Source organism: Mycolicibacterium peregrinum (assembly GCF_001665625.1).
In the GTDB taxonomy this organism is placed as follows: domain Bacteria; phylum Actinomycetota; class Actinomycetes; order Mycobacteriales; family Mycobacteriaceae; genus Mycobacterium; species Mycobacterium peregrinum_B.
The window spans coordinates 1-45,387 of sequence record NZ_LZSY01000078.1 but is presented as its reverse complement, the minus strand read 5'-3'; the positions used below and the strand labels follow the sequence as shown (position 1 = coordinate 45,387).

The 45,387-nt window shown below is 65.9% G+C and carries 45 protein-coding genes; 14 read left to right on the top strand and 31 right to left on the bottom strand.

The genetic code is table 11. The features are described 5' to 3' along the window. The 5 genes from A5779_RS09945 to A5779_RS09925 all read right to left on the bottom strand — a co-directional run. Positions 1-262 (bottom strand): zinc-ribbon domain-containing protein (locus A5779_RS09945; RefSeq protein ID WP_131811623.1); only part of this gene is annotated, 262 nt, incomplete at its 3' end. 49 nt (positions 263-311) lie between these two features. Further along, the gene (locus tag A5779_RS09940) at positions 312-782 is read right to left on the bottom strand and encodes a TIGR04338 family metallohydrolase (protein ID WP_064881330.1); all 471 of its coding nucleotides are present in this window, start codon (positions 780-782) and stop codon (positions 312-314) included. Beyond that, entirely contained in the window at positions 779-1,522 is a 744-nt protein-coding gene (locus A5779_RS09935; protein WP_064881328.1) for a DUF2786 domain-containing protein, read from the bottom strand. Before A5779_RS09935 ends, A5779_RS09940 begins: the two co-directional genes overlap by 4 nt. 9 nt (positions 1,523-1,531) lie before the next feature. Further along, the gene (locus A5779_RS09930; RefSeq protein WP_064881327.1) at positions 1,532-2,524 is read right to left on the bottom strand and encodes a hypothetical protein; all 993 of its coding nucleotides are present in this window, start codon (positions 2,522-2,524) and stop codon (positions 1,532-1,534) included. Beyond that, positions 2,521-3,360 carry an alpha/beta hydrolase gene (locus A5779_RS09925; protein WP_064881325.1) on the bottom strand — a complete coding sequence of 280 codons (840 nt, stop codon included), beginning with the start codon at positions 3,358-3,360 and terminating at the stop codon, positions 2,521-2,523. Before A5779_RS09925 ends, A5779_RS09930 begins: the two co-directional genes overlap by 4 nt. 44 nt (positions 3,361-3,404) lie before the next feature. On the opposite strand from A5779_RS09925, the gene A5779_RS09920 reads away from it, so the two are divergent. Further along, positions 3,405-4,430: a sigma-70 family RNA polymerase sigma factor gene (locus A5779_RS09920; RefSeq protein WP_064881323.1), complete on the top strand. Its 1,026-nt coding sequence runs from the start codon at positions 3,405-3,407 to the stop codon at positions 4,428-4,430. Positions 4,431-4,445: 15 nt separating this feature from the next. Here A5779_RS09920 and A5779_RS09915 read toward each other — a convergent pair whose 3' ends face one another. Continuing rightward, entirely contained in the window at positions 4,446-5,354 is a 909-nt protein-coding gene (locus tag A5779_RS09915) for a type IV toxin-antitoxin system AbiEi family antitoxin (protein ID WP_064881322.1), read from the bottom strand. Between the two features lie 165 nt (positions 5,355-5,519). After that, positions 5,520-6,044 carry a VOC family protein gene (locus tag A5779_RS09910; protein ID WP_236734715.1) on the bottom strand — a complete coding sequence of 175 codons (525 nt, stop codon included), beginning with the start codon at positions 6,042-6,044 and terminating at the stop codon, positions 5,520-5,522. A 142-nt stretch (positions 6,045-6,186) separates the two neighbouring features. On the opposite strand from A5779_RS09910, the gene A5779_RS09905 reads away from it, so the two are divergent. Further along, positions 6,187-7,311 carry an NDMA-dependent alcohol dehydrogenase gene (locus tag A5779_RS09905; RefSeq protein ID WP_064881318.1) on the top strand — a complete coding sequence of 375 codons (1,125 nt, stop codon included), beginning with the start codon at positions 6,187-6,189 and terminating at the stop codon, positions 7,309-7,311. A gap of 58 nt (positions 7,312-7,369) precedes the next feature. On the opposite strand, the gene A5779_RS09900 is transcribed toward A5779_RS09905, so the two are convergent. Both A5779_RS09900 and A5779_RS09895 read right to left on the bottom strand, forming a co-directional pair. Beyond that, on the bottom strand, positions 7,370-7,783 hold the full coding sequence (locus A5779_RS09900; protein ID WP_064881316.1) for a YkvA family protein: 414 nt from the start codon (positions 7,781-7,783) through the stop codon (positions 7,370-7,372). Positions 7,784-7,860: 77 nt separating this feature from the next. Next, the gene (locus A5779_RS09895; protein ID WP_055119465.1) at positions 7,861-8,637 is read right to left on the bottom strand and encodes an SDR family NAD(P)-dependent oxidoreductase; all 777 of its coding nucleotides are present in this window, start codon (positions 8,635-8,637) and stop codon (positions 7,861-7,863) included. A gap of 72 nt (positions 8,638-8,709) precedes the next feature. On the opposite strand from A5779_RS09895, the gene A5779_RS09890 reads away from it, so the two are divergent. From A5779_RS09890 to A5779_RS09860, 7 genes are all read left to right on the top strand, one after another. Then, the gene (locus A5779_RS09890) at positions 8,710-9,420 is read left to right on the top strand and encodes a pirin family protein (RefSeq protein WP_064881314.1); all 711 of its coding nucleotides are present in this window, start codon (positions 8,710-8,712) and stop codon (positions 9,418-9,420) included. Further along, positions 9,398-10,654 carry a PQQ-dependent sugar dehydrogenase gene (locus tag A5779_RS09885; RefSeq protein ID WP_064881312.1) on the top strand — a complete coding sequence of 419 codons (1,257 nt, stop codon included), beginning with the start codon at positions 9,398-9,400 and terminating at the stop codon, positions 10,652-10,654. Before A5779_RS09890 ends, A5779_RS09885 begins: the two co-directional genes overlap by 23 nt. A gap of 27 nt (positions 10,655-10,681) precedes the next feature. Next, on the top strand, positions 10,682-11,116 hold the full coding sequence (locus tag A5779_RS09880; RefSeq protein WP_064881309.1) for a helix-turn-helix transcriptional regulator: 435 nt from the start codon (positions 10,682-10,684) through the stop codon (positions 11,114-11,116). A gap of 5 nt (positions 11,117-11,121) precedes the next feature. Next, the gene (locus tag A5779_RS33505; protein WP_064881344.1) at positions 11,122-11,532 is read left to right on the top strand and encodes a VOC family protein; all 411 of its coding nucleotides are present in this window, start codon (positions 11,122-11,124) and stop codon (positions 11,530-11,532) included. A gap of 3 nt (positions 11,533-11,535) precedes the next feature. Next, entirely contained in the window at positions 11,536-13,899 is a 2,364-nt protein-coding gene (locus A5779_RS09870; RefSeq protein WP_064881307.1) for an ATP-binding cassette domain-containing protein, read from the top strand. A 305-nt stretch (positions 13,900-14,204) separates the two neighbouring features. Further along, a complete protein-coding gene (locus tag A5779_RS09865) occupies positions 14,205-14,936 on the top strand; it encodes a TMEM165/GDT1 family protein (RefSeq protein ID WP_064881305.1) in 732 nt (243 codons plus the stop codon). Positions 14,937-14,999: 63 nt separating this feature from the next. Further along, positions 15,000-16,079, top strand: a complete 1,080-nt coding sequence (locus tag A5779_RS09860) for a phosphodiester glycosidase family protein (RefSeq protein ID WP_064881303.1) — start codon at positions 15,000-15,002, stop codon at positions 16,077-16,079. Positions 16,080-16,083: 4 nt separating this feature from the next. On the opposite strand, the gene A5779_RS09855 is transcribed toward A5779_RS09860, so the two are convergent. From A5779_RS09855 to A5779_RS34450, 3 genes are all read right to left on the bottom strand, one after another. Beyond that, the gene (locus A5779_RS09855; RefSeq protein ID WP_413784904.1) at positions 16,084-16,608 is read right to left on the bottom strand and encodes a LuxR family transcriptional regulator; all 525 of its coding nucleotides are present in this window, start codon (positions 16,606-16,608) and stop codon (positions 16,084-16,086) included. Positions 16,609-16,824: 216 nt separating this feature from the next. Next, entirely contained in the window at positions 16,825-17,103 is a 279-nt protein-coding gene (locus A5779_RS09850; RefSeq protein ID WP_064881299.1) for a barstar family protein, read from the bottom strand. Next, entirely contained in the window at positions 17,100-17,540 is a 441-nt protein-coding gene (locus A5779_RS34450) for a guanyl-specific ribonuclease (protein ID WP_236734714.1), read from the bottom strand. Before A5779_RS34450 ends, A5779_RS09850 begins: the two co-directional genes overlap by 4 nt. 83 nt (positions 17,541-17,623) lie before the next feature. Here A5779_RS34450 and A5779_RS09840 point away from each other — a divergent pair, with 83 nt between their 5' ends. After that, positions 17,624-19,774, top strand: a complete 2,151-nt coding sequence (locus A5779_RS09840) for an acyltransferase family protein (RefSeq protein ID WP_413784903.1) — start codon at positions 17,624-17,626, stop codon at positions 19,772-19,774. A 3-nt stretch (positions 19,775-19,777) separates the two neighbouring features. Here A5779_RS09840 and A5779_RS09835 read toward each other — a convergent pair whose 3' ends face one another. The 3 genes from A5779_RS09835 to A5779_RS09825 are packed head-to-tail and all read right to left on the bottom strand — an operon-like array spanning position 19,778 to position 22,442. After that, entirely contained in the window at positions 19,778-21,325 is a 1,548-nt protein-coding gene (locus A5779_RS09835; RefSeq protein ID WP_064881294.1) for a carotenoid oxygenase family protein, read from the bottom strand. Positions 21,326-21,342: 17 nt separating this feature from the next. Continuing rightward, positions 21,343-21,990: a TetR/AcrR family transcriptional regulator gene (locus A5779_RS09830; protein ID WP_064881292.1), complete on the bottom strand. Its 648-nt coding sequence runs from the start codon at positions 21,988-21,990 to the stop codon at positions 21,343-21,345. Continuing rightward, the gene (locus A5779_RS09825; RefSeq protein ID WP_064881290.1) at positions 21,987-22,442 is read right to left on the bottom strand and encodes a MarR family winged helix-turn-helix transcriptional regulator; all 456 of its coding nucleotides are present in this window, start codon (positions 22,440-22,442) and stop codon (positions 21,987-21,989) included. Before A5779_RS09825 ends, A5779_RS09830 begins: the two co-directional genes overlap by 4 nt. Before the next feature lie 61 nt (positions 22,443-22,503). Between A5779_RS09825 and A5779_RS09820 the strand changes: the two genes are divergently transcribed. Beyond that, the gene (locus A5779_RS09820) at positions 22,504-22,830 is read left to right on the top strand and encodes an antibiotic biosynthesis monooxygenase family protein (RefSeq protein WP_064881288.1); all 327 of its coding nucleotides are present in this window, start codon (positions 22,504-22,506) and stop codon (positions 22,828-22,830) included. 3 nt (positions 22,831-22,833) lie between these two features. On the opposite strand, the gene A5779_RS09815 is transcribed toward A5779_RS09820, so the two are convergent. Further along, complete coding sequence (locus A5779_RS09815; protein WP_064881285.1) at positions 22,834-24,981, bottom strand: hypothetical protein; 2,148 nt, start codon at positions 24,979-24,981, stop codon at positions 22,834-22,836. 348 nt (positions 24,982-25,329) lie between these two features. After that, the gene (locus tag A5779_RS09810; RefSeq protein ID WP_064881283.1) at positions 25,330-26,130 is read right to left on the bottom strand and encodes a fructosamine kinase family protein; all 801 of its coding nucleotides are present in this window, start codon (positions 26,128-26,130) and stop codon (positions 25,330-25,332) included. 62 nt (positions 26,131-26,192) lie between these two features. Between A5779_RS09810 and A5779_RS09805 the strand changes: the two genes are divergently transcribed. After that, the gene (locus A5779_RS09805) at positions 26,193-27,914 is read left to right on the top strand and encodes a BamB-related PQQ repeat family beta-propellar protein (protein WP_064881282.1); all 1,722 of its coding nucleotides are present in this window, start codon (positions 26,193-26,195) and stop codon (positions 27,912-27,914) included. A 48-nt stretch (positions 27,915-27,962) separates the two neighbouring features. After that, entirely contained in the window at positions 27,963-28,700 is a 738-nt protein-coding gene (locus tag A5779_RS09800) for a hypothetical protein (protein WP_110777075.1), read from the top strand. On the opposite strand, the gene A5779_RS09795 is transcribed toward A5779_RS09800, so the two are convergent. The 14 genes from A5779_RS09795 to fadD5 form a co-directional block, all read right to left on the bottom strand. Further along, a complete protein-coding gene (locus A5779_RS09795) occupies positions 28,663-29,349 on the bottom strand; it encodes a YoaK family protein (protein WP_064881280.1) in 687 nt (228 codons plus the stop codon). The two genes, A5779_RS09800 and A5779_RS09795, sit on opposite strands and share 38 nt — an antisense overlap. A 16-nt stretch (positions 29,350-29,365) precedes the next feature. Beyond that, positions 29,366-30,307, bottom strand: coding sequence for a hypothetical protein (locus A5779_RS09790; RefSeq protein WP_064881278.1), 942 nt, complete (start codon positions 30,305-30,307; stop codon positions 29,366-29,368). Further along, a complete protein-coding gene (locus A5779_RS09785; RefSeq protein ID WP_064881336.1) occupies positions 30,274-30,834 on the bottom strand; it encodes an Rv1363c family protein in 561 nt (186 codons plus the stop codon). Before A5779_RS09785 ends, A5779_RS09790 begins: the two co-directional genes overlap by 34 nt. Beyond that, positions 30,831-31,808 (bottom strand): RDD family protein, encoded by a 978-nt coding sequence (locus A5779_RS09780; protein WP_064881276.1) that lies wholly within the window; start codon positions 31,806-31,808, stop codon positions 30,831-30,833. The genes A5779_RS09785 and A5779_RS09780 overlap by 4 nt, the downstream gene beginning before the upstream one ends. After that, the gene (locus A5779_RS09775) at positions 31,805-32,449 is read right to left on the bottom strand and encodes an Rv1363c family protein (protein ID WP_064881274.1); all 645 of its coding nucleotides are present in this window, start codon (positions 32,447-32,449) and stop codon (positions 31,805-31,807) included. Before A5779_RS09775 ends, A5779_RS09780 begins: the two co-directional genes overlap by 4 nt. Beyond that, positions 32,419-33,969: an MCE family protein gene (locus tag A5779_RS09770; protein WP_064881334.1), complete on the bottom strand. Its 1,551-nt coding sequence runs from the start codon at positions 33,967-33,969 to the stop codon at positions 32,419-32,421. The genes A5779_RS09775 and A5779_RS09770 overlap by 31 nt, the downstream gene beginning before the upstream one ends. Positions 33,970-33,975: 6 nt before the next feature. Beyond that, positions 33,976-35,163, bottom strand: a complete 1,188-nt coding sequence (locus A5779_RS09765; protein ID WP_082941621.1) for a virulence factor Mce family protein — start codon at positions 35,161-35,163, stop codon at positions 33,976-33,978. 32 nt (positions 35,164-35,195) lie between these two features. Continuing rightward, positions 35,196-36,830 carry a virulence factor Mce family protein gene (locus A5779_RS09760; RefSeq protein ID WP_064881272.1) on the bottom strand — a complete coding sequence of 545 codons (1,635 nt, stop codon included), beginning with the start codon at positions 36,828-36,830 and terminating at the stop codon, positions 35,196-35,198. A gap of 9 nt (positions 36,831-36,839) precedes the next feature. Continuing rightward, positions 36,840-38,405 carry a virulence factor Mce family protein gene (locus A5779_RS09755; protein WP_064881332.1) on the bottom strand — a complete coding sequence of 522 codons (1,566 nt, stop codon included), beginning with the start codon at positions 38,403-38,405 and terminating at the stop codon, positions 36,840-36,842. Beyond that, positions 38,402-39,433: an MCE family protein gene (locus tag A5779_RS09750; RefSeq protein ID WP_064881270.1), complete on the bottom strand. Its 1,032-nt coding sequence runs from the start codon at positions 39,431-39,433 to the stop codon at positions 38,402-38,404. Before A5779_RS09750 ends, A5779_RS09755 begins: the two co-directional genes overlap by 4 nt. After that, a complete protein-coding gene (locus A5779_RS09745) occupies positions 39,430-40,659 on the bottom strand; it encodes an MCE family protein (protein ID WP_064881268.1) in 1,230 nt (409 codons plus the stop codon). Before A5779_RS09745 ends, A5779_RS09750 begins: the two co-directional genes overlap by 4 nt. Before the next feature lie 4 nt (positions 40,660-40,663). Continuing rightward, positions 40,664-41,533 (bottom strand): MlaE family ABC transporter permease, encoded by an 870-nt coding sequence (locus A5779_RS09740; protein ID WP_064881265.1) that lies wholly within the window; start codon positions 41,531-41,533, stop codon positions 40,664-40,666. 1 nt (position 41,534) lies between these two features. Further along, entirely contained in the window at positions 41,535-42,335 is an 801-nt protein-coding gene (locus A5779_RS09735; protein ID WP_036443857.1) for an MlaE family ABC transporter permease, read from the bottom strand. Positions 42,336-42,578: 243 nt separating this feature from the next. Further along, the gene (gene fadD5, locus A5779_RS09730; protein ID WP_064881262.1) at positions 42,579-44,168 is read right to left on the bottom strand and encodes a fatty-acid--CoA ligase FadD5; all 1,590 of its coding nucleotides are present in this window, start codon (positions 44,166-44,168) and stop codon (positions 42,579-42,581) included. A 126-nt stretch (positions 44,169-44,294) separates the two neighbouring features. Between fadD5 and A5779_RS09725 the strand changes: the two genes are divergently transcribed. Then, a complete protein-coding gene (locus A5779_RS09725; protein ID WP_082941620.1) occupies positions 44,295-44,987 on the top strand; it encodes a GntR family transcriptional regulator in 693 nt (230 codons plus the stop codon). Positions 44,988-45,387 lie beyond the last annotated feature (400 nt).

The following is a 45,387-nucleotide window of genomic DNA, read 5'->3' as shown; positions in this document are numbered from 1 at the left end:
GAGACCGGTGGTGGTGCAGCGCTACCGCGGCCCGGTTGAACAACTCGTTCATGATTTCGCGAAGTCGCTCGGTATCGACCGCGGCGGCGAGTTTCATCGAGCCGACGACGTCAGCGAAGAGCACGGTGACCTGCTTGCGTTCGCTGGTTGTCGTCCGCTCACCGACCGCGCTCCCGCACATGTCGCAGAAGCGAGCCCGCGGCCGCAGGTCGCTGCCGCACGACTGGCACCGGCGCGCCGTCTCAGCGACCGGGCCGGCCATTCGCCAATCCAACTAGTGCGTCAATACGGCAATGATCGCGTACTCGGGGTCAGACCACACCTTCTTTGGCGTAGACCATCCGCAGCACCAGCCCGACCTCCGGACCCATGACCGTGTCACACAACTCGCAGTAGGCGACGACGAAGGCCGGTCCGTGGGGCGGGTCGGCCTGGCTCACGTGGTGGGCCAGTTCGTGCAGTACCACCAACTCTCGCAGTGCCCAGGTATCACGCTCGGGGACGGCGATGACGGCCTTGCCGTCGACCAGTTCGTAGTGCGCTGCGGTGGCACCCCGACGGGAACGGACCGCGACCGGGCCGGCTCCGACCCGGGCGACGACGTCGTCGACGTAGCGCTGCACTGAATCGACGGACCCGAATTTGGCCTCCGGCGGCAACGTCAGTGAGGTACCGAAGAAGTCGATGACGCGCGAACTGTGTTGGGCCGCACGGTCGAACATGGTGCGCACGAACTGTTCGGCGGCGTACACCCTGGCACGCTGGGTGTCCCTGGCGCTCACTGCTCCAGGGCGCCGCGCGCGCCGGAGATCTCCTGGGTGGCCCCGAGCCGCGCGTGGCGACCGGCGCGATCCCCGGCCCGGCGGGCGGCCGACGAATACCCGGCCGAGGCGTTCGTGGCACGCCAGGTCCCACGGGCCTGCGAGGCCTCCCGGTAGAAGCTACGCAGCTCGATGTCCTTGTCCCGCAGGGCGATAGCGGTGCCCGGCCGGTCGGCCTCGTCGGCCTCGCGTTGCGCTTCCTCGCGGGCCTGGGTCAGGCGCTGGCCTATCCGGGCACCGAAGGCCAGCTGGAAGTTGAGCCGGGCGGTGATGGTCGGAGTCGGCCGGTGGGCGCCTGAGCCGATATAGCTCTCCGACGCTTTGACCATCTGCACCAGGAGGCTGGTGTACAGGGCGTGGGTGGCGTCGATGTCCTCGGCGAACCCGTAGGCGTAGACGAAGGTCGAGTTGGACGCCACATCGCATTTCACGTCGTTGGCCATCCCGATCACCACGAACAGCTGCACATAGGTACGCAATCCGCGTCTTCCGGCTTCGCCGATGGTGATGGTGCGTTGCACCGGCATCTGCGCCTTGGTGCGCTCCGCGGAATGCGCGCGGGCCAGGGCCAGGTCGATGGAGGTGGCGGTGGCCAGCCGCTGGGCGGCGGCCATGAACGCCTCGGCCTCGTGGAGGTTGTCGGTGCCCTCCGCCTGACGCAGCAGTGCGGCGATGCGCGCCAACATCTTGTCGTCGCTCACGCGACAAACCTAGCCACCGGTACCGACAAACTTGCCGATCGCCTCAACCACCTGCGGTGACAACGGACCGGGCTTGCCGTAGTTGGCGATGCTGTCGGTGGGATCGTCGCGCAGCACATGGTTGACGCCCTTGAGCTCGACGACCGTGAGCGCGGTGTGCTTGAGCGCCCCGATCAGCGGACGTTCGGTCTCACAGCTGGCCTGGGCGTCAGAGTCCGAGCAGGTGAGCAGCACCGGCATCCCGTCGGGCAGCCGCGCGGCCAGCTGCAGGGGATCGATCTTGTCGGCCTCGACGATGGCGTTGAGGTTGTCCTTGTTGACAATGGCACCGAGGCCTTCGGGCAGGTTGGCGGGCACCGTCCCCTTGGTGCGGATCTCGTCGACGGCGGCCAGCCAGGCCGTCAGGACCTCAGGACTGGCCCCGGCGCGCACCCGGTTGGTGATGATGTCCAGGTAGCGGCCGGACAACGGTTGAAACAGGGCCAGCGAGTGGACCTTCGGATCGGCGGCGCCGGCCAGGGTCATGGCGTGGATGGCGCCCTCGCCGACCGCGTAGATCGACAGCTCGGCCTCGTCGGTGTCGGGCTGTGCGGCCAGGAAACGCAGGGCGGCGGCCGCGCCGGTGGTGTAGACGGCGCTGACCACCTCGGTGGGCTTCGTCGCGTAGGGGCCGAGCTTGGTGGCGCCGGTTCCGATCTTGTCGTAGCGCAGGGTCGCGACTCCCTTGTCCGACAGCGTTTCCGCGAGCTGACGCATGTTGCCGACCGGGCCGACGACCTTGTTGTCGCCGTTGCGGTCGGTGGGCCCGCTCTCGGAGATCAGCAGTGCCGCCGGGGTCGTCGCGCCCGAATGCCGGTAGGTCCCGTGGATGGTGAGTCCGTCGGCGTCGAAGGTGACGTCGGTGTCGGTCCAGTTCGGCTGCTGGTCCTGCGTCGATGCCTCCTCCGCGCCGCAGCCGGCGACCAGGAGCACCGAAAGCAGTGCCACCACAAGCTTTCTCACAGGTGGGTCTCGATCCAGGACGTCACGTCGTCGAGAACCAGCCCCTTCTCGGGCTCGTTGAACACCTCGTGGAACAGGCCCGGGTACACCTTGAGGTGCACATCCTCGGAGGCCACACATTCGACAAGGCGGTGGCTGCCTTCGACGGCCACCAGCCGGTCCTTCTCGCCGTGCACCACCAGCAGTGGCGCGGTCAGGGCCGAGGCCCGCTGCGGCATGGTCTCCCCCACGATGATCAGCGCCCGGGCGATACCCGCGGGGACCTTGCCGTGCCACACCAAAGGATCGGCCTTGTAGGCCGCCACCACCTCGGGATCGCGGGAAACCGCATTGGCGTCGAGATTCTCCACCGGCAACCCGGGGGCGATCTTGCCGAGCACCTTGGCCACCGCCGCCAGCACCGGCGACACCGCGGCCTGCGCGGCCACCGCCGGTCCCGACAGCACCATCGCGGTGTACTCGTCGGGATATTCGACGCCGTAGCTGAACACGATGCCGCCGCCCATGCTGTGTCCCAGCACAAGGCGCGGGAGGGCGGGATACTCGGCCGTCGCGATGCCGACCAGCGTGTGGAAGTCGCCGACGTATTCGGACATGTCGCGCAGGTACACCCGCTTGCCGCCCGAGCGACCGTGTCCCCGGTGGTCGAGGGCATAGACGACCAGCCCGGCCTCCCCGAACCGTTGCGCGACGTGGTGGTACCGCCCGGCGTGTTCGCCCAGGCCGTGGGAGAGAACGACGACGCCCCGCGGTGCGGTGTCGGGCGTCCATACGTCGTAGACGATGCGGACCCCTCCGACGCCGTCAAAGGTCTGTTCACTGCGGGTGCTGGTCACCCTGGCGAGCGTAGCCGCACCCGTCGGAGATTTTTCGGTCGTGGTTGTCGGGGGTGCTGCGTAAGCTCGCGAATGTGACGGTCCTCGCCCACCGCCTGGATGACGACAGCTCGGCCGATGCGTTCCTGGCCGATGCACAGCGCTACCGCCGTGAGCTGCTCGCCCACTGCTACCGGATGACCGGCTCGCTGCATGACGCCGAGGATCTGGTGCAGGAGACCTACCTGCGCGCCTGGAAGGCGTACGGGGGTTTCGAGGGCAAGTCCTCGGTGCGGACCTGGTTGTATCGCATCGCCACCAATACCTGTCTGACGGCTCTGGAGGGCAGACAACGGCGCCCGCTGCCGTCGGGCCTGGGCAATCCGAGTTCGTCGCCCACCGACGAGATCGCCGAACACCACGAGATCCCGTGGCTGCAGCCGCTGCCTGATTCCACCGACGACCCGGCGGATCCGAGCACGATCGTGGGGACCCGCGATTCGGTGCGGCTCGCGTTCGTCGCGGCACTGCAGCATCTGTCCGCCCGTCAGCGCGCGGTGCTGGTGATGCGGGAGGTGCTGCAGTGGAAGGCGGCCGAGGTCGGCGAGGCCATCGGGGCGTCGACGGCCGCGGTCAACAGCCTGCTGCAGCGCGCCCGGGCCCAGCTCGACGCGGTGGGCCCCAGCCAGGACGATGCGATGGACCCGCCGGATTCCCCGCACGCCCAGAACCTCCTGCGCAACTACATGGCTGCCTTCGAGGCCTACGACATCGACAAGCTCGTCGAGTTGTTCACCGCAGAGGCCATCTGGGAGATGCCGCCCTTCGACAGCTGGTATCAGGGGCCGCAGGCCATCGGCGACCTGTCCCGCTACAAGTGCCCGGCCGAGAAGCCCGGGGACATGCGGTTCATCGCCACGAGCGCCAACGGCCAGCCCGCCGCGGCGATGTACATGCTCAACGCCGAGACGGGCCGGCACGAGGCTTTTCAGCTGCATGTCCTCGACGTGAGCCCTGAGGGCATCTCCCACGTGGTGGCTTTCATGGAACTGTCGCTGTTCGAGAAGTTCGGGCTGCCGGCATCTCTCTAGTCGTCGAGTGGCCAATTACGCCACACGATCTGCTGAAACCCGTGCAACAACTGGCCACTGAGCTCCTCGGGCCCGCAGGGCCGCGCAAACCCGAGCCACGATCACCTGCGGTCGGTGATTCAGCAAGTCCGCTCCGACCCTGACGATCAACCACCCCAGCGCGGCGAGTTCGGCATATCGGTCGATGTCGTTGGCTCGCACGCGAGGATCGGTCCAGTGCTGTGCGCCCTCGTATTCGACCCCGACCTTGAATTCGGCATAGCCCATGTCGATGCGCGCAGACCGCCTGGCGCCGAAGTTCCCGTGCACCAAGATCTGCGTCTGCGGCTTCGGCAGTCCGGCGTCGATCAGCACCAGGCGGGTGCGGGTTTCCGGCGGCGATTCGGCGCCGCCGTCCATCAGGTCGAGGACCTCGCGCAGTTGCACCAGACCGCGAACACCCGGATGCCGGTCGAGGAGCGGTGCGATATCGGCCGCGCACAAGCGAGTCGCCTGCGAGAGGGCGTCCACCTGGATGACGGCCTCGTCCCGACCCGGCCGCCGGCCCAGGTCGAAGGCGGTACGTGCGGGCGTTGTCACCGGAAGACCGGTGAACCGGCGGATCTCGTCCGCATACAACTCGTCGCGGTGAATGAGGATCCCGGTGGTCGGTTTTCCATTGCGGCGGTATAGCTCGGCAGGCGCTGTGGGGTCGATCCACTGCGTGCCGTACACCGCCGACGCCGAGAGGCCCGTCAACGTCGCCTGACGCCCGGACCACAACCACGCGGCCAGAGCGCGCTTCGCCGCTGTCATCTCGGTGCCCTTGGCGAGGTAGACATCGCGGTAGACGGCCTCATGACGGCTCGAGAGTTTCCGTCTCGTCACTGTCCCCTCCGCCAACGCCTCTGTGCCGAGAAAGGGTCCGAGAAAGGGAGAGTCCATGCCCGTACAGTCGCCGGGCCGTGAGACACATCCCCCGGGCTCCCGGCGCGGTGGCACGCCTGCTGTGGATCAAAGTCGCTCTGGGGATCCAACATTCGAATGACCAGTTATGACACGCCAAACCGGTCTCAATGTGCGGCAACTGGCCACTCGGCGGTCAGGAACCTACGAACCTTTGTAGGCCGCTTCTAATTCAGCGATGTCGAACTTCCCGTGGGTGCTCAGCACGGCCGCCATCAACCGGCCATCGGCGGCGTCATCACCCTTGTCCAGCAGGTCGTAGTACTCCGTCGGGGTGATCTGCCAGGCAAGCCCGTATTTGTCCTTGAGCCAGCCGCAGGGCAGTTCCTCGCCGCCCTCGACCAGTGCCGCCCAGATCTGATCGAGCTGCTCCTGTCCGGTGACGCGCACCTCCAGGGAGACGGCCTCGGTGAAGTGGAAGTGCGGGCCTCCGTTGATGCCGACGAAGCGCTGACCCGCCAGTTCGAATTCGACCACCACCGGCACGTCCTGGGGAGAGGGCGAATCGGGGTGGGAAGCGATGGTCTTGACGATGCGGCCATTTCCGCCGAACGCGTCGATGTAGTGCTGCGCCGCCTGTTCGGCCTCGCGGTCGAACCAGAGGTTGGGGACGATGCTTGCGTTGATCTCGGTCATGCGGGATAGACCGGCGTCGGCCGCGCTACTCATCGCCGAGTGGCCACCTGATGCACACAGATCCACCTGACGCTGTGTCACAACCGGCCACTCGACGACGAAATCAAGCAGACAAACTGCCTGTTCAGGGGCCAGTTACTCGACAGTATTGCAACCTGTTCTATTATCGCCTCCCATGAAGACCAAAGGCGCCCTGCTGTGGGAACTCAACTCGCCATTCAAGGTCGACGAGATCGACCTCGGCGACCCCGTCGCCGACGAAGTACAGATCCAGATGCATGCCGCGGGCATGTGCCACTCGGACTACCACCTGACCACCGGTGCCACCCCGATGGCGCTGCCGGCGCTCGGCGGCCATGAGGGCGCCGGCGTCGTCACCAAGGTCGGCAAGAACGTCACCGGCATCGAGGAGGGCGACCACGTCATCCTCGCCTTCATCCCGGCCTGTGGTGAATGCCCGCCGTGTCTGAAGGGCTTCCGCTCACTGTGCGACCGCGGTGCCGTCCTGCTCGGCGGCAAGGCCATCGCCGACGGCACCAGCCGCATCACCGCCGGCGGCCGTGAGGTGTCGCCGATGAACCTGCTCGGCACCTTCGCGCCGTACATGACGGTGCACAAGGATTCGGTCGTCAAGATCGACAAGGACATCCCGTTCGAGACCGCCGCCATCATGGGCTGCGCGGTACCGACCGGCTTCGGTTCGGCCACCAACGTCGCCGACGTCAAGCCCGGCGAGACCGTCGTCATCGTCGGTGTCGGCGGCATCGGCATGAGCGCGCTGCAGGGTGCGGTGATCTCGGGCGCCAAGCACGTCATCGCGATCGACCCGAACGAGTGGAAGCGTGAGCAGGCCATCAAGTTCGGCGCCACCCATGTCTACGCGTCGATGGCCGAGGCCATCGCACCGATGATCGAGACCACCTGGGGCCTGATGGCCGACAAGGTCATCATCGCCGTGGGCGAGATGAAGGGTGAGTACATCGAAGAGGCAATGATCCTCACCGCCAAGACCGGCACCTGTGTGGTGACGGGCATGGGTTCGATGATGGACGCCGACGTCAAGCTCAACCTGTTCCTGTTCACCATGTTGCAGAAGACGTTGAAGGGCAACATCTTCGGCGGCGGCAACTCGCACGTCGAGACGCCCCGTCTCACGGCGCTGTACAAGTCGGGCCTGCTCAACATCGACGACATGATCACCCGGACCTACAAGCTCGAGGACATCAACCAGGGCTACCAGGACATGTTGGACGGCAACAACATTCGCGGTGTCATCAAGTTCGACGAGTCGGACTGGTAAACCCCAGAGACACGGAATCCCCCTTTTCAGCGTCGAAAAGGGGGATTCTGCTTTTTGTTCAGCGGGACAACCCGGTCAGCCGCGTCAGGGCGTCGAACCCGTCGTCGGTACCCGGCCAGTGCGCCTGGACCGCCGACAACCCTGCCTGGCGCACGACGCTGCGCAGCACCAAGGTGACGATGATGGCGTCGTCGGCATAGCCGAGCACGGGGATGAAGTCGGGGATCAGATCGATCGGCAGCGCCAGGTACACGACCAACAGCGCCAACCGGACGCGCACACCGCGGGGCAGCGATCTGTCCCTGGCCAGGCGAGGGATCAACCTCAACAGGTCCGGAAGTATGCGCAGCGCCTCGGTGAGCAGATTTCCGCGCGGCCGCACGATGAGCAGCGCGACAACGAGAACGAGCCAGCTCAGCAGCAGGGCGGCGCCGAGGCCGAGCAACGCATCGCCCCACCAAGTGCCGGTCACACGACGATTCTGCCCAGCAGACGCAGAACTGCCCCTTTTCAAGAGAAAAGGGGCAGTTCTGTGTCTGCTCGCGAAAGTTACTTCGGTGGCATCCGGATGCCGCCGTCGACGCGGACGACCTCGGCGTTCATGTACGAGTTGGTCAGCAGCTCGACGACCATCGAGGCCAGCTCGTCGGGCTTGCCGAGGCGGTGCGGGAACAGCACCGACTCGCCGAGCTTGGCCTTGAATGCCTCGGAGGCCTCGCCTTCGCCGTAGATCGGGGTGTCGATGAGGCCGGGGGCCACGGTGTTGACGCGGATGCCGACAGCGGACAGATCGCGGGCCACCGGCAGGGTCAGGCCGACCACGCCGCCCTTGGACGACGAGTAGGCCGCCTGGCCGATCTGGCCGTCGAACGCCGCGACGCTGGTCATGTTGACGATGGCACCGCGCTCGCCGGTTTCGCTGAGCTCGTTCTTGCTCATCTGGGTGGCGGCGATGCGGATGCAGTCGAAGGTGCCGACCAGGTTGATGTCGAGCACCTTCTTGTACAGGCCGAGGTCGTGAGCCGAGGAGAACTCGCCGTCCTTGCCGATGGTGCGCTGGGCCCAGCCGACGCCGGCCGAGTTCACCAGGGCGCGCAGCGGGCCGAGGTCCGCCGCGGTCTTGACCGCATCGATGATCTGGTCGGTGTTGGTGACGTCGACGGTGACGAAGATGCCGCCGATCTCCTTGGCGAGGGCCTCGCCCTTGTCCGCCTGCAGGTCAGCCACGACAACGCGGGCTCCCTTGGCAGCCAACTGGCGGGCAGTCGCCGCGCCGATACCTGATGCGCCACCTGTGACGATGGCGCTTGCTCCGTTGAGTTCCACGCCCAACACACTAGGCCCCGGCCCTCCCCGATCCACCGGTTGGTCAGCTACGGCCCTCGGTAGGCTGGCACCATGCCTGCCACGGTCGACATCCGCCGCGCCGGGGACCGCGGCGCCAGCACAACCGACTGGCTGAATTCACGGCACTCCTTCTCGTTCGCCGACTACTACGACCCGGCCAACACCCACCACGGCCTGTTGCTGGTGAACAACGACGACATCGTCGCGCCGGCGACCGGCTTCGACACCCACCCGCACCGGGACATGGAGATCGTCACCTGGGTGCTGTCGGGCCAGTTGGCGCATGAGGATTCGATGGGCAACTCCGGGGTGATCTATCCGGGTCTGGCCCAGCGGATGTCGGCGGGCACCGGCGTGCAGCATTCGGAGAAGAACGGATCTGCCGATGAGCCGGTGCATTTCGTGCAGATGTGGGTGTTGCCCGATACGGCCGGAGTGACACCGAGCTATCAGCAGCAGGAGATCGAGTTGGCCGCCACGCTGACCCCGATCGCCTCCGGTGCCCGCGATGCGGCCGTCACCCTGCACAACCGCAACGCCACGCTGTACGGCGCGCGGCTGCGGCCCGGCGATTCGGTCGAACTGCCGCAGGCCCGCTACGTCCACCTGTTCGTCGCACGCGGCGCGGTGACGCTGGAGGGGTCCGGTCCACTCGCCGAGGGCGACGCCGCGCGCCTCACCGATTCGGGCGGACGGGTCACAGCTGACACCGAAGCCGAGATCCTGGTCTGGGAGATGAATGCGGGTTTGGGCGGCGCGTAGCGCGATCGCACTGGTCACCGCGGTCACCCTGACCGCGTGTGGGACGAACCCCGGAACCGGATCACCGCCGCCGACCCCCTCGGCGTCGACCTCGAAGCCTCCACCTGCCGGCCTCGCATCGGTACTCGTTCAGGTGCCCGAGCGATTCGCCCAGGCCCCGCTCGACGAACCTCGCCACGCCCAGATACCCGCCGGCTGGACCATCGAGGTGATCGCCCGGGTGCCCAAGGCCAGGATGGCCGCGTTCGCGCCGGACGACGCCTTGCTGGTGTCGGTACCGGCCACCGGTCAGGTGCTGACGGTGCGCCCGGACCAGCGCACACTGCTCGACGGGCTGGAGCAGCCACACGGCCTGTTCTTCGCCGGCCCGACGTTGTATGTGGCCGAGAGCAACCGCATCGACGCCTACGACTACGTCGACGGCCGGGCCGTGAACCGCCGCACCATCGCCGACGATCTGCCCGACGCCAAGAGTCTCGACCTGCACGGTGCCTACGCCCACGCACTCAAGAGCGTCGCCGTGGGACCCGATGGCGCCGTGTACTTTTCAATCGGCTCGACGGGCAACATCTCGGCCGAGGACCGTACCGCCACGCCGCCGCGGGCCACCATCATGCGGGTGCCGCCCGGCGGCGGGTCTGCCACCCCGTTCGCCACCGGGGTCCGCAACGGAACGGGCCTGGCGCCGGCCCCCGACGGCTCACTGTGGACGGCGGTCAACAACCGCGACGACGTCGCCGATCCGCAGGGCCGGGTGCGCCAGGACTATGTCGACGACCATCCGCCGGAGTCGGTGGCCAAGCTGACGCCCGGACGCGAATTGGGTTGGCCGTACTGCAATCCCGACGGCCCGCCACCGGCCGGGTTCATCCGAGACATGCAGACCAACCCCGACGGCAGCAAGCTGGACTGTGCGGCACTTCCACCGGTCGAACAGACTCTCGGTGCCCATTCCGCCCCGCTGGGCATGAGCTTCGCCGAACTTCCCGGATACGGACCCGGTGCACTCCTCGGAGTGCACGGCTCCTGGAACCGGCGGTCACCGCAGGCGCCCGAGGTGTCGTTCTTCGGTTGGCACAACGGCACATTGGGCCCGCAGCAGACCCTGGTCGGCGGCTTCCAGGCCGAGGACGGCTCCCGCTGGGGACGTCCGGTGGCCGCGGTCGCGGGCCCGGACGGCGCCATCTACATCACCGACGACTACGCCGGCGCGGTGTATCGGCTGTCGCCGTGAACTTGCCCGAGCCGTACCATCGCCGATGTGGCCGACCAACAGCTGGGTGATCTCAAGCTGCTGCGCCGGGTCCGGGACCGCATCGACCGCGAGTACGCGCAGCCGCTGAACGTCGAAGCGCTTGCCCGCGGGGTCAACATGTCGGCCGGGCACCTCAGCAGACAGTTCAAGATCGCCTATGGCGAGTCGCCGTATTCCTATCTGATGACGCGTCGCATCGAGCGCGCGATGGCGCTGCTGCGCCGCGGCGACCTGTCGGTCACCGAGGTGTGCTTCGCCGTCGGCTGCTCCTCGCTCGGCACGTTCAGCACCCGGTTCACCGAACTCGTCGGCATCCCGCCGAGTGCGTATCGGCAACAGACCGCCGGAGTGACGAATGGCATGCCGTCCTGCGTCGAGAAGCAGGTCACCAAACCGATCAGGAATCGAGAAGCGCCGGCCACCCGCCTGCACCTAGCGTGAAAACCATGGAACTCACCATTCACTCAAGCATGCTCCCGCTCGACGATCCGGAAGAATCCCTCGCGTTCTATCGCGACGTCCTCGGCTTCGAGGTCCGCCTCGACGTCGGCAAGGACAAGATGCGCTGGATCACGGTCGGTCCGCCCAACCAGCCCGACACATCCGTGGTCCTGTACCCGCCGTTCGCGACCCCCGGACTCACCGACGACGAGCGCCGCACCATCGCCGAGATGATGGCCAAGGGCACCTTCGGGACGCTCCTGCTCGCCACCAAGGATCTCGACAGCACATTCGAAAAAGTGCAGGCCGGCGACGTTGAAGTAGTCCAGGAACCCACCGAGCAGCCATATGGCGTGCGGGACTGCGCCCTTCGCGATCCGGCCGGCAACATGGTCCGTATCCAGGAGTCGCGCTAACCGATGCATCCCGCCGACAGTCACGATCTGATCCGGGTCACCGGTGCCCGCGAGAACAACCTCAAGGACGTGGACATCGAGTTGCCCAAGCGCCGCTTGACGGTGTTCACCGGCGTCTCGGGATCGGGCAAGAGCTCGCTGGTGTTCGACACGATCGCCGCTGAATCCCAGCGGTTGATCAACGAGACCTACAGCGCGTTCGTGCAGGGCTTCATGCCGAACCTGGCCCGGCCCGAGGTCGACGTCCTCGAGGGGTTGACCACCGCGATCATCGTGGACCAGCAGCGGATGAGCGCCGACCCACGCTCGACCGTCGGCACCGCCACCGATACCGGGGCGATGCTGCGCATCCTGTTCAGCCGGCTGGGTAGCCCGCATATCGGCTCGCCACAGGCGTTTTCGTTCAATGTGGCCTCGATCAGCGGGGCGGGAGCGGTGACGCTGGAGAAGGGTGGCCGCACGGTCAAGGAGCGGCGTGACTTCAAGATCGTCGGCGGGATGTGTCCGCGGTGTGAGGGCCGTGGCGCGGTCAACGACATCGACCTGACCGCGCTGTACGACGACACGAAATCGCTGAACGAGGGCGCGCTGAGCATCCCGGGTTTCAGCATGGACGGCTGGTACGGCCGAATCTTCCGGGGATGCGGATTCTTCGATCCGGACAAGCCGATCAACAAGTTCACCAAGAAGGAACTCGACGCGCTACTGCACAAGGAGGCGACCAAGCTCAAGGTCGACGGGGTCAACCTGACCTATCTGGGGCTGATCCCGCAGATCCAGAAGTCGTTCCTGTCCAAGGACGTCGAGGCCATGCAACCGCACATCCGCGCGTTCGTGGAGCGCGCGGTCACGTTCACCACCTGCCCCGAGTGTGCCGGCACCCGACTGTCCGACACTGCGCGGTCGTCGAAGATCAAGGGTGTCAACATCGCCGAGGCGTGCGCGATGCAGATCACCGACCTGGCCGGGTGGCTCGGCGGCGTCAAAGATAAATCGGTGGCCCCGCTACTGGCGGCACTGCAGCACACGCTGGACTCCTTCGTCGAGATCGGGTTGGGCTATCTGTCGCTGGATCGCCCCGCTGGCACGCTGTCCGGTGGAGAAGCTCAGCGCGTCAAGATGATCCGTCATCTCGGTTCCTCCCTGACCGATGTCACCTACGTCTTCGACGAGCCGACCATCGGCCTACACCCCCACGACATCGCCCGGATGAACAATCTGCTGCTGGCCCTGCGGGACAAGGGCAACACCGTGCTGGTGGTCGAGCACAAGCCGGAGACGATCTCGATCGCCGACCATGTCGTCGATCTGGGACCGGGCGCCGGATCGGCCGGAGGCGAGGTGGTCTTCGAGGGCGACGTGGCGGGTCTGCGGGCCAGCGACACCGTGACCGGGCGCCACCTGGGATACCGCGCGGCCCTGAAAAGCAGGGTGCGAGAACCCAATGGAGCGTTGGAGATACGCGGTGCCGATACCCACAACCTGTGCGACGTGGACGTCGACCTCCCGTTGGGTGCACTGGTGGTGATCACCGGTGTCGCGGGCTCGGGAAAGAGTTCGTTGATCGACGGCTCGGTGGCCGGCCGCGAGGGCGTGGTGGTGGTCGATCAGAGCCCGATCCGCGGTTCGCGCCGCAGCAACCCGGCCACCTACACCGGGCTGCTCGACCCGATCCGGAAGGCCTTCGCCAAGGCCAACGGCGTCAAACCGGCGCTGTTCAGCTCGAATTCCGAAGGTGCCTGCCCGACCTGCAACGGCGCGGGGGTCATCTACACCGACCTCGGGGTGATGGCCACCGTCGAGACCACCTGCGAGGAATGCGAGGGCAAGCGGTTCGGCGCCTCGGTGCTGCAGTACACGCTCGGCGGACGCGACATCGCCGAGGTGCTGGCCATGCCGGTCAGCGAGGCTGAGCAGTACTTCTCCGACGGCGAGGCCAAAGTGCCTGCGGCCCAGAAGATCCTGTCCCGGATGGCCGATGTGGGCCTCGGCTATCTCACCCTCGGGCAGCCGCTGACCACCCTGTCCGGTGGCGAGCGGCAACGGCTCAAGCTCGCCGCTCGGCTCGGAGATACCGGAGCCGACAAGGCCGATACGTTGATCCTGGACGAGCCCACCACCGGCCTGCACCTGGCCGACGTCGAACAGCTTCTTGGGCTCCTGGACCGGTTGGTGGATTCGGGAAAGTCGGTGATCGTGATCGAGCATCACCAGGCCGTGATGGCGCATGCCGACTGGATCATCGACCTGGGTCCCGGCGCCGGGCACGACGGCGGCCGCGTCATCTTCGAGGGGGCCCCGGCAGATCTGGTCGCGGACCGTGCCACGCTCACAGGTAAGCACCTCGCTGAATATGTGGGTGCCTGAACCAGCATTGTCAGGGCACCCGAACTTTCCCGTGTCGATCCCCAAACTTATTGTTGAATAAGCACTTTCGTGCGCCACGGTTTGCACCGACCCCGCGGGCGTGCGTATGGTGGACAACAGCGAAGGGGAGTAGCCCCCAATCGGATATTCGACATACTGGCCGCGCAGCAGCGACGCATGAGCGGCCCGGTTATCCGAACCGGTCACGACCGGTGGGCGAGACCTTCGGCCGTAGACCAATGGTCTGCCGGCCGGAGGCATCTGTTCAGCCCCCAACGGCAGCCAACGACCGAGGAGTTTGTCGAGTGCTGGCTGCACTGCTCTTGAGTTTCGCTGTCATCTTCGTCGCCGAACTCGGCGACAAGTCCCAGTTGATGGCCATGACGTTTGCGCTGCGCTACCGCTGGTGGGTGGTGCTCATCGGCATCACAGCGGCCACCACCGCAGTTCACCTGATCTCGGTCGCGGTGGGGCACTACCTCGGTGCGGCGCTGCCGACGCACCTGCTCGGCATCCTCGCCGGTGTCGCGTTCGTGTTCTTCGGGCTGTGGACCCTGCGCGGCGACAAGCTGTCCGACGATGAGGCGACCAAGGCCCAGCGCTCGACGGCCCCGGCGTTCTTCACGGTCACCTCGGCCTTCCTACTGGCCGAACTCGGCGACAAGACGATGCTCGCAACCATCACGTTGGCCGCCGACAACGACTGGGTCGGCGTGTGGATAGGTTCGACCATCGGCATGGTGGCGGCCGACGCGCTGGCCATCGTGGTCGGGGCGATTGCGGGCAAGCACCTGCCCGAACGGGTGATCCAGTTGGGCGCGGCCGCCTTGTTCGTCATCTTCGGTGTCGCGATGCTGCTGGAGGGCGCGTTCCCGGCCGCCCCGGCACTGCTGACCACCGCGGGCGCCATTGCGGTGACGGGGCTGGGCGCGGCAGGCCTGCGTATGCTCCCCGCACATTTGCGGCCGGCGGTACTACGTAAGACCGAGACGGCCGATCCAGCTAACACCGATCAATCAGGTGCGATCGCCCCTTGATCCAACCGTGACCAGGCTGTTACGCATGTTGACAGAGTTTCCTGTGTGGTTATTGTGTAGTTCGTGCCAGGCCTGGCAAAACTCTTCCAACGTGCGGTCGCCACTGCGGCCGCCGTTGCCGTCTGCGCGGCGCTGGCCACCACCGGCTCGCCCGTCGCACGCGCCGAGGACGCCCGGACGCTGCTACTCGGAGCGATCGCCAACACCAAGGGCGCCTACCTCGTCTACAACTTCGGCGGCCAGTTCGCCGCGCCCTTCCTGTCTGCCGACGGCCGCGCCTACACGCTGAACAACGGCGGCCACCTGATGACGATGAAGAACGCCTCCGGACGGCTCAACCCGCGCCTGCTCGTCGACAGCCATCAGGGCTATCAGTCCCGCTGCGAGCGCACCCCCGGCGCCCGGACGAGCGAAGGACTCTGGCAGGCGTCGGAAACCTACGCGCCCCTCGCCGCCTGGCAGGTCCTGGGCCAGCCGACCATCGCGGTGAACGCCAACTTCTTCGACGTACGCGGGCAGAAGGGCGGCTCGTGGCGCGACACCAAGTGCTCGTCCCCGCTGGGCGCCTACGTCGACAACACCCGCGGGCAGGGCCGGGCCAACGCCGCGGTCACGGGAACGCTGGCCTACGCGGGCAAGCAGGGCCTGTCCGGCGGTGACGAGCGTTGGGCCGCACTGGCCACCATGATCCTTCCCATGGGCGGCACCCCGTACGTGGTGATGCCCAGGAGTAATGACGACTACGACTCGGCCACCCCGGTGATCCAGCGGCTGCTGGACCAGAACGCCCGGTTCGTCGCGGTCGCCGGCATCGGGCTGCTCGCTCCCGGCGACACCGGCCAGCTCAACGACAACGGCCCGAGTGCGGCGCGCACCGCCATCGGCTACAACCGGGCCACCGATCAGCTCTACGTCTTCCAGGGCGGCAGCTACACCCCGGACAACATCCAGGACCTGTTCCGCGGCCTCGGCGCCGACAACGCGCTGCTGCTCGACGGCGGCGGTTCGTCGGCGATCGTTTTGCGCCGCGACACCGGAGGCATGTGGAGTGGCGCCGGATCACCCCGCGGCAACTGCGATACCCGTCAGGTGCTGTGCGATTCGCGCGAGCGGGCCCTGCCCAGCTGGCTGGCCTTCAACTGAGGCGTCAGTTGACCAGGACTTCGGCGAGAACCGCATTCGGCATGCGCAAGGGCCGCAGGTACTTGTGCAGTCCCGGATGGCACAGCTGCAGGAGGCGCTCCTGGGGCTCGCCGCCGTCCATGCGTTGATCGCCAAGGTATTTCAGCGTCGTGCCGGACGGAAGGTCACCCTCGACCAACGAGGCCGCCGTGCCCGATATCAATGTCTGCCCACCATGGGCGATGTCGCGCAGCCGCTCGGTACCGGCGGCAGTGCTGTGCACACCGATGCACAGCTCAAAAGGATCCAACGGCGTCAGTTGCAGATACAGCGCACAGGACACCGCGTCGGTCGCGCGGTCGAAGGCAGCCGTGAAGCTGTCGCAGGCCGGTCGCTTCGCCGACAACGCGCCGCCGTGGAGCGCGACAACGTGGGTCATCGTCGCTCGAAAGTACGGGAGCGCGGCGGCCATACCCCTTGGGTCGGTTTGCCACAGGTGTGCGGACCCCTCGGTGCGGGCCATCAGCCACGTCGTCGCAGTCGCCGGCATTTCGGTCACGCGCGCGCCACTCCCGCCTGTTGTCCGCCAGTGATCCCCGCACCTGACGGCGCGCAGAACGCCAGGGTAACCAGTTTTCGCAGGCTGTGCCTCAGGCGTCAACGCCGTTGCCGCAGAACCTCGTTGCCAACCCGAGGCCGCAGCGCTGTTGCCCACGTCGGACGCGCGTAAGCAGTCTCGAGACCTATTTGCTGGACAGGGTGAGCGTCAGTTCTCCAGCCAGAGGTCGACACCCTCGGTGGTGAAGATCGACAGCACGGTGCTCCAAGTGTCCTCGCCGAGCGCGTCTTTGATGTTGCGATAGTCGGTCATGACGAACCGGAACTTACGATCCTCCGGCGTACCGAAACCACCGCGCAGGCAGTCGGCCAGCGCGTCCAGGTTAGAGCCGAAGTAGCCGCCGTCGCCGTTGACCGCGCGGCCGATCTCGGTGAAGAAGTCCGCTCTGGAACTCACCTTGGTCCCGTCGATCCGATACGTCTTCACATGCCTCCGATCAGGCAGAACGATTCGTAGTGGTCGCCGGTGTAGTAGTACTCGGGCGGGTCGTTCTGCGGTGATCCCCCGGTGACGATGCGCCGCTTGCCACGGTGCTTGTTGCCGGGCGTCGGCACCGTGTACTCGTGGTAGTAGCCGCGCTCGTGTTTGGGCAATCGGCCCTCGTAGTTTCCGAAAACGACGCCGTCGTTGCGCGGGTAGGGAAACGGCCCGCCGGACTGGATCAGCTCGACGGTCTTGTCCGCTTCCGGCGGGAGGCCGCTCAGAGCGCAGCTGCCGTCGGCCGCCGCAGACTTCGCCGGTGATGCCGATCCCGATGTCGACGCCGGTGGTGGCGCCGGAGATGACGTGGTTTCGGTCGGAGCGCAACACCCCGAAAGCAGGCCGCACAGCACTGCCAGCGCCGCAATGCGTGATCGTCCCATCGGCACGAGGCTAGCAACAGGCGTACAACAGGCCCGGCAAATGCAGGGTCAACGCGGGTTGCCGTGCGACGATCGTTACTCGAGTGAACAGAGTGATTACCCCAGCGAGGCCGACTGCCCGCCGCGGCAGCGCCGCGAGCGGGCGAAAACCCCTGTCGAACAAACAATTTCGTCCCGACATCGAAGGTCTACGAGCAGTCGCGGTGCTCGCCGTGGTGCTGTTTCATGCGGAGGTCCCCGGTTTCGGTGGCGGGTTCGTCGGCGTCGACGTCTTCTTCGTCGTGTCGGGATTCCTGATCACCGGGCTGCTGTGGCGCGAGGCGTCAGACACCGGGACGGTCCGCATGGCCCAGTTCTATGCCGGCCGGGCCAGGCGACTGCTCCCGGCCGCTGCACTCGTTCTCGTGGCGACATCGATGGCGGCAACTCTCCTGCTACCGCCACTGCGGGCCCGCTCGGTGCTGGCCGATGCGATCGCCAGCGCCTTGTACGCCGGGAACTACCGCTTCGCGGCGCAGGGCACCGACTATCTGGCGGCCGAGACGGCGGCATCGCCGCTACAGCACTACTGGTCACTCGGTGTGGAGGAACAGTTCTATCTGCTGTGGCCCGCCCTGATCCTCGGCACAGCGTGGCTGCTGGCCCGCAACGGCCAGGGCACCCGTTCAGCAGTCCCGTATGCGTGCGTCCTGGCCGTGGTGGCCGGTGCGTCGCTCGCGGTGTCACTGTCGTGGACCCAGACCATGCCGCCTTGGGCGTTCTTCTCCCTGCCGACGCGCGCCTGGGAGTTGGCCGCCGGCGGCCTGATCGCGTTGACCGCGGCGCACTGGCGCACCCTTCCGCCGGTGTGTGCGGCGTTGGTCGGCTGGGGTGGCCTGGCGCTGATCCTGGCCACCTGCACTCAACTCGGCACGGCCACGCCCTATCCGGGTACGGCGGCAATGCTGCCGGTGATGGGGACCGCACTGGTGATCGGGGCCGGTTGTGCGATACCCGACCTTGGCGTGGGACGGCTGCTGTCGAAACCGGCGATGCGCGGTATCGGCCGGTTGTCGTACTCGTGGTACCTCTGGCACTGGCCGGTCCTGCTGTTGGCGCCCGCATTGTTCGGCCACGGTCTGGGGCTGGCGGGCCGGCTGGCGATGGTGGTGATATCGCTGGGACTGGCGGTCCTGACGTTGCATCTGGTCGAGAACCCGGCCCGGTTCGCCGCGGCGTTGCGTGCGTCCTCGTGGCGCAGTTTGGCCGTCGGCGCGACGGCGACGGGCATGGCTGTCTGCGCGGGTCTGGTGCTGTTGGCGGTACGTCCGGTGCCGACGGGGTCCGGACCGGCGGCGGTTCCGGTCGCCCTGATCGGACCGCCCCCGGCTGCCGCTCCGACGCGGCCTCTGACGCCCGAACAACAGATGCAGGCAGCCGTCGCCACCTCGGCCGGCCTGCGCGCGGTGCCGTCGAATCTGTCACCGCCACTGGACAACATCACCAAACCCGAGGCGTTCGTCAACGGTTGCGTCCTGTCGTGGCAGGACGTCTCCGTGCCGGACTGCGCGTCCGGCCTGACCACATCGGCCACCAAGGTCGCGCTGATCGGCGATTCCCACGCGGGGATGTGGCAACCGGCGCTGGAAACCGCCGCACAACAGCAGCATTGGCGGCTGGAGACCTACGCAAAGGTCACCTGCCCGCCCATGAAGCTCCCGATCCTCAGCCCCTACCTCGACCGCGAGTTCACCGAATGCAAGCAGTGGCGGGCCGATGTGCTGACCAGGATCGCCAACGAACGCCCGGCGCTGATCGTGCTGGACATGGTGCGTCGCTACGGGGCCGACTTCGGGTTCGTCAGCTACGACCCGACCTGGCTGGACGGATTGACGCGACTCGTGTCGCAGTTGCGCGGCACCGGCGCGCGGGTCCTGGTGCTCGGCCCGGTGCCCGACCCGCACACGACGGTGCCGACCTGCCTGTCGGCACACATGGACGACGCGTCGGCCTGCGCCCCCGACCGCTCGATCGCGATGAACGACAGCGGTATTGCCGCGGAGGCTGCAGCGGTGCGGGCCGGCGGCGGCCAGTACGCGCGGCTGGACCAGTACTTCTGCACCGACCAACGCTGCCCGGTGATCGTCGGCAACACCTTGGTGTTCCGCGACGACAACCACATCACTGCCGAGTACGCCCAGTTGTTGTCGCCGGTGATCGCACGTCTGACCGAAAGTGCCCTGGCGCCCAACTAGTTTCTACAACCTGGCCACCCGATCAGTGAAGGCACCGTGATAGCTCATCGGCAGGTGGAAGGGCAGCCAGGCCTCGGCGATCGGTCCGGTGTCGATGTGCGGCGCGTCGAACACCATCAGCCGGCTACGGTGCTGGGCCTCGTCATACCCCACGGTCAGCACCCATCCGTCGCCTTCTGCGGTGCTGCCCGGGCGCGGCACGAAGATCGGCTCGACGAGTTTGTGGCCCGGCGGGCAGTAGGTCTGCACACTGCCGTCGGCGTGGTTGAAACGGCCGATCCCCTCCCCGCTGCCCTCCCCCTCGCTGGGCACGGTCACATAGGTCACCGAGTGCGGTTGGGTTGAGCGACGCTGATCGATCTGCGGGAATTCGCAACCCAATTGGGCAAGTGGTTCGGCCAGCACCTGGTCGTCGGGCGTGATGCGGAAACGGGTCAGGCGCACGGTTTCCGGTAGGTCTTCGGCTGCAACATCTCGGTACAACCGCGCCATGTCACTGCGGCTGTCCGCACCCCAGGCCTGCATCCCGCCGAAGGTCTCCGGGGCGAAGCGGGGCAGCTCCACCACCACGTCGGCGCCCTCCTCGTAGGCGTTGGCGTAATGCCACATGTAGAACGGGTCGGTCTCGATCGTCCGGACCTTCCCGCCGTCACGCGGGGCCAGGACGAAGTAGGACGGCTCGTTCTGCTTGAACCGCATGGCGTCCCAATAGGTTTGCCGCCCCAACGCGGCCCAGGGGTTGATCCGCAAGGGAGACAGCATGAAGATGGCGTAGCGCGGGGTCAGTGCCATGTCGTGAATGAGTCCCATGCCGGGTAGCGGTACCGCACGGAGGTACCTGGTGACGCCGTTGCGGTCGGTCTCATACAGTCGTAGCCGCATACGCGGGATCGCTTCGCCTGCGAGTTCCCGCAGCCGCCTGATCTTCTCGTCCCGGCTCGGCGCACTACGGACGTGCCGCAGATCGAGGCGAGGAAAGTAGGGTTCGAACCCGAAGTTGACCCTGGAGTCCGTCGTCGCGTCGTAGGTGTAGTGCGCCGAATACGCACCGATGGGACCCTTCAGCACGCCGTCGAGACTGCACATCCCGATCGTGTTGAGCGTGTCGAGATCCATTCCGTGCGGCCGACCACCCTCCCACAGGGCGAGCAGTTGGTCTGCCCCGATCATCACGTTGGTGTTGGCGGTGTTGGCGGGTAGCCGAAACGCGTTGGCCCGCAATCCCCCTGGACGTTGGTATGCGAAGCCGCGCTTCACCATTCGGCCGGAGGCAGTGGTGGCGAGGTAGTGCTCGGTGCGGACGAACCGGTTCTTGAACCGGACGCCGTTGGCGTCGATCGCGAACGCGACCACCATCCCGTCGACGTCGAACAGGCTGTCCACCCTTGACGTACCGATGTTCCAGCGACCCGACCCGTTGCGGTAGAGCGTTCCGGTCAACCCCGGCGGGAGCGTGCCGGTGATCTCGGTAAGGGTCAGGTCATGTTCGCCAGAGACGTCCTCCCAGTACCGCGAGGGACCGTCGACCTGAGGCGAGGTGGGCGCAGCCATAAAAGACACTATGTCTTTTATGGCTGTCCGCTGTCAATAGCCGAAACGTCGAAGGGGCTGAACGGCAGTGCCGAGCCGCCGTCCCAGCACAGCTTCGTCAGATGCTCGACGAGTTCGGCGCGAGGCATCGACGAATCGCGGATCCACCACTGGGCACTGACCATCGCCGAGCCGACGATGGCCCGGGCCCACGGCGCGGCCGCCGCGGTGTCGACACCACCGGCGGCCATGGACACCGTCAGCATGGCTTCGACGGCGGTGGCGAGTTCGTCGAATATCCCCGGCATCTCGTGTCCCCCGGCGGCATGCACGCTCAACGCCCGGTACAGGTTCGGGTCGTCCTGCATCCAGCCACAGAGGACGTCGAAGAACAACGACATGCGTTGACGCAGGTCGGTCGACCGGGCGGCGCGGCGGGTGATCTCCGTCAGCAACCGATGAGCCTGACGCTCTCCGAGCGCAGACAGGATGGCTGCCCGATTCGGGAAGACCGCATAAACGGCCGAGCGTACGAAGCCGGCTTCTTTGGCCACCTCGGCGATTCCCACATCGGGTCCGTGGGCACGGATCGCGCGTTCGGCGGCGTCGAGCAGATCCCTGCGCCGCTGCTCGACGTCGACACCAGGTCCCGCGGGCCTGCCGCGCCCACGCTTCGCCGAAGTCACAGGCCAACCGTGGTTATCGGCACGACCGCCTCGAGGTTCTCCGCGCAACGCAACAGCATCGTTGCGAGTTCTTTCTGATCCTTGCCGGACAAACCGTTGAGCATGCCCTGCTCGACGTGGATGACCGCAGAGTGGGCGTGGCCCAGTCGACGCTTCCCCGCCGCAGTCAGCTGCAACGCGCGGGCACGACCCCGCTGGGGACCGGGCGATTCCTCGACCAGGCCTTCGGTGCGCAGGCCCGTCAAAACGTCCTGCAGCGACTGGCGCGTGACGAAACACAACCGGGCCAGCTCCGCGGCCGAGGCTTGCGGATGGTCGGCCAGCGCACGAAGGGCCGTGTACTGCGCCATCGACAACCCGGTGGAGCGCAGTGCCGCATCGCAATTGCGACGCAGGCTCTGCTGGACCCGCTTGACGAGGTAGCCGGCCCCACTTTCCACGTTCGGAGGCATGACAGGAACCTTACATCAGTGCTACCGTCGAATATGTAAGGAACCTGACATAGGAGGAATCGTGACGACCATCCAGCAGCACAGCCCCCACGCCACCCTCATCAACGTGTTCACGGTCGAGCCACAGCGAGCAGCCGAACTCGCCGCGTTACTGGGCCAGGCGACCGAGGACGTGATGCGCCACGTCCCCGGATTCATCTCCGCCAACATCCATCTGAGTACAGACGGCACTCGCGTCATCAACTACGCGCAGTGGCGCAGTGCCGAGGACTTCCAAGCCATGCTCGCCGACCCCACTGCGCGGGAACACATGAGCCGGTGCGCCGACCTCGCCACCAGCTTCGAACCGCACCTGTACACCGTGGAATCGGTGCACGAGGCGGGCTAGGCGTCAGGCGGCGTCTTTCTTGGTGTCCTTCTTCTCGGCTTTCTTCTCGGGCTTCTTGGCACCCTTCACGTCGTTGACCGCCTTCTCCGCGCCCTTCTGAACACCCTCGGCAGCCGACTGGATCTGCTTGCGGCCATCTTCGGCGAGCTTGTTCACGCGCTCCTGGGCGTCCTTGACTGCCTTGGCGGTGCGCTCACGCGCCCTCTCGGCCGAAGCCTTCGTACGCTCACCGGCCTCCGCGACCGATTTCGCGACCTCTCGGCGGGCCCCGTCAGCTGCGCTGCTGAGCTTCTTGACGCTGTCGCCCTCAACAGATTTCAGCTTGACGGTGTCCGTGCCGACCTTGGTCTGAGTGACGGCTTGCGGCTCGAAACTCGTCGTCTTCGTAAGGCTCTGTGTCCCAACATTGTCCCCAGCGTTACCGAGCGCCTCCGGAGTGAGGCTGTTCAGCGAGTCGGTCAGTGCCGAGAGATCCAGCCCGGACAGGTTCGACGAGCCACCGACGCCGAGCAGGCCCAGCAGGGTCTTGATGGGATTGGAGACCGGGGTCTGGCTCACCAGGCCGTCGCTGATCGCTTTCTCGATGCCGGTGACGAGGTTGTTGATCAGATGCCCGGGCACCTGTTCCCAATCGACGTCCGCCGGAAGGGTGCCGAAAGCGGTTGGGACGTCGGCTTCGTCGAGCGAGCGCTCATAGATGCCCGTCGTCGGGTTGTAGGACACATCGGTGTAGCCGAGGTTGACCAGGCTGGTGAGGACAGGGCTCAGCGCCGTGCCGATCGGATTGTTGAGGTTCGCCCCGGTCAGCAGGTTGATGACGTCATACGCCAGATACGTCGGCTCCAGCAGCGGCAGGCTGTTGGCCGGGATCGTGATGTAGATGTTGAGCTTGGGGCCCAGCTGAGGGTTGTCCCCGGGATCCTGCAGATAGTCGGTGACGTCGGCGCCGAGCTGCGAAACAACTTGGTCGATCAACACCGTGCTGAGGGTGTCGAGCGACTGGTTCCGCAAGATGTAGGTCGGGAACAGGCCTGCCGCAACATTGTTCGCCATCGTGAACGGGTTGGGCCAGGCGGCGAAGTCCGAGAGCGGCAGGTACTCGGCGGTGGCGTCGATCTTGATCGGAATGAGATTCGCGCCGCCCGGAGTGAGCCCGAACAACGGGATGTCACCGACCACGGGGATGCCCGAGACGATGCTGGTCCCGCTGCTCTGCACCTGGGTATCAGGTGTCACGGTGTCGATCCCGAGCAGTCCGAAAAGCGGATACGCCCGCGCCAGAATGCCGCCGTTGGCCCGGCCGGGGTTGTCGATCAGGATCATCGGCAGGATGGTGAAACTGCCGAGCAGGGGGTTGGTTCCGGTGTAGTTGGCACCACCGGGCTGGTTCGGCAGATCATCGACCACCTGTTGGTAGGCCGCGCCCGCCGCGAACGCACCGAAGCCCCAGCCGGCCACGACCGGGATGCGCACATCGGCGGCATTCGTACTCAGCGGTGGCAGCGTGATGCCGAGCAACGCGAGCGCAGCTTTGAGGCTGTCGAACTTGAGGCCACTCGTCGGCAGACCGAGCGCCTTGAAGATCGAGTCGAGGCTGACATCGAGGTATGGGGTGTTGTTGATCTCGTCGGCCACCGAGTTCGGGAACGACGGCACCCACCCGAGATCCACCCCGAGCAGACGGATGAGCGTGAAAAGGCCGCCGGTGGTGATCACGTTGACCCCGGCCGAGGACAACGGATCGCTGAGGTCGATTCCCAAAAGGTCTTCCACGTCGACCGGCAGTGCGCCCAGTGCCCCACCCAAGACGCCGTTGAGCGCATCCTTGGTGGGGGTGGTCGGATCGATCCCCGCGGCCTGTAGGAGGGCCAGCAGATTGAAGTTGTCGACGAATGCAGTTTCCACCTGCGCGCCGACGGTCTGGAACTGGTTGTACACCTGAGTTCCGAAGCCACCCGTGAGGTCCGGGATCTGGTCGGGCGGCGGGAAGATCTGCACCCCGGATTGCAGCCGAAGGTCGCGCTGGACCGCAGCGGCCTGGGCGGGTGGCGGTGCAACGCCCACCGTAAGCGCGGTTACCGTTGCGGTTGCCGCCCCGAGGGTCGCCACCCTCGTGACGCGCCGCCGCTGCCTACGGTGCTTAACTGCCATCTGACCAGTCCTTTCGGCCACCTTCTCAGGTTTATCTCAGGCAACTTAACACTAATGTGACCTTTGTCACTGAATTGCTGGAGAAATTTCACTGTTCTTCGTCGCAATGTGTCGCAAACTTGTCGCAATCGACCCGATCGGTCTTGCGCTGGGCAGAGATATATTGACGCCAACGACAGGCAACCCTTGCATCCGCGGTGAATCACCCTCGCCAACGTTGCTGGACACCGATGGATGTGCGCCTTGCCGTGCCAAACACCTGTCGATATGTCAACTGGTTCCGATCGGCGCCGAACCCGCCTCGACCTGCGCCGGTCGACGCGGACAAGCGGCGCTCAGCGGTTCGAACTACTCGATCCGAAGTTTGCCGGCGAGGATTCGCCGAGCGGCCGCATCGGCCTGGCCCGCATAGCCGCCGCCGAACAGCACGACGTGGGCCAGCAGCGGATAGAGCTGATGCAGATCGATCCGGTCACGCCACCCGTTGCGCAACGGCCGGACAGACCGATACGCCGCCAGCACGTCATCCAGGAACGGGAAACCGAACAGCGCCAACATCGCCAGATCCGTCTCGCGATGCCCACCGTGTGCGGCGGGATCGATGAGCACCGCACCGTCGGCGGTCCACATCACGTTGCCGCTCCAGAGGTCGCCGTGCAGCCGGGCCGGCCCGTCATCGTCATCGAACGTGCCGGCGCGGCAGATGTCCGCGACCGCCGCGATGGCGTCCTGCGCCCCTGCGTTGAGCCGGCCTGCCGCCAAGTGCGCCATCGGAAGCAGGCGCTCATCGGCGTAGAAAGTGCCCCAAGAATCGTGGCGGACCAACGACATCGGCAACGGCTGCGACATCGGTCCGAAGAACCCGACTCCCCCGGAACCGTCCGGCCCGGCCCCGTAGGCCTGTGCACCCGCATCGTGGGTATGGGCCAGTTGCTCGCCGAAGGCTCGAGCAGCCTGCGCCGTCGGGGGCACCGGGTGCAGGCGCTGCAGCGTCAACGATGTTGCGTCGTAGCCGATTACCGGGACGCTCGGGACACCACCTGCCACCGCCAACCAGTTCAGTCCGGCGGCCTCTGCGGCGAAGAATCCCGCCGGCGCCGACACATTGCGTTTGACGAAGACGTCGGCCCGATCCGCGGCATTGGGCATACCGGGCAGGTTACCGGCGTGAACTGGCAGAATTTTCACCCGTGTCGTGGGGGAGATCGTTGATGCGTGTCATTTCGGCCGTGAGCCTGGGATTGGCGTTCGCCCTGCTGATATCCGCGTTGGGCCTCGCCCTTACGAGTTGGCTCACAGGTGAGCCGTCCCCGGCTCTCGGCGCATGGGAGGAGTTCCTGCCGCCTGAAGCAGCATCGCTGGGTGCCCAGACGCCCCGAACCATCGCGGTCGCCCTGTGTTGGCTGGTCGGGCTGCTGCTGGCATCCGCCGCCATTGCCTGGTTCGTGGGCCGAGCCCACCCGGGTTCATGGGCTTTGCCTGCCATAGCGGGCGTAATGGTGCTGTTGTTCATGGTGTTCTTCGCCGACCGGCTCGGCCAGTTCGTCGGCTGGATGATGTTCTATCCACGCACCACCCAGTTGCCCATCACGCTGTCCGCCTGGCGCATTGCACTGGCCGGCGTGGTCGCACTGATCGTCGGCAGCTTCGCCCTCCCCCGGCTCTCGGATCGCGGTTGGCGCGTCCCTGCCATTGCCGGCATTCTGGTGGGGCTCATGGTGTCTGCGTCGGCGACCAACCTGGCGATCCGCGTCGGCGACGACCACCGATACGTCGACGCATCGGCCTCCGCACCGTCCTCGGCCGATCTCCCTTTCCCGGCGACCCTTGGCACACAACGCTTCACCCTCAAAGTGTCCGACTGGACAAACTGGGACCGGATCGAGCACAACGGGTGGTACGTCGAACCCATTGCCGGCGGCTTCGTCACCTACGGCAACGGACGCGTCACCGCCTACGGTCCTGATTCCACTGAGCGCTGGCATTATTCGCGTCGCGGGCCCGGGGAATCAGTCGTGACCTCGCTGCGCGTGTTCGACGCGGGACAGACCGTGGTCCTCGGAATCGGCTCGTACCCTTCGGTATTGGTCGGTCTCGACGCGCCCACTGGCCGCCAGATGTGGTGGTCCTCAGACCGGACTCTGGTCGACACCTACCGCCATGCCAGTGATCACCGCCGCCCACCGGGTCAGGCGTACCTGGTGGATGAGGATCCCGATGCCTTGACCTGGACACGGTTCGACGCACGAACGGGGACCGCGTTGTGGACCGCACCTATCCCTGCCACGGGCTGCCGGTTCAGGAGCGACAGTGACGCACGCCTACTCCAAGTCGTCGACCGGTGCCCCGGCGGCCAGGGCATGGATGTCCAGTTCGCCGTTGCCGATCCGAAGGATGGCACAACTGCCTGGCACGCGACGGTGCTACGCGGACTTCCTTACCCACAGCAGGATTTCAAAACCCACCGCGTGAAGCTGTACACCATGGAAGCAGGTGACGGGGCAACCATCATCACCATCGCCCCCAAAGGCGGGCCCGATCGCTCCGTCTTCGTCAACGCCCGACTGCAGACTTTTTCCCACCTCGACGATCCTGCCTATCCGATCCTCACCACCGACGGCTCCGACCAGTTCCTGACCCATGACAACGACCGGGCCACCCTGCGCAACCCGAACGGACATGAACAGTGCTCGTTCAACGCCCGTCCCGCGAATGCCACCGGGCGCATGTCCCCGGACGGCATGGCGGTGATCCTGGACAGGGAGGTGGTGTTCGGCACCGACGACGCACTCGTGAGCTTCGACCGAGACACGTGCGCGCAGACCGGGAGTATCCCGATCTCGTCGCGCCCGGCCGCACTCATGGCGGCACCCGGTGTCACCCTCGTCGTCCGCACCGATGACACCGGCACCTGGGTGGACGGCTATGCCTGATCGACGACGTTTCCTCGACAATCGGCGCCATCCGGCAAGATGGCTGCCGTGGGGATAAACCTGTTGCCTTCTGCCCATCTCTCGGACGCCGACGTCGCGGGGGCGCTCGAGAATGCCGTGGCCGTGATCAACCCGGTACTCGACATCTTCACCCGATTCGACCCCTTCGGGCTGCGGCGGCGCACCCATCGCGAGGAGCCGGCCGAGGGCGCCGTCGGGAAGACCCTCGATGTCGCGGCCGCAGTGCTGAACTTCGCCGAACTGCCGGGCACCAAGGCCTGGGCCGAGATGGATCAGGACGGGCATGTGAAGTGGTGGGTGCATCGCGCCGGCGCGGTGACCACCATCCCTGTGGCATTCCCCGGTGCATTCGGGGTCATCGCCAACCGACTTCCGCTCCAGGACATCCTCGGGTTCTCCAACCAGGCCATCGTGTTGTGTGCGGTGGCCCGCGAGGACGGCGTCACCGACCTCGACGAGCAGGTGCGGTTACTCGGCGCGGTCCTGTGCGATCGTGGCCTCACCAACAGCCCCGCCGACGCCCCGGAACGGCCGCCGCAATCACTGCCGGAAAAACTCTGGGACTTCGCCGGCAGCGTGCGGGCCGCCGGCGAGGAGATCGCGAAAAGACCGCACCCGCAAAAGGTTTACCGGTACCTCGGGATGCTGCCCGGTGTCGGCGCGGTGGCCGCCTACTTCGGGGAGGTCAATGCCCTGCGACACGCAGCGCACGAGGGGGAGGGCTGGATCAGCGCGCGTTCTCCGCAGGAGCCGGCCCGAACTTGAAGATCAACGCGCTGATGGCCACCACCACGGCCGCCGCAGCGATCACCGGCGCAACCGTGAACTGCGACACCGTCCCCCCGAGCACCGCACCGACACACATCGTCAGCACCACGCCGTAACGGAGCTTCTCGCGGTCCCCGGTACCGCCGGCCAATCTGCTGTCGAAGCCGAGGCCGACGATCGTCTGCGTCAGCACCGTGGTGCTCAGCTCCTGAATACCGAACTGTCGCGCGGTCGCGTTCTGGATCCCGAAAGTCATCGCCAGAACGATCAAGATGAGTTTCCGGTTGTCGTCGTACGCCAGCACTCCCGTTCCGCAAAGGATCGAAAGCACGGTCAGCAGAACGACTTCCACACCCAACGCAGTTGTCAGCCAGTTCCGGACGTGGCTGTCGAGATGGCGCCGCAGCCGCCCACCCACCACCGTGCCCAGCACGAACCCCATGAACGCGACCAGCGCGCCCGTCACATCCACGCCGGAGTGCGGCACGAACCAGAACCCGAGGAAGATCACGTTTCCGGTCATGTTCGCGACGAACACGTGACCCAGCACCAACACACTGATGGCGTCCACGACCCCGGTCGCGAACGTCAACAACAGCAGGGCCACGACGGTTGACCGCTGTGTCACCGGTGAGGCGATGGCCATGCCTACATCCTCGCCGCTACAGCTGCGGAGACAAGTCCAATTGGGTCAACGTGGGCATCTGGGTGATGCGCCAATCACCATCGGTGCGCTGCAACATCAGCCGGAACGACAAATACCGCAGCGACGGAACGTTTTTGGTGACCGGACTGGTCGACACCGTGTTGGTGTAGACGATCGCGGTGGCCTCATTGCGGCCGATCGTCTCCACCGCGGTGCCCATCACCTCGGTGTTGTTGGTGACCTGCGCCTGCTTGTTGGTGGGCACGAGGGTATCGATGAACTGCCGGTACTGGGCGGCGAAGTCGTTGGACAGGTACCGCTCGGCCCGATCGGGCAGCGTCTCGATGTTGTCCGGGTTGTAGGTCCACAACGTCGTGATGGCATCGGCCGACGTCCGCGCCACCTGAAGCTTGGTGGCCACCAACGCCCGATCGGCCAGGTATGGCTGCAGCATCGCACCGCCGAAAGCCCCGGCCGCCACGAATACCGCCGCAGCGCATGCGGCGACGTACGTCAGCCGCTTGCCGGCCTCCCGGTGCGGAACCAGTACCTCGTCCTCGGCCGGCTCAACGTCGGCAGCATCCTCGGCCGGCTCAGCGTCGGCAGCGTCGATGCCGACTTCGGTATCCGACTCCTCCGTCGGCTCAGGTACAACGTCGGCCTCGGGTTCTGGCTCGGCCTCGGCATCACCTTCGGCCTCGGTCACGGCCTTACGGCGCGACTTACCCGTCGGGGTCCGACGTTCCGGAGCCGGCTCGGCCGTGGCTGTATCGTCCGCATCGTTCGTGTCGTCGGTGACGTCGGCGCCGTCGGCGTCCTCGGATTCAGTCACGGGCTCTGAGACCGATTCCTCGACCACCGCTTCGGCACGGCGACGCCGACCGAAACGCATTCTGCGGCGCGGCTTGTCAGGCTCGCCGGTGGTCAGATCACCTGAATCAGCTGGCTGATCTTCCACTGCTGTCCTTCCCAAATCGTCGTCGCAATCCAGCGGCTACCGCTTTCGACCACGGACTTGCCGTCCGGAGATCGTGTGCTGATCTTGGTCGCGACCAGCACGTCGGCGCTGCCGTTGTCGTTCCACCTCTGAATGCCGGCATCGAGCACAGCACCCTCTGTCGGCTCCGCGCGTGCCACCTGAACGACGATCTCGTTCTGCTTCTCCTGGAACATCTTTCGGAAATCACCGGTCGCCTGCTCTTTGATGCGATCGGCGTAGTCGTTGGCGTGGAACGGATCCAGCGTCGTATAGACCGTCATGAACTCACGCACGTAATCGAGCGCCCCGGCACTCTTGATCTCGGCACGGCGGTCGGATTCGTGACGCACCAGGATCAGGCTGCTGCCCACGATGGCGGCCGCGATGAGCAGGGCAGAGAGCATCCCGACGATCGGCAGACCCCAACGGATGGGTTCCTTGGGCTCCTTCGGTTCGACGGCGAAGTAGTCAGGCTGACCCGGCTCGATCCGGCGACGCGGGCTCACTGTCCGCCTCCGCTCAGTACCGGCCGCTTGAGCACCGTCAGGTTGTCGACCAGCCAATGATCGTCGGACTTCTTGAACTCCACCCGCACCGTCGCGGTGATGAACTTCAACTCCTGCGGATTGGTGCCGCGTTGACCCTGCAGCGCCACCAGCATGGTCGCCGCATCCTTCGTCACGCCGGGTAGCACCGCACTGCTCACGGCCCAGTAGTCGTTGGTCGTCGGTCCGGCTTTACGCACCGCGTCCTGCTGGGCAACCAGTTGCTGGCGGTAGTTGTCGGTGGTCAGCGCCTGTGCCTTGCTGAAATCCGCATCGACGGAATCCACCCCGTAGCTGAGTAGTTCCTCGACGATGCGCGGCCCCTGCTCGGCGATCTGCGCGCGGGACTGATCCACGGCCCGGTCCTGCCGGTACACCAGCAGATAGCCCAGCCCCACAGCGATTCCGCTGAGCAGCGCAAGCGTCAGCAACATCGCTCCGACGCGGCGGCGGACGTCGGACTCAGGCCGGTCGACGCGACGCACCTCGGTGCTTGTCAGCAGATCGGCGAACGTCCGGTGCCGCGAATCCCACAGCGGCCACAGCCAGCCCACGAACACGGCCGCGGTATCCAGCAGATGCGCGAGATCGCGCAGCAGCAGCCGCCCCAGCCCGGCATCGCCGGCCGAGGACACCACCCGGATGCCGAACACCGATCGGCCCGGGCTCCAGCCGGTCAACGCCGGCAACAGAATGCGATTCACACAAGAAACGGCCACCAGCAGGACCAGCCCGCCCGCGTATACCGCCCACCACAACCACTTGCCCAGGTCCGTGCCCTGGGCGACCAGCGTCGCCGTCACGATCAAACCGGCGGGCGCCAGCACATCGATGGCGAACGCCCCGGCCCGCGCCGGCCACGACGCCAACCGCACCCCGTCCGTTCCGGCGCCCTCGGCGGCCACCGGTCCGGCGTTGTCCAGCACAGCGGTCACGACGACGTGACCTGGTCGAGCCGCGCGACCTTGTAGTTGCCGTCCTCGGCGCGGGCCATCTTCACCCGCAGCCGATAACCCTGCTCTTCATCGGACTTCTCGCTGTTGGTGACCAGCACCCGCACCGCGACCAGCAGGTCCATCGACCCGTCGTCGTTGTGCTTCTCCACGGCCGCCCGCAGATCCGAAACCTTCACCTGCACGTTGGCGGCCTGATAGGCGTCGAGCAGCATGCCGCTGTAGAGGCCGGCCTGCGCGCCGAAGTCACCGGTCGCACATTCGATGATCTTGGTCTGGGCCTCGATCATCGCCTGGGTGTTGGGGGCCTGCGTGGCGGTCACACAGTCCTTGGCCGCCTGCAGGGCCTCGGCCTCGTCGCTGGCGATCCGTTCACTGTCCTGATGCGCACGCAGTGCCAGGTAGCCGCCGACACCGGCGGCCCCGGCCAAGACCAGCAGCCCGGCAAGGATCGCCGCCATCCAGCCCCGCCCGAGCCGGGAAGGCCGCGATGCGGCCTCCTCGGCGTCCGTGGCTGAGATCGGATCAGTGATCTCGGTGACGGCCTCCGCTTGCGGTTCGGTGGTGTGGGGGTCCTGCTGGTCGGCGAGGTTCAGCTGGCTGGCGCCAGCATCTCCTTCCATCCGTCATCTCCTGGTTTATTCGAGTTGGTGACGGAGTACTTCACACCGCCGGGACCGACCACCTCGCCGCTGGACGGACTATAGGTGGCGGTCGAACCTGCTGCCGGAGTGTAGATGCAGGGGTTCGGCTGCTGTCCACTACAACTCACATTGCCACCCCGCGGCGCGGTCAGCGGATCGCTGCGCATCGCCGTTGATTCCGGTGGTGGAAGCTGACTTGCCGGCAACGGGTTCATCCCATTATTCACCGAAGGCGCGGGAATGACCCGGCCCGGATCGACGGGCTGATCGCAGCGCGCGGCCGGAGCCGGGCAGTTGCGGATCTGATTCGGGTCGCCGTACCACGGGTTGGTGCCCAACGGCTGGTAAGGCTCGTCGCTACGGCACTCCGAGGGCGAGGCGGCCCGCTTACCGGGCACATCGGCACACGGGTAGTTACGCGCACCACGCACCGCGTTCGGCGCGTCCTTGGGGATCTTGCAGTACAGGCCTTCAGGCAGCGGAGCCGTGGACGTGTCCGCGGGCGAACGCCACTGCGAGGCCGGCAGGAACCCGGTCAGGCACGGCGGCGGCATGTTGATGCCGAGACCGAAGTGCAGCAGGCCCTTGGGCGCGAAGATCGTCGCGGTCTGGGCGACCGCACCACCCTGGGGCAGTGCCACCAGCACCTGCTCGACGTTCTTGTTGTAGCGCTTGAGCATGTCGATGACGATTTCCAGGTTCGCCAGCGTCTGCGGCAAGGACTCCTGGACGTCTCCGAACACCGAGTTCAGCTGGTCGGCTGTCGGTGCCGCCTGCTGGAGACCGCCACGCAACGCGGCATCGTTCTGAGCGCTCTGGGCGGCCAGCGTGTTCAGGTTCTTGGCCCACCGCGAGATCGCGTCACCCGAATTCACCTGGCTGTCGATGATCGGCCCGGAGTTCTCCACGATGTCGTTGACCGCACCGATGTTGTCCTTGAAGTCACCGGCGATCGCCTGGGTGGAATCGACCAGATGCTGCAGTGACGGCCCGAGCCCGCCGACCGCTGTGGCCGTCTCGTCCAGCAGCGTCGCGATCTTCTCCTTCGGCAGCGCCGCCAAGCCCTTCTGCGCGGCGTCGAGCGACGGGCCTACCTCGGCGGGCACGGTGCCCTTCTGGATCGTGTCGCCGCTGCGGAAGTACTCCTTCGCGCCGTCCTTGGAGACCAGGTCGATGAACTGCTCACCGACCGCCGACACCGAGTGCACGTTGGCGCTCGCGTCGATCGGCACCCGGAACTGGTTGTAGATGTCCATCTTGACGTGGGCGCCCTGCTCGGTGGGCTCCACCGAGGTCACCTTGCCGATCGTGGTTCCGCGATAGGTTACGTTGGCGGTGGCGTACAGACCGCCCGAGTTCGGGAGATTGGCGTTGAGTTGGTACATCCCGACGCCGGCCCAGGTCGGCAACCGCAGGTAGACCAATGCCAGCACGACCAGTGCTATCACCGTCAACACAGTGAACAGAACGAGCTGCATCTTGATGAAGCGGGTCAGCAACATGTCTCACTCCCCCCTTTCCACAAGCGGGCCGCCAGGTGCGTCGTGCGGGTTCGGCGTGAACCGGACATCCGGAATCATCGTCGACGGATCACGTCCCCAGGCCTGTTCAAGCGCACGGAGCATGCCCGAGACACCGGTACCGGACAGGAACGCGTTGTCCACCGAGCTCAGCGTCAGGTCGATCGTCAGCGACACGTTGATGTAGTCGCCGCGCACCGCCTTCGGGATGTTCTCGATGTTGAACGGCACCGTGAGGATCAGCTTGAGCGCCTCGACCAGGTACGGGGCCGAACGGGCCAACTGCTTGAGCGGCCGCTGCAGGTTCTGCAGGTTGGTGTGCAGGTTGGCGTTGCTGTTCGACAACGTGTCGTCAGCGGCCTTCGACAACCGGCCCAGCGAGGTCACCGCGTCGGCGAACAAATCGCGTGTGTCGGCGAAATGCTGGATCAGCGGCGGGAACTCGGTCAGCACCCGATCCAACGTGTCGTTGCGCGCGGCAACGATGTTCAACAGCCGGTTGGTCGAATCGATCGCCCGGGTGATGTCGTTGCGCTGCTGATTGAGCTCGTCGGTGAACGTGTCGAGCCGGCCCAGGAAGTCGCGGATCTGATCGGCACGACCGTTGAGGATGTTGAACACCTCGGTCTGGATGGTCTCGATGTTCGGGATGCCGCCGCCGGTCAGGATGCCGGAGATACCGGCCAGCGTCCGCTCGATCGTCGGGTACGCCGACGACTGCGACAACGGGATGGTGTCCCCGCTGCGCAGCATCTCCTTGGACGGGTCCTTGTCCGGCGGGTTGAGCTCCACGTGCTGCGAACCCAGCAAGCTGGTCTGGCCGATCTTGGCAAGGGTGTTCTTCGGCAGCTCGATGCCCGGCTCCAGGTCGACGGTCAACGTCGGAGTCCAGTTGATCAGCTCGATCTTGCGGACCCGGCCGACGAACACGTCGCGCACCCGCACCCGGCTGTTGGCGTTGAGCGCCAACGTCTCCGGCATCTGCACGTAGAGCGTGGTGCGGCCGGACTCGGTGCCCGGCCCACCCGGCAGCGGCACGTTGGCGACGCCGCGCCACTGCCCACACGAGGTGAGGATCAGCGCAGACGCCGACAACACCGCGACGCGTCTACCGACGCGACCCAAGCTACGTGTCTTCAGCCGACCTGTTTCTTCTTCGCGCAAGCGGCTCATCAGACCCGTTCGTTCTTCGCGCAAGCGGCTCATCAGCCCTGTCCTCCGACCTCGGCGGGCAACGCCGGTCCGGCGGGAGCCGGAGCCGGAGCGGCCGGTGCGGGACCCGACATCGGGTCACCCGGGATCACACCCGGTGCAGGCACCGGCGGCGGTCCGGGCTGCGGGTACCACGGCGGCGGCAGCGGATTGGTCTCGTTGTACGAGTTCGGCGGTCCGGGCAGGTTGCCTCCCGGAGGAGCGCCGAACGCCGGCGGGGCCGGCGGGGCCACGATGTCCGGGCCACCCATCAACTCGGACAACGATTCCGGCGTCAGCATCTGCTGCGTGGCCGGCTGCACCTGCACACCCTGCATGCCCGGCGCCACGGTCCAGCCCGGCTCATGGTTGCCGTGCGAGAACAACGTGTCGCGCGACCAGATACCGGGGACGGTGGTGTCCTTGTAACCGCCCGGCGGCTGCAGACGCGGATCCGAGTAGGAGATCTGCTTGGGCAGCGTCATCGCGGTGTTGGCCAGGTTCTGGCCGAACGGCAGGAAGTTGAACTTGATCGCGTCGAGGATCGGCGCCAGGTACTGCGCGCACAACTCGGCCGAATCCTGGTAGCCCAACCGGCTGCCCGCCTGGATCGAACTGCAGATGAACTGCAGCGGGTTGGAGAAGTTGGTCAGGCCCGGCAGAACCGGCAGACCCACGATGCCACCCTGATTGGGCGAGACGATGTTGAGCACGTTGGCGGCCAGGTTCGGGTAGGCATGCAGACCCGTCTCCAGGCCGTTGCGCGGCTCGGGCTGCAGGATCGCCGTCGTCGCCTCCGACAGGTTGTTCACGTCGTGAGTGAGCACGCCGCCGTTCTTGTCGAGGAACTCACGGGTGGTCTTGAGCACCTTGTTGAGATCCTGCAGGGCCGTTGCCAACTCCTGATCGGTGTTGGTGAACGAGTTGGTGAACTGCGCCAGATCGTTGTTGAGCGCCACGAACTGCTGATCGCTCTTGTGCAGGGCGTTGACGAACAACGCCAGGCTCTTGACCACCTGGAAGAAGTCGCCACGACCCTGGTTCAGCGTGGTCAGCGCCTCCGACAACCCGTTGAGGGTGCGGTTCAGCTGTTCACCCTTGCCCTGGAAGCCGTCGGCGAAGGACTCGATGATGTCGCCGAACGGACCCCTGGGCTGTTCGGCCGTCGGGCCCAGATCGTCGAGCAGACGCGTGATCTGGTTACGCAACTCGTCGTACTCGACCGGAATCTGGGTGTTCTCGATCGGGATCACCGCGTTGTTCTGCAACCGGGGTCCACCGGTGTAGGGCGGGGACAGCTGGATGACGCGCGAGGCCACCAGGCTGGGGTTCAGCACGGACGCCGTGACGTTCTCCGGCACCTTGTACTTGTTGCTGACGTGGAAGACGACCTTCATCTTGTCGCCGTCGGTCTCGATGCTGTCGATCGCGCCGACCTTGACACCCATGATGAGCACCTTGTCGCCGGGATACAGCGCAAGGACCTCGGGGAAGTACGCGGTGACCGTGGTGTTGGTCATCTTCTTGTACAGGCTCAGGCCGAAGTAGCCCAGCACCAGGGCAGCCACCACCGCCAGCGCACCGACGATGACAGATGCCCGTGATGCCTTGGGCAACTTGATGTTTCGAACGTTGAAAACTGTTGACATGTTTGCGGCCTATCCCTGCGACCCGGGCGGAAGGAACGGCGGGTTACCCGGAAGCGGCGGTGTACCCGCCGGCCCCGCGTCCGGCCCCGGTCCCGGTGGTGCCGGAGGAGCGTTCAGCGGTCCCGGGTGCGGTGCGTAACCCGGGATGGGTCCCGGTGCCACCGGCAACGGGGCGATCGGAACGGTCCGGGCTCCCGGCGGGCCGGGGAGCAGATCGACCGGCGCACCCGGCTGATCCGGGGGCATCTGACCGGGGATGGCCGCACTGGGCACACCCGGCGAATGCGCGATGCCGTCAGGATTCGGCGCCGAGGTTGCGAGGTCCGGCGGACCGTACTCCGGGCCACCGAATGGACCCTGGGTGGCCGCCGCGCACGGCATCGGGTTGCCCGGCGACGGGATTCCGGCCGCGGTCGGCGTGTACGAGCACGGCGACCCGGGCGGGACGGCAGGTCCCGGATGCTCCGGGGTGCCTTCCAGCGGTGTCGGGGCCGGCGGCGGAGCACCGTTCTCGAACCGCTTGCCGTTGGGATCGGGGAACCGCGCCGAGGGTAGGCCGGCGTTGCGCCAGAACTCCTCCGGGTCGATGCCGCGCTTCTTGAACGCGGAATCGACGAACGGCTGCAGGATCTGCGGCGGGATCAGGTTGACCAGCATCACCTTGAAGTACGGGCCGGAGGCCAGCGCCTCGGCGAGTGACGTGATGAACTTGCCCGCCACGGTCAGCGTGTCGGCCAGATCCTGCTTGCGCTCGACCAGCAGGTCGCTGACCGTGCGCAGCTGCTCCAGCACGTGATTGAGGTTCGGGTTGTCGTTGATCAGGCCCTCGACCTGACGCGACACCGATGACACCCGCTCCAGCAGCATGCTCACGGCCTGGCCGCGCTCGTTGACCGCGGCCAACAGGGTCTGGGCGTTCACCAGCAGCTGGTTCACCTGCGTGCTGCGGTCGCCGAGGATCGTGGCCACCTTGTTGGCGTTGGCCAGCAGCTTCTTGACGTCCTCGTCGCGCTTGCCGATGGTCTCGGAGAACTTGGCCACCCCGTCCAGCGCGGCACTCAGGTGCGGCGAGGTCTGATCGACGGTCTCCGACAGGACATTCAGCGAATCCTTGACCGACTTGGTGTCCCAACCCGACGCGTTGCGCGTGACATCGAGGAATGCGTCGTAGATCTGGTACGGCGTTGTCGTCTGGCCCAGCGGCAACATCCCGCGCGGCGGCAGCGTCTGGCTGCCGCGCGGCTGGATCTCGATGTTCTTACGACCCAGGATCGTGTCGGTACGGATCGCCGCACGGCTCTCGGTACCGATCGTCTTCCCGCCAAGGGTGTAGCCGATCTCGACCTTGTCGCCGTTGATGTCCATGCTCTTGACCGTGCCGACATCCATACCGGCGATGCGGACCTTGTCGCCCAGGCTCAGGCCCCCGGTATCGGAGAACTGGCCGTAGTACGTCGGGACCGCGAACAGCATCGGCACACTTGTCAGCGTCGAACCGACGCCGATCACCAGCGCCACCACCGCAACACCCATCAGGCCTTTGCGGAAGCGGTCGGAACCTTGCAGTGTCCTCATCGCGGCGTGCACCTCCCCGACGGCTGTGAAGCGAGTCTGACGGTTCGGACGGGCCCGCCCGGCTGCAACCCGTTGAGCTTCAACGAAAGGTCGCAGGCATAGAAGTTGAAGAAGTCACCGTAGATACCGCCGGCACGTCCGATGATCTTCAACGCCTGGGGGAACTGCACCAGGATGTCATTCAGCTGCTGCTTCTGGTCGATCAGCGGCTGCTGGATGACCTCGAGCTGACCGATGGTGTCCTTGAGCAGCGGGCGGTTGTCCCCCAGCAGATCTGCCAGTGAACCGGCCGCGTTGCTGATGTTGGCCACCGAGGCTCCGATCGGATCGGCGCGGTTCTTCAGCCCCGTGACCAGCGTCTCGAAGTTCTTCAGGGTGTCGTTGAACTGCTGCTGATGCGCCACGGTGGTGTCCAGCACGATGTTCAGGTTCTTGATCACCTCGCCGATCGCCTGATCCCGGTCGGCGATGCTCTGGGTGAGCTGCGCGGTCTGGTCCAGGATGTCGTTGATGGTGCCGCCCTGGCCCTGGAAGATCGTGATGATCGACTGGGAGATGGTGTTGACCTTCTCCGGGCTCAGCGACTGGAACAGCGGACGGAAGCCACCGACGAGCGCGTCGAGGTCCAGAGCCGGCTCGGTGCGCTCCAGCGGAATGGTGCTGCCGGGAGCGATCTTCGTGTTGCTCTCGCCCCGCTTGAGTTCCAGATAGCGGTTACCGATCAGGTCCTGGTAGCGGATCGCGGCCGTGGTCTCCTCGAACAGCGGCAGCGACTTCTCGACGTTGAACGTGACCTCGGCCTGCTGACCACCGTTGACCAGCTTCACGGCCGAGACCTTGCCGACCTCGACACCGGAAGCCCGGACGAACTGCCCGGTGCGCAACCCGCTGACGTTCTTGAAGATCGCCGAGTACTCGGAGGTCCGGTTGAACCGGATCTGGCCGAAGACCACGAAGATGATCGCAGTGAAGGTGAGCAGCACCAGTGAGAAGATGCCGAGCTTGATAAGCGTGCCCTTGATGCTCATGGGTTGATCGTGTTCTCCCCCACTTGGCGTCCCCACACATACTCGGCGACGAGAGGTTGCCCCAGCTCGAGGTGGTTGTACGGCGCGATCGATGCTCCGGTGTCCATCACCAGGTACGGCATGGGCCACAGGTCCTTTGTGATCGGCTGCCAGCAGCCGGGCCGGCCCTCGGGCCCGCCCTTGGCGTTGACCCGCGGCAGGTTGTCGGGATAGACGTACGGGTTGCCCACGCCCATCACCAGCGACTGGGTCTGCAGCGAGTAGCCGTTACCACCAAGTGCGCCTGCGAGTTTCGGGCCGGCGTCGTGGTAGTTGCGGATCGTGCAGAACAGCGCCGGGCTGTACTTGTCGAGCAGTGCCGAGGTGGGCAACAGGTCCTGGGCGCCGCGGACCAGGTACGGGCCGCCGCGCTCGAAGATGTCGCCGCCGGTGTTGCCGAAACCGACCGCAGCCACCAACGCCTGGTCCAGATTGCCGCGCTGCTCGTTGAGGGTGCGGGCGGTGGTGACGGCGTTGGTCAGACCGTCGAACAGGTCCGGTCCTGCGTTGGCGTAGACCTCGCCGAGGTCGGCCAGACCGGCGATGTCGCGACGGATCTGGGGCATCCGCGGATTGAGATCCGAGAGGATGTCGTTGCCGTTGACGATCGACTGGCCGAACTTGTCCCCCAGCCCGTCGAGGGCCTGCGCGGTCGCCGTCAGCGTCTGGTTCAGCTTGATCGGGTCGATCTGCTCGGAGATCGCGGTGATCGTTTCGAACAGCGTGTTGAACTCCGTCGTCACACCCTGCGCCCGGATCGGCGTGGAGGGCGACAAGCGCTCCGACGACGGGTTCGGCGGCGACAGGAACGAGATGTACTTGTTGCCGAACACCGTGGTGGCCCGCAACTCTGCGCTCACGTTCTCCGGGATCAGCTTCAGATACTGGGGTTTGACGTCCAGGATCAGCTTCGCCTCGGGGTTGTTGTCGACGGTGACGACGTCGATCGAGGCCAGTCGCCCGATGGGCACCCCGTTGAAGGTGACCTTCGAACCCGGGTCCATCGACAGACCGGCCCGACCCGACAGCACGGTCAGCTGTGTCTTCTTCTCGAACGTTCCGCGGAACTGCATCCACGTCAACGCGAAGACCACCATGGTGACGAGGGCGAGGATCAAGCCGGCCAGCTTGTACGGCGGGACCTTCGGCTTGTTCAAGGGCGCGTGCGGCACTGCAGGCTGGGTCATGCCGCTACACCGTGAGGTTGAAGTTGGGGTCGGTGCCGTAGAGCGCCAACGATGCCAACAGGACCACCAACACGATTGCGATCAACGAGGTTCGCATCGACCTCCCTACTGCCTCACCCACACCGACGGCACCGCCACTGGCGTAATAGCCGAAGTAGCAGTGGTTCAACATGACCACGATCGACATGACGATGACCTGAAGGAAGGACCACATCACGTCGTCGACGCGTAGGAACGTATGGAAGTAGTGCTCATACGTACCGACTGACTGCGAGTAGAAGACCGTCGTGACGAACTGCGCAGACAGGAAGGACAGCAGGACCGCCCCGGCGTACAGCGGGATGATGACGATCGAGCCGGCGATCAGGCGAGTCGACACCAGGTACGAAATCGACCTGATACCCATGACTTCCAGCGCATCGACCTCTTCGCTGATCCGCATGGCACCAAGCTCTGCGGTGGCACCGGCGCCGACTGTCGAAGCCAGGGCCTGACCCGTGACCACCGGGGCAACGACGCGGATGTTTGCCAACGCGGCGAAGAAGCCGGTGAAGGCCTCGACACCGATATTGCCCAGGGATGCGAAGCCCTGAATGGCGATCAAGGAGCCGGCCGACAGCGTGACGAAACCGATGATGGCCACGGTGCCGCCGATGACGGCCATGGCGCCGGTACCCATACCGATCTCGGCGACCAAGCGCAGGGCCTCACGACGGTAGTGCCGGAACGCATGCGGGATGGAGCCGATGGCCTGGACGACGAACCACGCGACGTGGCCCATGCTGTCGAGGAACCGGGCCGGAGTGCCCGCGATGTCCGAGGTCCGCGAGAAAGCCCGGGGGAACCGGGAGCGAAGAACTGTTGCAGTACTCATGTCAGTGCCCTGTTCCGAACCGCACACCGATGGTGGTGAGCACGACGTTGACTGCGAACAATGCCACCACGCACAACACCAGGGTCTCGTTCACCGCGGTACCGACGCCCTTGGAGCCACCGGCCACCGTCAGGCCCCGGTAGCAGCCGACGAGTCCGGCGATCAGGCCGAACAAGGTTGCCTTGATGACCGAGATCATCACCTCGGGGAATCCGGTGAGCAGGGTCAGGGTGGACACGTACGCACCGGCGGACACGTTCTGGACGTACACGCCGAAGAAGAAGCCACCGATGAGGCCGATGGTGATGACCGCACCGTTGAGCATGAAAGCCACGAATGTGGAGGCCACCACGCGCGGGACGACCAGCCGCTCGATCGGGTCGATGCCGAGCACCTCGAGCGCGTCGATTTCTTCACGCACGGTGCGGGCTCCGAGGTCTGCGCAAATTGCGGTCGATCCGGCGCCGGCCACCACGAGCACGGTCACCAGCGGACCGAGCTGCGTCACCGCACCGAGGGCCGCGCCCGCGCCTGAAACATCGGCTGCACCGAACTCCGCCAACAGGATGTTGAGGGTGAAGATGATGAGCACGGTCAGCGGGATCGACACCGCGAGCGTTGGCAGGAATGCCACGCGGATCAGGAACCAGCTCTGAAGCACGAATTCCTTCCACTGGAAAGGCCGTGTGAGAAAGGCCTTTCCAGTGAGCACAGTCATCTTGAAGAAGCCACCGACCATAGCCAGCGGCTTCTCCAATTGACCACGTACGTAGCCGACGAGCCCGTCGGCGGGCGCCGTCACCGGTGCGCCCCCTGGACGTGTCGCACGCCCCCTCCTCGTCGCCTGTCAGCTTGTGTGATCCGTCTCTCCCTACTCACGAGTAGTAATTGAGACCACCGGACTGTACCCGATGGAAACCGGGCCGTGCACTGCATCGGGTGGATTGTGCCATCAACCGTTAACAAGGGCGTGCAAAGACAGCAAACTTTCCCCGCGACCTGCAGAAACCCGTTGACGCGGAGTTACTTTCGTAAACGTCAACCGCTACTGGACGTTGATCGGAGAACCGAACCGCTCCCGGAGTTCGGTCTTGAGTACCTTGCCCGACGGGTTGCGGGGCAAAGCGTCGACGATCTCGATCGCCTTCGGGTGCTTGTAGCGCGCCAGGCGCTCGGTGAGGAAGCCGTCGAGATCCCCGAGGTTCAGTGCATCGCCTCGACTCAAAGCAGCCACCGCAACCGGAACTTCGCCCCACTTCTCGTCGTGGCGCCCGATCACCGCGACCTCGGTGATGGCGGGATGACCGGCCAGAACGTTCTCGACCTCGGCGCAGTAGATGTTCTCGCCGCCGGAGATGATCATGTCCTTCTTGCGGTCGACAACCCAGATGTAGCCCTCCGCGTCCTGGCGCACCAGATCGCCCGAGTGGAACCAGCCGCCGGCGAACGCCTCGGCGGTGGCCTTCGGGTTGTTCCAGTAGCCCGCCATCAAAGTCGGGGCGCGGTAGACGATCTCACCGACGTCGCCGACCGGGACGTCGTTCATGTTCTCGTCCACGATGCGGGCCGAAACGGTGGGGATCACCTGACCGACCGAGCCCAGCTTCCGAATTGCGTCGTCTGCCAACAACATGCAGGTGACCGGTGACATCTCGGTCTGCCCGAACGCAGCGAGGATCTGGCTGCCCGGGAACGTCTCGGCCATTGCGCGTAGCAACGTGTCCGACGCCGGCGCAGCACCCCACGACAGCGACCGCAGGCACAGGTCGCGCGGATTGGCTTTCTGCTCGGCACAAACCGCCTGCCACTGCGCGGGCACCAGGAAGATCGCGGTGACCTTCTCTGCCGCGAGTACGTCGAGCAACGCACCCGGGTCGAACGCGCCGAGCGGATAGATGACCGTCGGCAGGCCGAGGGTCAGACCTGTGTTCACGTTTCCGGCGACACCGGCGATGTGGAACAGCGGGACTCCGATGAAGCCGACGTCGTTGTTGATGTCGACACCGGTGGTGAAGAGGTTGGTCATGCCCTGTCCGACCAAGTTGTTGTGCGTCAGCACCGCACCCTTGGGCCGGCCGGTGGTGCCGGAGGTGTACATGATGAGCGCCGGGGCATCGCTGGGGATGTCGACCGGTTCGACGGGCGGGCCGTCTTCGGCGATCAGGTCCTCGTAGCCGAGGACGCCTTCTTCTGTGGGGGCGTCGGCCACGATGACCGTTGACAGCGTGGCATCGAGATCGCGTACCGCCGTGGCGACTCCGGCGAGCACGGGCTCGGTGACGATGACGCGGGCCTCGCAGTCGCTGACCAGGAACGCCACCTCGGGCGGGGTCATCCGGAAGTTCACCGGCACTGCGATCGCGCCGAGCTTGTTGGCCGCCAGCATCGCCTCGATGAACTCGGGGCGGTTCAGCATCAGGATCAGCACGCGGTCGCCGAAACCGATCCCGCGCCGGCTCAGGGCGCCGGCCAACCTGGTCACCCGGTGGTCGAGCTCGCGCCACGTGGTGGTGTGCCCCAGGAAGCGCAGGGCCGTCTTTTCGGGCTGCATCAAGGCATGCCGGGTCAGTTGGTTGGCCCAGTTCTGACGACGGGCCAGGTATGGCTGCTCAGTGGGGAACGGCTCGGCAGTCAACGGATCTGTACTCCATGGGTATTGAGTTGCGCGAATTTTATATTTGATCAAACATGGGGTTGCCCCGGTCACACTATGGCCTCGGCGCCTCGGCGACAAGCCCACCAGAAAGGCGACCGGATTCGCGTGAATGCACCTGCCAGAACGGCCGTGCAACGTCGTCGCGGAGGGCGGCGCGAGCAACTTTCCGACGAGGTTGCCGCCCAACTGCGCGCCGAGATCATGACCGGCGTACTACGCCCCGGGACGTTCATCCGGCTCGACGAGACCGCGGCGGCACTAGGAGTCAGCATCACCCCGGTGCGGGAGGCACTGCGCACGCTCCGCGGTGAGGGCATGGTGCAGTTGGAGCCGAACCGCGGACACGTCGTGGTGCCACTGACCCGCGCCGACGTCGAGGACATCTTCTGGCTGCAGGCCACCATCGCGCGAAAGCTGGCCGCCACCGCCACAGCCCGCATCACCGCGGCCCAGATCGACGAGTTGGAGCAGCTCAACGCCGACCTCGCCGCGGCGGTCAAGGAGCAGGACCCCGTGGCGATCTCGTCAGCCGAGTTCACCTTCCACCGGGCCTTCAACCACGCCAGCGGCCGGATCAAGCTGGCCTGGTTCCTGCTGCACGTCGCGCGGTACCTGCCCGCGCTGATCTACTCGACCGATCCGAAGTGGGGCACCGAAGCCGTCGAGAACCACCGGCTCCTGATCGATGCGCTGCGCCGGCGCGATGCGGACGCCGCGGTGGAGCTCAACGCCAACCAGTTCACCGACGCCGCCCAGCGGCTGATCGCGCGGCTGAACGAGATCGGGATGTGGGACTGACGGCGCGGAGCCGGGCCGGCTGTGTGTCCGCGTCGGCGTGTCGGCCCGGGAAACCAGTGTTCGACCTGCCCGCCTACGAGCGACAATCCAGCGACAATCGCCTCACACACATCGTCAGCATCGGCGGTCACATCAACGATCAACACATGCGCCACTCCAGGTCAAACCAGCCTCGCGTGTAACAGAAATCGGGTTGCCCACCTATCAGCGACAGTGTCGCTGACAGGTGGGCAACGAACTACTGGGGCCCATGGGCTCTCAGATGCAGGAGTGGCAAAAACGCGCAGCGACAATGAGCTTGCGGTGGCGCATGATGCCCCCGTGGCGATTGTCGCTGGATTGTCGCTAACAGTCGGGCACATCGGATATCCCCCGGAAATCCGGGACCGGCATGAGTGTC

Bases quoted from the DNA above. Each gene is read 5' to 3' on its own strand.
- A5779_RS09915 (WP_064881322.1), bottom strand. From the start codon at position 5,354: ATGGACTCTCCCTTTCTCGGACCCTTTCTCGGCACAGAGGCGTTGGCG.
- A5779_RS09910 (WP_236734715.1), bottom strand. From the start codon at position 6,044: ATGAGTAGCGCGGCCGACGCCGGTCTATCCCGCATGACCGAGATCAAC.
- A5779_RS09905 (WP_064881318.1), top strand. From the start codon at position 6,187: ATGAAGACCAAAGGCGCCCTGCTGTGGGAACTCAACTCGCCATTCAAG.
- A5779_RS09890 (WP_064881314.1), top strand. From the start codon at position 8,710: ATGCCTGCCACGGTCGACATCCGCCGCGCCGGGGACCGCGGCGCCAGC.
- A5779_RS09885 (WP_064881312.1), top strand. From the start codon at position 9,398: ATGCGGGTTTGGGCGGCGCGTAGCGCGATCGCACTGGTCACCGCGGTC.
- A5779_RS33505 (WP_064881344.1), top strand. From the start codon at position 11,122: ATGGAACTCACCATTCACTCAAGCATGCTCCCGCTCGACGATCCGGAA.
- A5779_RS09870 (WP_064881307.1), top strand. From the start codon at position 11,536: ATGCATCCCGCCGACAGTCACGATCTGATCCGGGTCACCGGTGCCCGC.
- A5779_RS09855 (WP_413784904.1), bottom strand. From the start codon at position 16,608: ATGCCGGCGACTGCGACGACGTGGCTGATGGCCCGCACCGAGGGGTCC.
- A5779_RS34450 (WP_236734714.1), bottom strand. From the start codon at position 17,540: ATGGGACGATCACGCATTGCGGCGCTGGCAGTGCTGTGCGGCCTGCTT.
- A5779_RS09835 (WP_064881294.1), bottom strand. From the start codon at position 21,325: ATGGCTGCGCCCACCTCGCCTCAGGTCGACGGTCCCTCGCGGTACTGG.
- A5779_RS09825 (WP_064881290.1), bottom strand. From the start codon at position 22,442: ATGCCTCCGAACGTGGAAAGTGGGGCCGGCTACCTCGTCAAGCGGGTC.
- A5779_RS09815 (WP_064881285.1), bottom strand. From the start codon at position 24,981: ATGGCAGTTAAGCACCGTAGGCAGCGGCGGCGCGTCACGAGGGTGGCG.
- A5779_RS09810 (WP_064881283.1), bottom strand. From the start codon at position 26,130: ATGCCCAATGCCGCGGATCGGGCCGACGTCTTCGTCAAACGCAATGTG.
- A5779_RS09805 (WP_064881282.1), top strand. From the start codon at position 26,193: ATGCGTGTCATTTCGGCCGTGAGCCTGGGATTGGCGTTCGCCCTGCTG.
- A5779_RS09795 (WP_064881280.1), bottom strand. From the start codon at position 29,349: ATGGCCATCGCCTCACCGGTGACACAGCGGTCAACCGTCGTGGCCCTG.
- A5779_RS09775 (WP_064881274.1), bottom strand. From the start codon at position 32,449: ATGGAAGGAGATGCTGGCGCCAGCCAGCTGAACCTCGCCGACCAGCAG.
- A5779_RS09765 (WP_082941621.1), bottom strand. From the start codon at position 35,163: ATGAGCCGCTTGCGCGAAGAAGAAACAGGTCGGCTGAAGACACGTAGC.
- A5779_RS09760 (WP_064881272.1), bottom strand. From the start codon at position 36,830: ATGTCAACAGTTTTCAACGTTCGAAACATCAAGTTGCCCAAGGCATCA.
- A5779_RS09755 (WP_064881332.1), bottom strand. From the start codon at position 38,405: ATGAGGACACTGCAAGGTTCCGACCGCTTCCGCAAAGGCCTGATGGGT.
- A5779_RS09750 (WP_064881270.1), bottom strand. From the start codon at position 39,433: ATGAGCATCAAGGGCACGCTTATCAAGCTCGGCATCTTCTCACTGGTG.
- A5779_RS09745 (WP_064881268.1), bottom strand. From the start codon at position 40,659: ATGACCCAGCCTGCAGTGCCGCACGCGCCCTTGAACAAGCCGAAGGTC.
- A5779_RS09740 (WP_064881265.1), bottom strand. From the start codon at position 41,533: ATGAGTACTGCAACAGTTCTTCGCTCCCGGTTCCCCCGGGCTTTCTCG.